The 56,951-nt window shown below is 68.9% G+C and carries 49 protein-coding genes and 5 pseudogenes (2 of these 54 cut by a window edge); 31 read left to right on the plus strand and 23 right to left on the minus strand.

Going from position 1 to position 56,951, the window contains the following annotated elements; all coding sequences use genetic code 11:
- The 3 genes in view from ACQEVG_RS36235 to ACQEVG_RS36245 are tightly spaced (each overlapping or abutting the next) and all read left to right on the plus strand, a layout consistent with a single transcriptional unit that may run on beyond the window.
- Positions 1-533, plus strand: the 3' end of a protein-coding gene (locus ACQEVG_RS36235) for an alcohol dehydrogenase catalytic domain-containing protein (RefSeq protein WP_432991891.1). Its footprint begins 568 nt before the window's first position; 533 of the gene's 1,101 nt are visible here — the last part of the coding sequence; the start codon falls outside the window, past its left edge; the stop codon is at positions 531-533.
- Positions 530-2,122 carry a bifunctional 3-(3-hydroxy-phenyl)propionate/3-hydroxycinnamic acid hydroxylase gene (locus ACQEVG_RS36240; protein ID WP_432991893.1) on the plus strand — a complete coding sequence of 531 codons (1,593 nt, stop codon included), beginning with the start codon at positions 530-532 and terminating at the stop codon, positions 2,120-2,122. Before ACQEVG_RS36235 ends, ACQEVG_RS36240 begins: the two co-directional genes overlap by 4 nt.
- Entirely contained in the window at positions 2,119-3,207 is a 1,089-nt protein-coding gene (locus tag ACQEVG_RS36245; RefSeq protein ID WP_432991895.1) for a quinone oxidoreductase family protein, read from the plus strand. Before ACQEVG_RS36240 ends, ACQEVG_RS36245 begins: the two co-directional genes overlap by 4 nt.
- Positions 3,208-3,463: 256 nt before the next feature.
- Here the strand turns inward: ACQEVG_RS36245 and ACQEVG_RS36250 are convergent, their stop codons facing one another.
- Entirely contained in the window at positions 3,464-4,303 is an 840-nt protein-coding gene (locus ACQEVG_RS36250) for a fumarylacetoacetate hydrolase family protein (RefSeq protein ID WP_432991897.1), read from the minus strand.
- 110 nt (positions 4,304-4,413) lie between these two features.
- Between ACQEVG_RS36250 and ACQEVG_RS36255 the strand changes: the two genes are divergently transcribed.
- The 3 genes from ACQEVG_RS36255 (at position 4,414) to ACQEVG_RS36265 (ending at position 7,594) form a co-directional block, all read left to right on the plus strand.
- A complete protein-coding gene (locus tag ACQEVG_RS36255) occupies positions 4,414-4,908 on the plus strand; it encodes a VOC family protein (protein WP_432991899.1) in 495 nt (164 codons plus the stop codon).
- A gap of 47 nt (positions 4,909-4,955) precedes the next feature.
- Positions 4,956-5,762, plus strand: a complete 807-nt coding sequence (locus tag ACQEVG_RS36260) for an IclR family transcriptional regulator (RefSeq protein ID WP_432991901.1) — start codon at positions 4,956-4,958, stop codon at positions 5,760-5,762.
- Positions 5,763-6,472: 710 nt separating this feature from the next.
- Positions 6,473-7,594, plus strand: a complete 1,122-nt coding sequence (locus tag ACQEVG_RS36265) for an IS630 family transposase (protein WP_432993162.1) — start codon at positions 6,473-6,475, stop codon at positions 7,592-7,594.
- Between the two features lie 32 nt (positions 7,595-7,626).
- Here ACQEVG_RS36265 and ACQEVG_RS36270 read toward each other — a convergent pair whose 3' ends face one another.
- A complete protein-coding gene (locus ACQEVG_RS36270) occupies positions 7,627-8,427 on the minus strand; it encodes an inositol monophosphatase family protein (RefSeq protein WP_432991903.1) in 801 nt (266 codons plus the stop codon).
- A gap of 89 nt (positions 8,428-8,516) precedes the next feature.
- Between ACQEVG_RS36270 and ACQEVG_RS36275 the strand changes: the two are divergent.
- Positions 8,517-8,696, plus strand: a pseudogene (locus tag ACQEVG_RS36275) (hypothetical protein); the annotation flags it as partial.
- Here the strand turns inward: ACQEVG_RS36275 and ACQEVG_RS36280 are convergent.
- Both ACQEVG_RS36280 and ACQEVG_RS36285 read right to left on the minus strand, forming a co-directional pair.
- Positions 8,685-10,331, minus strand: a complete 1,647-nt coding sequence (locus tag ACQEVG_RS36280) for a hypothetical protein (RefSeq protein WP_432991905.1) — start codon at positions 10,329-10,331, stop codon at positions 8,685-8,687. The pseudogene ACQEVG_RS36275 and the gene ACQEVG_RS36280 overlap by 12 nt on opposite strands.
- A gap of 289 nt (positions 10,332-10,620) precedes the next feature.
- The gene (locus ACQEVG_RS36285) at positions 10,621-10,851 is read right to left on the minus strand and encodes a hypothetical protein (RefSeq protein ID WP_432991907.1); all 231 of its coding nucleotides are present in this window, start codon (positions 10,849-10,851) and stop codon (positions 10,621-10,623) included.
- A gap of 201 nt (positions 10,852-11,052) precedes the next feature.
- Here ACQEVG_RS36285 and ACQEVG_RS36290 point away from each other — a divergent pair, with 201 nt between their 5' ends.
- Entirely contained in the window at positions 11,053-12,138 is a 1,086-nt protein-coding gene (locus tag ACQEVG_RS36290) for a hypothetical protein (RefSeq protein WP_432991909.1), read from the plus strand.
- A 220-nt stretch (positions 12,139-12,358) separates the two neighbouring features.
- Here the strand turns inward: ACQEVG_RS36290 and ACQEVG_RS36295 are convergent, their stop codons facing one another.
- Positions 12,359-14,365: a fibronectin type III domain-containing protein gene (locus ACQEVG_RS36295; protein ID WP_432991911.1), complete on the minus strand. Its 2,007-nt coding sequence runs from the start codon at positions 14,363-14,365 to the stop codon at positions 12,359-12,361.
- A gap of 360 nt (positions 14,366-14,725) precedes the next feature.
- Between ACQEVG_RS36295 and ACQEVG_RS36300 the strand changes: the two genes are divergently transcribed.
- Entirely contained in the window at positions 14,726-15,217 is a 492-nt protein-coding gene (locus ACQEVG_RS36300; RefSeq protein ID WP_432991913.1) for a metallophosphoesterase family protein, read from the plus strand.
- Positions 15,218-15,516: 299 nt separating this feature from the next.
- Here ACQEVG_RS36300 and ACQEVG_RS36305 read toward each other — a convergent pair whose 3' ends face one another.
- Positions 15,517-15,666, minus strand: coding sequence for a hypothetical protein (locus ACQEVG_RS36305; RefSeq protein ID WP_432991915.1), 150 nt, complete (start codon positions 15,664-15,666; stop codon positions 15,517-15,519).
- A 329-nt stretch (positions 15,667-15,995) separates the two neighbouring features.
- Here ACQEVG_RS36305 and ACQEVG_RS36310 point away from each other — a divergent pair, with 329 nt between their 5' ends.
- Complete coding sequence (locus ACQEVG_RS36310) at positions 15,996-16,883, plus strand: helix-turn-helix domain-containing protein (protein WP_432991917.1); 888 nt, start codon at positions 15,996-15,998, stop codon at positions 16,881-16,883.
- 193 nt (positions 16,884-17,076) lie between these two features.
- On the opposite strand, the gene ACQEVG_RS36315 is transcribed toward ACQEVG_RS36310, so the two are convergent.
- Together ACQEVG_RS36315 and ACQEVG_RS36320 are read right to left on the minus strand one after the other, a co-directional pair.
- Complete coding sequence (locus ACQEVG_RS36315; RefSeq protein WP_432991919.1) at positions 17,077-17,694, minus strand: hypothetical protein; 618 nt, start codon at positions 17,692-17,694, stop codon at positions 17,077-17,079.
- Positions 17,695-17,931: 237 nt separating this feature from the next.
- Complete coding sequence (locus tag ACQEVG_RS36320; protein WP_432991921.1) at positions 17,932-18,831, minus strand: histidine kinase dimerization/phosphoacceptor domain-containing protein; 900 nt, start codon at positions 18,829-18,831, stop codon at positions 17,932-17,934.
- A gap of 252 nt (positions 18,832-19,083) precedes the next feature.
- On the opposite strand from ACQEVG_RS36320, the gene ACQEVG_RS36325 reads away from it, so the two are divergent.
- A complete protein-coding gene (locus ACQEVG_RS36325; RefSeq protein WP_432991923.1) occupies positions 19,084-19,854 on the plus strand; it encodes an MBL fold metallo-hydrolase in 771 nt (256 codons plus the stop codon).
- Positions 19,855-19,967: 113 nt separating this feature from the next.
- Here ACQEVG_RS36325 and ACQEVG_RS36330 read toward each other — a convergent pair whose 3' ends face one another.
- The 3 genes from ACQEVG_RS36330 to ACQEVG_RS36340 all read right to left on the minus strand — a co-directional run bounded on the left by ACQEVG_RS36330 (position 19,968) and on the right by ACQEVG_RS36340 (position 23,586).
- A complete protein-coding gene (locus ACQEVG_RS36330) occupies positions 19,968-21,521 on the minus strand; it encodes a serine/threonine-protein kinase (RefSeq protein ID WP_432991925.1) in 1,554 nt (517 codons plus the stop codon).
- A 378-nt stretch (positions 21,522-21,899) separates the two neighbouring features.
- Positions 21,900-22,538, minus strand: a complete 639-nt coding sequence (locus ACQEVG_RS36335) for a uridine kinase family protein (RefSeq protein WP_432991927.1) — start codon at positions 22,536-22,538, stop codon at positions 21,900-21,902.
- A 112-nt stretch (positions 22,539-22,650) separates the two neighbouring features.
- Positions 22,651-23,586: a LysR family transcriptional regulator gene (locus ACQEVG_RS36340; protein ID WP_432991929.1), complete on the minus strand. Its 936-nt coding sequence runs from the start codon at positions 23,584-23,586 to the stop codon at positions 22,651-22,653.
- A 191-nt stretch (positions 23,587-23,777) separates the two neighbouring features.
- Between ACQEVG_RS36340 and ACQEVG_RS36345 the strand changes: the two genes are divergently transcribed.
- The 4 genes from ACQEVG_RS36345 (at position 23,778) to helR (ending at position 30,145) form a co-directional block, all read left to right on the plus strand.
- On the plus strand, positions 23,778-24,686 hold the full coding sequence (locus tag ACQEVG_RS36345; protein ID WP_432991931.1) for an SDR family oxidoreductase: 909 nt from the start codon (positions 23,778-23,780) through the stop codon (positions 24,684-24,686).
- 77 nt (positions 24,687-24,763) lie between these two features.
- Positions 24,764-25,930 carry an IS4 family transposase gene (locus ACQEVG_RS36350; protein WP_432991933.1) on the plus strand — a complete coding sequence of 389 codons (1,167 nt, stop codon included), beginning with the start codon at positions 24,764-24,766 and terminating at the stop codon, positions 25,928-25,930.
- Between the two features lie 638 nt (positions 25,931-26,568).
- On the plus strand, positions 26,569-27,804 hold the full coding sequence (locus tag ACQEVG_RS36355; protein ID WP_432991935.1) for a glycosyltransferase: 1,236 nt from the start codon (positions 26,569-26,571) through the stop codon (positions 27,802-27,804).
- A 190-nt stretch (positions 27,805-27,994) separates the two neighbouring features.
- Positions 27,995-30,145, plus strand: coding sequence for an RNA polymerase recycling motor ATPase HelR (gene helR, locus ACQEVG_RS36360; RefSeq protein ID WP_432991937.1), 2,151 nt, complete (start codon positions 27,995-27,997; stop codon positions 30,143-30,145).
- On the opposite strand, the gene ACQEVG_RS36365 is transcribed toward helR, so the two are convergent.
- Complete coding sequence (locus ACQEVG_RS36365) at positions 30,132-31,328, minus strand: amidohydrolase family protein (RefSeq protein WP_432991939.1); 1,197 nt, start codon at positions 31,326-31,328, stop codon at positions 30,132-30,134. The genes helR and ACQEVG_RS36365 overlap by 14 nt on opposite strands.
- Before the next feature lie 309 nt (positions 31,329-31,637).
- Here ACQEVG_RS36365 and ACQEVG_RS36370 point away from each other — a divergent pair, with 309 nt between their 5' ends.
- The 3 genes and pseudogenes from ACQEVG_RS36370 to ACQEVG_RS36380 all read left to right on the plus strand — a co-directional run bounded on the left by ACQEVG_RS36370 (position 31,638) and on the right by ACQEVG_RS36380 (position 34,710).
- On the plus strand, positions 31,638-32,054 hold the full coding sequence (locus ACQEVG_RS36370; RefSeq protein ID WP_432991941.1) for a hypothetical protein: 417 nt from the start codon (positions 31,638-31,640) through the stop codon (positions 32,052-32,054).
- A gap of 66 nt (positions 32,055-32,120) precedes the next feature.
- Positions 32,121-33,398, plus strand: a complete 1,278-nt coding sequence (locus ACQEVG_RS36375; RefSeq protein WP_432984330.1) for an IS701 family transposase — start codon at positions 32,121-32,123, stop codon at positions 33,396-33,398.
- 187 nt (positions 33,399-33,585) lie between these two features.
- Positions 33,586-34,710, plus strand: a pseudogene (locus ACQEVG_RS36380) (IS630 family transposase).
- Positions 34,711-34,799: 89 nt separating this feature from the next.
- Here the strand turns inward: ACQEVG_RS36380 and ACQEVG_RS36385 are convergent.
- Together ACQEVG_RS36385 and ACQEVG_RS36390 are read right to left on the minus strand one after the other, a co-directional pair.
- Entirely contained in the window at positions 34,800-35,363 is a 564-nt protein-coding gene (locus ACQEVG_RS36385) for a dihydrofolate reductase family protein (RefSeq protein WP_432991943.1), read from the minus strand.
- 234 nt (positions 35,364-35,597) lie between these two features.
- Positions 35,598-36,245, minus strand: a complete 648-nt coding sequence (locus ACQEVG_RS36390) for a TMEM175 family protein (RefSeq protein ID WP_432991945.1) — start codon at positions 36,243-36,245, stop codon at positions 35,598-35,600.
- Positions 36,246-36,675: 430 nt separating this feature from the next.
- Here ACQEVG_RS36390 and ACQEVG_RS36395 point away from each other — a divergent pair, with 430 nt between their 5' ends.
- Entirely contained in the window at positions 36,676-37,338 is a 663-nt protein-coding gene (locus ACQEVG_RS36395) for an HAD family hydrolase (RefSeq protein WP_432991947.1), read from the plus strand.
- A gap of 38 nt (positions 37,339-37,376) precedes the next feature.
- Here the strand turns inward: ACQEVG_RS36395 and ACQEVG_RS36400 are convergent.
- A pseudogene (locus tag ACQEVG_RS36400) lies at positions 37,377-37,793 on the minus strand (transposase); the annotation flags it as partial.
- A gap of 252 nt (positions 37,794-38,045) precedes the next feature.
- Here ACQEVG_RS36400 and ACQEVG_RS36405 point away from each other — a divergent pair.
- Complete coding sequence (locus tag ACQEVG_RS36405; RefSeq protein WP_432993165.1) at positions 38,046-39,296, plus strand: IS110 family transposase; 1,251 nt, start codon at positions 38,046-38,048, stop codon at positions 39,294-39,296.
- Between the two features lie 19 nt (positions 39,297-39,315).
- Here ACQEVG_RS36405 and ACQEVG_RS36410 read toward each other — a convergent pair.
- The 3 genes and pseudogenes from ACQEVG_RS36410 to ACQEVG_RS36420 all read right to left on the minus strand — a co-directional run.
- A pseudogene (locus ACQEVG_RS36410) lies at positions 39,316-39,657 on the minus strand (IS5 family transposase); the annotation flags it as partial.
- Positions 39,658-39,710: 53 nt separating this feature from the next.
- Entirely contained in the window at positions 39,711-40,109 is a 399-nt protein-coding gene (locus tag ACQEVG_RS36415; protein ID WP_432991949.1) for a DUF6221 family protein, read from the minus strand.
- A gap of 526 nt (positions 40,110-40,635) precedes the next feature.
- Positions 40,636-40,833, minus strand: a complete 198-nt coding sequence (locus ACQEVG_RS36420) for a hypothetical protein (RefSeq protein WP_432993168.1) — start codon at positions 40,831-40,833, stop codon at positions 40,636-40,638.
- A gap of 583 nt (positions 40,834-41,416) precedes the next feature.
- Between ACQEVG_RS36420 and ACQEVG_RS36425 the strand changes: the two genes are divergently transcribed.
- Complete coding sequence (locus ACQEVG_RS36425; RefSeq protein ID WP_432991951.1) at positions 41,417-42,967, plus strand: MFS transporter; 1,551 nt, start codon at positions 41,417-41,419, stop codon at positions 42,965-42,967.
- Positions 42,968-43,238: 271 nt separating this feature from the next.
- On the opposite strand, the gene ACQEVG_RS36430 is transcribed toward ACQEVG_RS36425, so the two are convergent.
- The gene (locus ACQEVG_RS36430; RefSeq protein ID WP_432991953.1) at positions 43,239-43,394 is read right to left on the minus strand and encodes a hypothetical protein; all 156 of its coding nucleotides are present in this window, start codon (positions 43,392-43,394) and stop codon (positions 43,239-43,241) included.
- A gap of 73 nt (positions 43,395-43,467) precedes the next feature.
- Between ACQEVG_RS36430 and ACQEVG_RS36435 the strand changes: the two genes are divergently transcribed.
- Positions 43,468-43,701, plus strand: coding sequence for a hypothetical protein (locus tag ACQEVG_RS36435; RefSeq protein ID WP_432991955.1), 234 nt, complete (start codon positions 43,468-43,470; stop codon positions 43,699-43,701).
- 356 nt (positions 43,702-44,057) lie between these two features.
- On the opposite strand, the gene ACQEVG_RS36440 is transcribed toward ACQEVG_RS36435, so the two are convergent.
- Positions 44,058-44,894, minus strand: coding sequence for a PIG-L family deacetylase (locus ACQEVG_RS36440; RefSeq protein WP_432991957.1), 837 nt, complete (start codon positions 44,892-44,894; stop codon positions 44,058-44,060).
- 832 nt (positions 44,895-45,726) lie between these two features.
- On the opposite strand from ACQEVG_RS36440, the gene ACQEVG_RS36445 reads away from it, so the two are divergent.
- The 4 genes from ACQEVG_RS36445 to ACQEVG_RS36460 all read left to right on the plus strand — a co-directional run bounded on the left by ACQEVG_RS36445 (position 45,727) and on the right by ACQEVG_RS36460 (position 50,266).
- Positions 45,727-46,023: a hypothetical protein gene (locus ACQEVG_RS36445; protein ID WP_366887177.1), complete on the plus strand. Its 297-nt coding sequence runs from the start codon at positions 45,727-45,729 to the stop codon at positions 46,021-46,023.
- Between the two features lie 79 nt (positions 46,024-46,102).
- Positions 46,103-46,318, plus strand: coding sequence for a hypothetical protein (locus tag ACQEVG_RS36450; protein ID WP_432991959.1), 216 nt, complete (start codon positions 46,103-46,105; stop codon positions 46,316-46,318).
- A gap of 540 nt (positions 46,319-46,858) precedes the next feature.
- On the plus strand, positions 46,859-47,059 hold the full coding sequence (locus ACQEVG_RS36455; RefSeq protein ID WP_404727498.1) for a DUF6229 family protein: 201 nt from the start codon (positions 46,859-46,861) through the stop codon (positions 47,057-47,059).
- 372 nt (positions 47,060-47,431) lie between these two features.
- A complete protein-coding gene (locus ACQEVG_RS36460) occupies positions 47,432-50,266 on the plus strand; it encodes a type 2 lanthipeptide synthetase LanM family protein (protein WP_432991961.1) in 2,835 nt (944 codons plus the stop codon).
- 242 nt (positions 50,267-50,508) lie between these two features.
- On the opposite strand, the gene ACQEVG_RS36465 is transcribed toward ACQEVG_RS36460, so the two are convergent.
- A complete protein-coding gene (locus ACQEVG_RS36465) occupies positions 50,509-50,874 on the minus strand; it encodes an ArsR/SmtB family transcription factor (protein ID WP_432991963.1) in 366 nt (121 codons plus the stop codon).
- 372 nt (positions 50,875-51,246) lie between these two features.
- On the opposite strand from ACQEVG_RS36465, the gene ACQEVG_RS36470 reads away from it, so the two are divergent.
- The 4 genes and pseudogenes from ACQEVG_RS36470 (at position 51,247) to ACQEVG_RS36485 (ending at position 54,206) form a co-directional block, all read left to right on the plus strand.
- On the plus strand, positions 51,247-52,620 hold the full coding sequence (locus ACQEVG_RS36470; protein WP_432991965.1) for an NAD(P)-binding domain-containing protein: 1,374 nt from the start codon (positions 51,247-51,249) through the stop codon (positions 52,618-52,620).
- A gap of 29 nt (positions 52,621-52,649) precedes the next feature.
- Positions 52,650-53,114 (plus strand): ArsI/CadI family heavy metal resistance metalloenzyme, encoded by a 465-nt coding sequence (locus tag ACQEVG_RS36475; protein ID WP_432991967.1) that lies wholly within the window; start codon positions 52,650-52,652, stop codon positions 53,112-53,114.
- Between the two features lie 7 nt (positions 53,115-53,121).
- A pseudogene (locus ACQEVG_RS36480) lies at positions 53,122-53,358 on the plus strand (MFS transporter); the annotation flags it as partial.
- A 239-nt stretch (positions 53,359-53,597) separates the two neighbouring features.
- The gene (locus ACQEVG_RS36485) at positions 53,598-54,206 is read left to right on the plus strand and encodes a hypothetical protein (RefSeq protein WP_432991969.1); all 609 of its coding nucleotides are present in this window, start codon (positions 53,598-53,600) and stop codon (positions 54,204-54,206) included.
- An 89-nt stretch (positions 54,207-54,295) separates the two neighbouring features.
- On the opposite strand, the gene ACQEVG_RS36490 is transcribed toward ACQEVG_RS36485, so the two are convergent.
- Positions 54,296-55,393, minus strand: coding sequence for a glutamate--cysteine ligase (locus ACQEVG_RS36490; protein WP_432991971.1), 1,098 nt, complete (start codon positions 55,391-55,393; stop codon positions 54,296-54,298).
- Between the two features lie 320 nt (positions 55,394-55,713).
- On the opposite strand from ACQEVG_RS36490, the gene ACQEVG_RS36495 reads away from it, so the two are divergent.
- Complete coding sequence (locus tag ACQEVG_RS36495) at positions 55,714-56,556, plus strand: class II glutamine amidotransferase (protein WP_432991973.1); 843 nt, start codon at positions 55,714-55,716, stop codon at positions 56,554-56,556.
- A gap of 149 nt (positions 56,557-56,705) precedes the next feature.
- Here ACQEVG_RS36495 and ACQEVG_RS36500 read toward each other — a convergent pair whose 3' ends face one another.
- Positions 56,706-56,951 carry the end of a gamma carbonic anhydrase family protein gene (locus ACQEVG_RS36500; RefSeq protein WP_432991975.1) on the minus strand. It continues 441 nt past the right edge of the window, so only the last 246 of its 687 coding nucleotides appear in the window; the start codon falls outside the window, past its right edge; the stop codon is at positions 56,706-56,708.

Consider the following 56,951-nt stretch of genomic DNA (forward strand, 5'->3'; position numbering starts at 1 on the left):
GCACCGCCACCATCAAACTCGCAGCCCACTTCGGCGTGGCCCGTCTCATCCTGGTCGGCCGCAGCACCGAACGCCTCGACGCGGTACGGCCCCTGGCCGGAACCATCCCCACGGACGTGGTCGCGTTCGACGCGCTGCCGGCCGACTGGGGCGCCACGCACGGACTCACCCAGGCCCTGCGCGCCCTGGTGCCGCAGGGCGCCGACGCCGTCCTCGACTTCGTCCCGGACGGGCCGGCCACCGCCCAGTCGCTGGCAGCGCTCGCCACCGGCGGCAGCCTCGTCCACATGGGCGCCAACCGCTCCCCGCTGCTCTTTCCCATGGTCGCCGTCATGGCGAACTGCTGGCGGATCATCGGCACCCGCGCCTGTACCCGCAGCGACGCGCAGGACGTACTGAACCTGCTCGGCGGCGGCGCTCTGGACGTCGACGACCTCATCACCCACCGCTTCCCGCTGGCCGAAGTCGAGCGTGCCGTGGACGCGATGCAGAGCCGGACCGAGCCGATCTGGATGGCGGTGGTCAACCCGTGAGCCGCGCCCCGCTCCCCGTGCTGGTGGTGGGCGGCGGACCAGTCGGGCTTACCGTCGCCAACCTCCTCGCCGCCTCCGGCGTCCAGGTTGCGCTGGTCGAACGCAACGCGTCGACCAGCGACGAGGCCAAAGCCATCAGCCTGGACGACGAATCGCTGCGCACCCTTCACACGGCCAATCTCGCGGGCCCGGTCCTTCAGACCGTCGTTCCCGGCACCGGCACCCGCTACTACGACCGCAAAGGACGGCCGCTCTTCCACGCCCGCGGCCCACAGCCCTACCGGCTCGGCTACCCCTTCAAGAACCAGTTCGCCCAGCCGGAACTGGAGCGCGTCCTGCTGGACGCCCTCAAGTCCCGCCCGGAGGCGGACGTCCGGTTCTCCACCGAACTCGTCGCCGTGCCCGAGGACGGGCACACAGACTGCGTGTCGGTGGGGCTGCGTACGACCGGCGAGAAGTCGGGCGACAGCGAAGTCCAGCGGTTCAGCTGGGTTCTTGGCTGCGACGGCGGACGCTCTACCATCCGTGAACTACGCGGCATCGGCATGACCGGCAGCAGCCACGAGGAGGTGTGGCTGGTCGCCGACACCACGGGCGACCACCACGACGAGCGGTACGGGATGCACTACGGCCGCCCCGACCGGCCCACCGTGATCGTGCCGGGACGGGGTGGACGCTGCCGCTACGAATTCCTCCTGCACCCCGGGGAGGGCCAGAAGGGAGAGGCGGACTTCGAGACGATCCGCCGCCTGATCGCCCCCTACCGGCAGATCAGCGAGGACCAGGTCGAGCGATCCACCAATTACACCTTCAACGCGGTGGTCGCCGACCGCTGGCGCGACGGCCGCTGCCTGCTGCTGGGGGACGCGGCCCACATGATGCCGCCGTTCGCCGGGCAGGGCCTCAACTCCGGGGTGCGGGACGCCGCCAACGTCGCCTGGAAGATCAGCGAGGTGTGGCACGGCCGAGCCGCCGAAAAACTCCTCGACACCTACGAGTTGGAGCGCAGGCCCCACGCGACGGCGATGGTGAAGTACTCCCGGCAGCTCGGCGACGTGGTCATGACCACGAACAAACGACGCGCCCTCTTCCGTGACATCATCGCCCGCTCGCTGCTGCTCACACCGCCCGGCCGCCGCTATCTCACCCAGATGCGGTTCCGGCCGCCCGCCCGGCACGACGCCGGGCTCGTCCAAGGAGCACACAGGCTGACGGGCAGCATCCTGCCGCAGCCGCGCGTGCTCGTCCCCCCGAGTCTGCGCCCGCGCATGCTCGACGACGTCCTCGGACACGGATTCGTGCTGCTCGGCGTGGACGTCCCCGACGAGGCCTGGCAGCGATTCGACGGGCCCGAGTGGCGTGACATCGCCTGGCCGATCCGCCGGATCGACGTCTTCCTCGGCGACCGCCTGCCGGCGGCGCAGACGGGCCGGCACGCGATCGCCGACGCCGACGGCCGGCTGGAGGAGGCACTGGCCGCCGCCCGTAACCGGTTCGTCCTGGTGAAACCCGACCGCTACATCGCGGCCGTGATGGGCCCCCACGACATTCCGGGCGTGGGCTCGGAACTACGAGAGGTGATGGCATGACACTGCCCACGACGACCGACGCCGTCTGGGTCCATGAGCACGGCGGACCACAGCAACTTGTCCATGAACGCACACCCCTGGCTCCACTGGGGCCGACCGATGTGCTGGTGGCGGTAGACACGGCGGCCGTGTCGGGCTGGGACCTCAAATACCGGCGTGGACTGCAGAAAGGTACGAAGCTGCCCGGCCGCAACCCCTTCCCGATGCCCCAGCAGTTGGGCCGGGAAGCCGCCGGCACCGTCCTGGCCTCCGGCCCCGACGTCGCAGCACTGCACCCCGGCGACCGCGTCGTCGCCGTCGTCCACCCCGAAAACCCCCACGCACCGGAGACCTACCGGAGCCTGGGCAACCTCTCCACGGGCATCGCCATCCCCGGCCACCAGGCCCCGGGCGCGTACGCCGCACACCTGGTGCGCGACGAGCGGCTGTGGTTGCCGCTGCCCGAACACGTCGCTCTCGAACAGGCGGCGGTCACGCTGTGGCCCTTCGGCACGAGCCACCGCGTACTGCGTGACCGGCTGCGCGTGACGGCGGGGGACACCCTGCTGGTGACGGGCGCCGCAGGCCCCATGGGACTGGCCACCCTGAGCCTGGCCAGGGTCTTCGGCGTACGGGTCATCGCCACCACCCGGCATGCCGACCGGGCGGACGGACTGCGGGCGGCCGGCGCGGACGAGGTGGTCCTCACCGACGACCTGGAAGCGGCCGGAGTCGCCCTTCGGGACCTGACGCGCGGACAGGGCGTCGACCAGGCCGTCGACTACTCGACCAGTTCGCACCTCCTGCGCCTCGCCCTGGACGCGCTGCGCCTGGGCGGCAGGCTGTGCCCCGCCGCCGGAGAGCAGAACCCGCCCGGCCCCATGCCCTTCACGGTCTTCGACCTGACCCGCCTGGAAGCCGACATTGTCGGCGTGCGGGGGGCGCGCCACGAGGACGCACTGCGCGTCCTCGCCCTGCTGGCCGACGGCCGGCTGCACTCCCCGATCGCGGCCCGGTTCCCGCTGGCCAAGGCCGCCGAAGCGCACGCGCTGATGGAGAACGCCACCGACCTCGTCGGCCGCATCCTCCTCAAACCGGCCATGTGACCCCGGCCGCCGAGTGCCGGAACGACGCCCGCCCCGTCCGCAGGCTCTCGGCGGCCGCGCCCGTGTCGGCCGGGCTGCCCGCGGCTCACCGCCGCGGTGACGGCTCAGCGCGCTGTTGCGCCGGAGGGCGGCCGGTGCAATGGCCGTCTTCCCGCCTGACTCGCGTAGCTGCGTTTTTCCCCGCTCGCCATGGCCAACGGCTCGGTGCCCGGCACGTAAGTCGTGCCGGGCACCGAGGCGTTGGGCCGGCCTTCGGTCAGGCGGTCTTCTCCAGTACGCAGACGTTGCGCGTCTCGCCGAGACCCTCGATGACCGTCCGCAGGGTCTGCCCCTCCTTCAGGTAGACCTTCGGGTCACGGCCGTCGCCAACGCCTCCCGGGGTGCCGGTGCAGATCACGTCACCGGGCAGCAGAGTGAGGATGTCGCTGACGTACGCGAGAATGTCGGCGATCCCGAACAGCAGGTCCGAGGTCCGCGACCGCTGCATCACCGCACCGTCGACCTCGCAGCGGATCTCCAGGTCCGGTTCTGCCCCGTTGAACTCGTCGGCGGTCACCAGGACCGGGCCGACGGGCGTCGTGGCCTCGAAGGTCTTGCCCGCGAGGAACTCGCGGGTGCGGCGCTGATAGTCGCGCACGGTCACGTCGTTGACGACGGTGTAGCCGGCGACGTACTCCAGTGCCTCCTCCTTCCGGACGTGGCGCGCCGCTCGGCCGACCACGAAGCCCAGTTCGGCCTCCCAGTCGACCTGGTCACTCACGCTGGGCAGCATGACGGGGTCATGCGCACCGATGAGCGAGCCGTCGTACTTGGCGAAGAGCGTCGGGTACTGGGGGGTGTCGCGGCCCATCTCCTTGATGTGCGTCGCGTAGTTGAGGCCCAGGCAGATGATCTTGTTCGGGTGCGGGATCAGGGTCGCGAAGTCGGCTTCCGCGGCGACCACGCGCTCACCTTCCTGCTGTGCGGCGAGGCTCTGCCAGTGCTCGCCCTCGGCCAGCAGGGCGGCGACATCCGCGTGGGGCAGCAGGACGTACTCGTCGCCGTCGAGGCGTGCTGCGCGGGTTTCTCCCAGGACTCGAAGCGTTGCCAGTCGCATGGGTCGTGCACCTCTTCTGTCGTTGACCGATCCTGGAGGCGATCGTACTCTTGTTTCGTAATGCAGGATAGCTGTCCTGTTTTATAGGACATCAGAGAGAGGGCGGCCTCATGGCGATCACCGGACTCGGCCATACCGGCCTGTGGGTGTACGACCTGCCGAAGATGCGGGACTTCTACGAGCGGCTGATGGGCCTGACCGTGACCGACGAGGACGAGGGGCTCGGCATCGTCTTCCTCAGCGCGCGCCCTGAGGAGGAGCACCATGAGTTCGTGCTGCAGAAGGGTCGCACCGCGGCGATAGGCGACAAGCAGCAGCATCAGATCTCGTGGCGGGTGGCATCGCTCGAGGACATCCGCGCCTTCCACCGCCTCTTCGAGGAGGAAGGGGTGAAGGTGCAGCAGGAGGTCACGCACGGCAACGCCTTCGGGATCTACTTCTTCGACCCGGAAGGCAACCGCAACGAGGTCTACCTGCGCATCGAGAAGGAGGTGCGCCAGCCCTTCCGTAAGTCCATCGACTTCGGCATGGAACCCGAAGCGATCTACGCGGAGGCCGAGCGGCTGCTCGCCGACGACGGCGCGGCATACCAGCCGGTGCAGTAGGCGAGGAGGGATCTTGCGCTCCGCTGCCCCCTTGCTACCTTTCTCGCATGTCAGGAACCACGCCCCGCGATACGGGAAGCAGCCAGGGATACCGCGGGCGCAATTCGACTGCCGACCGGGCTCTGGACATTCTGCTGTTGTTCGGCGACGAGCGGCTCATTCTCTCCGCCACCGAGGTGGCCACGCATCTCGGCGTCGCCCGGTCCACCGCCTACCGCTATCTGCAGTCCTTGACCTCCAACGGCTTCCTGGAGGAGAACGACGGCGGTTCCGGCTTCCGGCTCGGCCCGCGGGTGCTGGACCTGGCTCGCCTGGCACGCAAGGGAGTCGGGCTCTCCGACCTCGCAAGGCCTGTCATGCGGACCCTGGTCGAGCGGACGGAAGTGCCGGCGCTGCTCACTCGGCGGGCCGGTGCCGCTGTCGTCTGCCTGGAGCGCGAAGAGGCGGGGCACACCCTGCGTCTGTCCTACGAGCGGGGACAGGTACTGCCGGTCAACGCCGGGGCGGCGGCCCTGGCCCTGCTCGCCTGGGCGCCCGAAGAAGAACTCGACGAACTGCTCGCCGAGCCCCTCGCCCGCTTCACCGACGCCACGTACACCGACCCTGGCGAGCTGCGCGCCCATCTCGCCGACATCCGCGAGCAGGGATACGCGGTGGGGCGGGGCGAACTCGACCCGGACGTTCTCGGCATCGCGGCGCCGGTACGGGCCGAGGACGGCCGGGTCATCGCCGCCATCAGTATCGCGGCGCTCTCCCACCGCGTGCCGGACGAGAAGATCGAGCAGTACGTCATTCCGGTGCGCGAGGCCGCGGACGAACTGTCCCGCCAGGTTGCCCGCATGGGCGTCGCCTGACGGTGTTCGCCGCCTCGCAGTAACCGGGCGCCGCGACAGGCCACTTGCGCGCGGCGGCTGCTCCATGTACGAGCAGGGTGCGCTGGCCGTCATGGGCGCCACCGTCATCGCGACGTATCGGAGCGACCGTGCCGCGGCCGAGAAACTGTGCGTTCGCATGGCTTCGGCCCCCGAGGGTCAGTGAGGCGGCCTTCCGCAACGGCGCTTGCATTCTGTATCCGGACGCCTGAACCATCCCGTCTCGTTCCGGCGCCTCTATCCGTACTCTTCCCGCCGGGCGTTAGGGCGCAGTAGCTTATTGACCTCATGGACTGATTCGGGGGGAATCATGCCGCATGTACTGATGGCGCGGGTTGTACTGGGCGAGACTGGGGGGGATCGGAGTCGAAGGCGCCGTCGCCGAGGCGCACATGACCGGCTTCGAAGGGCCCGACGACACGGCCGACCCGCGCACTCTCTCCACACCGGACGGCAGGTTCTTCCTTGTCTTCCTCTTCAGGAACGTCGACACGCTGACGGTCCGTGTCACAGCTCCGTCCGGAGTCCTCATCGAGGAACGGGCGTTGAGGTCGCCGGGCGACCACCAGGACACGTTCGACGACCTCGGAGAGTTCGTCGTCCCATTCGCGGACGGAGGCGTGGTGCTCGCCCGCCGGCTGCCCGCGGCGCCTCCGGATGTACTGACGTCCGGTCCGACTGCTGGGGGTGTGGTGGCTGAGCTTGTCCGTGTGCGCAGACTGACCGACCAGGAGGGGCAGAAGCTGCAGCGGATCGTGCGCCGGGGCAGCACCAGTTCGGTGCGCTACCGGCGCGCGATGATGCTGCTGGCCTCGGCCGGCGGGAACCGGGTGCCGGTGATCGCGAAGCTGGTGCAGGCCGATGAGGACACCGTCCCGCATGTGATCCACCGGTTCAACGAGATCGGCCTGGCCTGCCTGGACCCTCGGTGGGCGGGAGGCCGTCCCCGCCTTCTCAGCCCTGACGATGAGGACTTCGTTGTGCAGACGGCCACCACTCGCCCGACCAAGCTCGGCCAGCCTTTCACTCGCTGGTCCATCCGCAAACTCGCCGCATACCCGCGGAAAGTGCACGGCTGTGTCATCCGGATCGGCCGCGAGGCGTTGCGGTGCCTGCTCGCCCGCCGCGGCGTGACCTTCCAGCGCACCAAGTCGTGGAAGGAATCGCCCGATCCGGAGCGCGACGCAAAGCTGGACCGCATCGAGGAGGTGCTGAAGCGTTTCCCGGACCGTATCTTTGCCTTCGATGAGTTCGGGCCGCTCGGCATCCGGCCCACCGCCGGGTCGTGCTGGGCCGAGCAAGGCCGGCCCGAGCGGCATCCTGCGACCTACCACCGCACCCACGGGGTCCGCTACTTCCACGGCTGCTATTCCATCGGCGACGACATCCTCTGGGGCGTCAACCGTCGCAAGAAAGGTGCCGCGAACACTCTGGCCGCGCTGAAGTCGATCCGGGCGGCCCGCCCCGACGGCGCACCGATCTACGTGATCCTGGACAACCTGTCCGCGCACAAGGGCACCGACATCCGCCGCTGGGCGAAGAAGAACAAGGTCAACCTGCGCTTCACCCCGACCTACGCGTCCTGGGCCAACCCGATCGAGGCCCACTTCGGCCCGCTGAGACAGTTCACCATCGCCAACTCCAACCACCACAACCACACCGTCCAGACCCGGGCCCTGCACGCCTACCTGCGTTGGCGCAACGCCAACGCCCGCCACCCAGACGTCCTCGCAGCTCAACGCCGTGAACGTGCCCGGATCCGCGGCGAGAAGGGCATCCGCTGGGGCGGCAGGCCCTTCCAGGCCGCAGCCTGACCCAGCCCGGCGAAACCCATGCGGTCGCAGCACTAGCTTCGGCTGCGCATCATCGACATCAGCAGCCTGTGGGTCTCGTCGTCGGCGGCGACCACAAGCCCACGACCTGCCTCACCTATCGGGGCACCGTCGATGCCGGTGACAACGCAGCCAGCAGCCCGGCACAAAGCGATACCGGCCGCGAAATGCACGCTCCTGGAGAGGTCGCCGCCATCGGTGACATACGCGGCGCGCTTGCCGGCAGCAACCCAGGCCAGCGCCAGCGTCGTGGATACGACACGCGGCCGGAAACGTTCCACGAACTCAGGATGGGCCAGCAGATCCACGGCCCGGAATGCCGGCGCACTCGGGAACGGCGGATCCAGGTTGACGTCCACCAGCCGGGTAGCGGGCGAGGGCGTCAGCAGTGCGTCGTCGGCTCCGTCATGCCGCACCCACGCGGTCTCCCCGTCGGTGAAGAACACCTCGCCGCTGAACGGGTCAGCCACCGCCGCCGCCCCATCGCGCAGCGCCGCGTTGACAGCCACCAGCATGTTGCCGACGGCGTAGTTCAGCGTGCCGCACAGGGGATCCACCAACCACTGGCGCACAGCGTCGGCGGCGCCCTGCTGCCCGCCTTCCTCGCCGAGCACCGCGTCATCGGGCCGTGCAGCACGGATGACGCCGAGGATCGTCTTCTCGGCCTCCACATCGGCGGCGGTGGCAAAGTCCCCGGCACCCTTGTAGATGCGGCTGAGCCGCTGGCCATACATGCTGCGGACCACGTCTGCGCCGGCCCGCGCCCCGGCTATCGCAACTGCAACATCGTCGGAACTCGTGTATGAGTCGATCACGCCGTGCAGTCTATCGAGGCGAAGCTGCCGCCCCGGCGAACCTTCCCGGTCAGAGCACTAGCAGGGATCGACGCCGTCGATGTAACCGACCGCTGGAGGTGGACGGACTGGACGAGGACCGGCTTGCGCTCTACATGCTCGCGCAGCGTCTGTCGCTGACGGCGGGGCCGTTGCGGCTGCTCGACGGGGACTTCCCCAACCGGGCATTCACGGCGGGTATTCGTCTTCGATGCAGGTTACGACGCCCCGCGCATGGCCTATCTCCTTGACGGCCTGCCGGTCGAAGTGCTTGGCCGGCTTCGTTTTGCGACGGCGAAGAGGATCACGCCCAGCCCCGTCGCCCCGAGCGCGGCGAGTGCGACGGGAACCGTCGAGCCCGACCCGGTTGCCGCGAGGTCACCGGAGCCGCCAGTGGTCATTCCCTCCGAGCCCCCGGCCGTGCCCGAGCCTCCGGGCCTCTGTCCCGTGTCGCCCCCGCTGGTGCCGCCGACGGCCGCGGTGGCCGTGACCGTCAGGAAGCCGAGGTTGTTGCGGCCGGGAGCCGCCCTCCCCTGACTGAGGAACACCACTCCTCGCGCTGCGTGGAGCGTCCGGGTCGCCGTGAGCGTGAAGCCGAGCACGGGCCTGATGCCCGGCAGCAGTTCTCCGGGGACCCTGCACCGGTACAGTGCGCCCGTCGGGACGGGAGCGTCATCATCGGGACCGTCACCGAACGTGGGGTCCGTGTAGTTCTCCCAGTGCGTGGTGTTGGGCGACGACTTGCACCGCTTGTCGGACCTCAGCACCTTCAGTCCGCGCGGGATCTCGACCATCACAGCCTCTCCGGGGCCGCGATACGAGGCCCGGCCCCGGTTGGTCACTCCGACGACGGCGGTGAACCGCTCGCCGACGCGTGTCTTCACGGTTGCGCCGGCGGCCGCCAGATCGGCCACCTGGCCCGTGTCGAACCCGACGATCACGGAGTTGTCGGAGCCGTCGACCTCGCGGGGCGGCGGCGCGGCCTGCGCCGCCTTCTGCTGCGGCTTGGGCGCCAGTTTCAGCACGCCCGAGGTGCCCCGCACGCCGCGGGGCTGTTCCGGGACATTCGGCAGCACCATGTACTCCAGCCTGCTGAACTCCTCGTACTTGCCCATGCCGATCTTCAGCGGCGGGGACAGCACGTGCCGCGCCGAGTCGGCCGGGAGCGGCGTGTTCAGGAGGCACACGGCGCCGACCTTGGGGGACTTGGCGTTCTTGGGGTCGCGGGTCTGGTACCAGCAGTTGGTATAGCTGCCGAGCAGTTCTGCCCGGTTGTCGCCGTCGAAGCCCCACATCCGCAGATAGGTGCGCGGCACGGTCTGACTGCCCGCGTTGGACACCTCCAGCGGCAACGGGACGCTCCCGCCCGCGGGCACCCGGATCCGGTACTGCGCCGGCGGAGTCAGCACCAAGTCGGCGGCCTCGGTGACCGTGACGGCCGTAGTGAGCTCGCTCTCGTTCCCGAGTGGGGTGTTGGCCGACCGGGCGGTGTACCTGACCTGTCCCGTGGCGCCGTCCGCCGCTCCGGCCCTGGCACGGACCTTGTAGGAATAGGTGACGTTGGGCTCGGCGTTCCAGCGCACTTCGACATCGCCGACCGGGCAGGTGGCGACCGCCCCTGCCACAGTGCAGTCCGGCGCGAAGCGGAACTCCGCGACATCCTTGGCGCCGGTGGTGTCGATCACCAGCTCGACGTCCTGCACCAGATCCTGCTGGGTACGGGCGTTGACGAACTGGATCTGCACTTCCTTGAACCGGGCCTCGTTGGGCACCGCCCCTGCGCGGGCCACCTCGTGCTTCGGCGGTGCGTAGACCGCGAAGTATCCTTCCGGCGCGGGGTCGGCGGCAGAGGGCGGCGCGGCGGCCAGGCCGAGGCCCATTACCATCGCGGCACACCAGGCCCAAGCGGCGCGTGCCGCCCCGGCAGTCACTCTCGGTCTCATGGTCCGGCCTTTCAGCTGGCGCTGGGCCGTTGACTTCGAACGATGGCCTCCGGTGGAGGCGTGCGTGTCCGTGGCGGCCCCCAGGCGCTGGTCCTTGCATGTTTGACTCCCCGTCTGCTCTTGAGGTTGTACGCGCGGATGGCCGGACGCAGACCCAACTCCTCGAGTACGCGTCAATCGGGCCTCAGAGGTCCTCAGAGCCAAAGGGGCCAACCGGGCGTGGCCCGCCCAGTCAGCGCCTGATGCGCCAGGTGCCGTACAGTCCGGCGACTGCCCCGATGATCACGGAGAAGCCGGCGTCCCCGACGGCTCGGTACACCCCGGCGCACACGCCTAGCAGGGCGACGAGGACCACCAAGTCGAGTACTTGGTGCCGTGTCCGCTCGGGCGGCAGCGCCGGCCCCCGGGAGGCGGGGGGCAGTTGGGGCTCGGGCATCTGGGAGGTTGTGTCGATGTCAGCCATGCCTCCAGCAGACCGCCGCACACCCTGGGCACCTAGTGATCTGTACGGCCCCGCATGGACCCGGACGCCGCAGTTCACCGGCCTATACGAAGCGGCGCAACGCTGAACGGTCCAGGGCGTTCGGGAACGTTCGGCGGAATCCGTGGACGTTCCGATACCGGTCCCTCTAGCGTGGCATTTCACAACAGGGAGTGTGATCCGGTGACATACAGCAATTCCGAGGTGGGGCCGGAGGACGCTGCCGCCATTGACGCGTACGAGGAAGCGCTGCGCGAGTTCACCATGGAGCTGAACCGGCTCCACATCGCGTATGGCGCGCCGTCCTACGCCACCATGGCAAAGGCATCCGTCCGGCCGAAGCTGACCAAGGCCGGCCTCAACGAGGCACTGGCCGGCAAGCGCCTCCTCTCCCTGGAGGCACTGCTGGAATTCGTCCGGGTGGTCAGCAACCCGCAGCCTCCTCTGCCGGAAACCCCGGCCGCCTCCCGGGCTCGCCCGGAGCTCGTGGACCAGTGGCGCGACCGGTGGCAGCACGTCAAGTTCCTGCAGCGGCAGGCCCACGCTCCGTGGATACGAGTGCGCGCCACCGCGCAGGACGTGCTCGACCAGGCCCTTGGGGAAGCCGAGGACTTGCGCTCAGCTGCCCACGAGGAAGCCGTCCGTATATGCGCCGACGCGGAAGCAGAGGCGGAGCGCCTGCGCACCCAGGCCCAGCACGATGCCGACCAGTTGCTGCAGGATGCGCAGGCGGAGGCCGAGCAACTGCACGTACAGGCGCAGCAGGACGCCGAGGAGCTGCACACCTCCGCGCGCGCTGCCACTGCCAGGGCGTTGCGGTGGGGCGCCGGTCTGTTATCTCCTCGCCAAGCGTGGCGCCCTCTGGTCGCGGTGGTCGGGGTGGCCGGGGTGGGGCTGGCCGTCACGCTGGCTGCGGATTCCCTCACCGGGCAGCTTTCCAGCTCCTGTCGGCCCACCCACGCCCACCCTGCCGCGCCGGTCGCTCCTGAGGCCTCTCTCCAGCCCGGCGGGACCGTGGAACAGGTGGCAGTCGCCCACGAACCGCAGATGATCATCTTTAGCCCCTGGGCTCACCCCACCTGGTCCCCCTGGTCCCCGGCGACCTCAGCCACACCCTCCGAGGATCCCTCCCCCACTCCCAGCAGTTCCCCACGGCCGAGCGCCTTGCCGACGCCCACTGCCTCCGCAACCCACGCCCCGGCTGGTGCATGCGGCCGTACCGGTCCGTCCGCGAGCCCGACGCGGTCGCCCGCCTCATCCGCCTCGTGAGGTCCCTGGTCGGAGCGTTCGGGCGCGATGCACATGGCAGGAGGGCGAGCCGGTCCGGGTGCTGGACCTCTACCCGCCCCTGGGGCTCCCGTGCGCGCCGGGCCGAAGGGGCCGGACTCCGGCTCATGCCGAGGCGGTTCGGCAGCCCGGCCGGTGACGACGAAGGCCGGACCGTCGAAACGGTCCGGCCCGGTCGCCGGCCTGGTGGCCGGTGGTGGCGTCAGCGTCCGGGCTGCAGGATCGCCCAGGCGTCCCCCGGAGCGGACTCGGTCCCGTCGGCGTGGACGGCGGTCACCCAGTAGAAGTGGGTCGTGCCGGTGGCGGGCGTGGTGTCCGTGTAGGACAGACCAGTGACCGGCTCCGCCGTCAGCTGCTCGTACGACCCGGCGTCGTGGTTCCAGCGGTAGACGCGGTAACCGGTCGCCTCCCCGACCGCGCCCCAGCCCAGCTCCACCGCCTGGCCCGAATCAGCGGCCCTGGCGGTGAGATCGAGCGGTGCGCCCGCCGGAGTGTCCACGGACGGAGTCAGGTCCAGCTCCGTCACCTCGGCGAACGTCATGCTCTCCGGGTTCAGGTACAGCGTGTAGAGGGAGTTGCCCGAGGTGTCCAGGGCATCCACGGAATAGGTCAGGGTCTCGCCGTCCGGCAGCTCCGTGTCCACGAAGTGGGTGGTGCCGGCGTCCACTTCGGCCAGGTTGCACCAGCAGGGAAGCTTCTCCACCGGCTCCCTGCGGATGACGAACTCGGCGATGTCGGGAGCCGTGCTGGGATCCCAGTCCAGCACCACGCCGTAGGGCGTGGCCTTGGCGGTCACCCCGGTGACGGCGGGCGGGGGCGTCCTGTCCACGCGCGTGATCGCATACGGAGCGGACCGCTCCGACTCGCGCCCCTGGGCGTCGACGGACGTCACCGCGTAGTGGTACGCGGTCTTGGGGACCGCCGTGCGGTCGGTGCAGTAGTGGACCTGCACGTACGGGGTCGAGCCGCCCTGCCCGAAGTCCTCGCACGTGACGGCGTGCCAGGAGGGGTCGGCCGAGCCGGGCTCGGAACGGTAGACGCGGTACCCCGTCGTGCTGGCGTTCAGGCGTGCTTCCCAGAGCAGACGGATGCCGGTGTCCGCCTCGTTGTTCTCGGCGTGGTAGAGCCGGGGAACGGCAGTGGGCCGGGTGTAGGACAGCACGGCGGACGCCGCCGATGTGTTGCCCGAGGCGTCGGTGGCAGTCACCTTGTAGTGGCGCGCCGCGCTGTAGGGGACGTCGGTGAGGGCCAGCGTTGTCGCCTTCGTCGTACCGGCGAGGGAGTACGGCCCGGTGGCCGAGTCGGCCCGGTACAGCCTGAAGGTGGAGCCCGCCTCGCTCGCCTTCCAGGCCAGGGTGACGTCCCACTGGCTGTCGGCGGCCGTCAGGCCGGTGGGCGCCTGCGGAGCCGTCCGGTCAACGGTCGTGACGGGCAGATCGATGCCGGAGGACGAGGTGTTCCCCGCGATGTCCACGGCGTCGACGCCGAAGCGGTAGACCGCACCTGTGGCGGGCAGCGTCGTCGTGTAGGACGCGGCGGTGGTGCGCACCACTTGTGTGCTGGTGCCCGGTCTGCGTAGGTACACCTTGTACGCGGCGAGATCCATCTCCTTGTTCCTCGACCAGGTGAATGTGGCCTTGCTGGTGACCTTGTCGTACGCGACCCTCGCGCCGGCCGGGGCGAGCGGGGCGATCCTGTCGACGGTGGCCGAGGTCCTGGGCGCGTAGCCGAATGTGACGTTCGCGCTGCCGGTGAAGGCGGCGAAGTCGACGCGGATGGTGTGGGCACCCTTGGGCACGGTGACGTAGACGGTCCTGCTGCGGGTCGACGAGAGGTTGGACCACAGATCGATCTTGCGGGTGCCGTCGAGGTAGACGCGGACGGCGTCCTGGACGGCCACGCTGAAGGCGAAAGGCCCCCCGGAACCGAAGTCGCGGGTCATCGACCAGCGGACCCCGAAGTTGTCGCGCGGCAGCGTGACACCGGCCGGGTCCCCGGTGCCGTAGCTCTCGCTGATCGCGGAGTCGCACACGGTCCCCTTAGGGGTCCCGGCGAACGTGGTGTTCGCGTAGTACGACGCTTTCCAGACCCCGGCGGCGCAGGTGGTTGCAGCCTCCGCGCCGGAGGCGGGCAACGCGAGGCACGCGGCAGCCCCCGCCAGGGCAGTTCCGACCGCTCTGCCGGTGGCGCGGCCTGTGAATGTGTTCATGATCCCCTCCCCAGAGGGGGAGCAGCATGGCATATGCCCGGCAGCCCGCAAAATCCCTCTCACCGCCCGGGAAGCGGGCGCTCCGGTGTGCCCGTCACCACCGGTGCCTAAGGGGTGTGCTCAACGCGGGCGCGGACTTGCTTGTGCGAGCGGGTTGCGCGCCTCCTTCCGGGCCGGGAGTTCTCTGCATGCGTTCCAGGCCCCGGCGTGGCGGCTTCCCGCGTGTTGACCGGGCGAGCCGGTTCGTCCAGTGGTGCCGCCGTCCGTGCACCCCAGTGGCGTGGTCTTCCCGCGGTTGCCCGGAGCGGCGTCCTCGCGTCGCCGGCGCGGGCGCGAGCCGGATCATGCAGGGTGGAGACCATGCACCTCTTGCTCACCTCGGACACGCACGTGCCCAAGCGCGCGCGTGAGCTGCCGACACCCTTGCTGGACGCGATCGAATGCGCCGATGTGGTGTTCCATGCCGGCGACTGGGTCGACGTGCCGACGCTCGAGCTCCTGGAGGGTCGTGTGTCCAGGCTCGTCGCGGTGTACGGCAACAACGACGGACCCGAGCTGCGTTCCCGGCTGCCCGAGGTGGCCCGGGTCGAACTGGATGGCGTCCGTTTCGGAATCGTCCATGAGACCGGCCCCGCCCAGGGCCGTGAGCGCAGATGCGCCGAACGTTTCCCCGACCTGGATGTACTGGTGTTCGGGCATAGTCACATCCCGTGGGACACAACGGCTCCGGGTGATCTTCGGCTGCTCAATCCCGGCTCCCCGACGGACCGTCGGCGGCAGCCCGACTGTACGTACATGACCGCGGAAGTGGTCGACGGGCGGCTGACTGAGGTTCACCTGCACTGCCTGTGACTTCGGCAGGTGTATGACCGTCTGTTCCTTCCCGCCCAGGACGTTTGTGTGCGTAGGCGCCTCGACAGGCGGCCCACGCACACCCGCCTTTCAGCGGCACGTCTTCCGGATGGGCAAGTGCCCGGGGAGGCACTTCTCCGTACACCCCACCAGGCAGTCGAACCTGAGCCGACAGCGTCGGCACTCCCAGGTTTCGGCGATCAGCATCGCGCCCGAGCAATGGTTCACCGGCCGTGTGTAGAGCAGCTCGGCAGCCCGCTCCTCGCACCGGGCGCATATCCGGACGTGGTCGTGGGCCATCAGCGTCCCCTCCCCCCTGCGGACCTGGCACCCACCATGAGGCAGGCCACTGCCGGCAGGAACAACGATCCGTCCTGGAGGAGGACCGCCTGGGCGGAGGGGGACATGATCAGCACGATGCCGAGTACGAGCAGGGCGACGAAAGCCATACTCGCGGCCGGTAGGTCTATCCTGCAGTCGACGAACATGAGTCTCCTTGTGTTTGAGCAGATGGCCGCCCCCTGCTTCGGCCCCGAAGTACCAGGGGGCGGCCTCGGCTTTTCTACGGCGATCAGTCAGAGCTCACATGAGGTCTTCCTCCTCTCCTCCGCGTACACCGAGTTTCAGACCGCTCCAAGGCCCGGACAACTGCTTGAAGACACGCGTAGAACTTCGCGGTCAGTGGCAACTCACGCACGGACACCGGCGGACTTCCGTAGCATTGACGGACAATGACGGACCTTCGGTAGCGACCTGTAGCTGCCAGTGGAGGAAACCCATGCCCGGCACGCGCAAGCCATCGCCTCCGCCCGAGCCTCAACTCGCCTTCGCCGCCCAGCTGCGTGAGCTGCGACGACGCACCTTGAAGGAACCCACTGAGGAGGCCCTGGCCCGGAGAATGGGGTGCGGGCGCAGTACGGTCTCGGCGATCCTGAACGGCCGACGATTCCCCAACTGGGAACACACGGCGTCGTTCGTGGAGGCATGCGGCGGGAAGGCAGGGGAGTGGAAGGACCATTGGCTGCGCGCCAGGAGGCAGATCGACCAACTGCGCGAGGGCTTACCCGCATCCACGCCTGTCCCGCTCGCGCATCCGCCGATCGAGTGCGACGCCATGCTGGCCGCGCGCTGGTATCGGAACAATCGCGAGTTCTACGAGGCAGCGTCGGAGCGCGTCCGCCAAGCCCGTTCGGAGATCCGCGTCACCTATACGCGGCGCTACCCGCCGACGCAGTACACCACCCGGGCTTCCGCCGAGTACTTCGAGGCCATCCTGGGATGGGCGGCACAGGACAGCGACGACGAACGCTGTGTACGGCGCATCATCGGCGTACCTGAGCACGACGGCGTGGCGGACCGGGACATGCTCGCCTGGGCGCGCCAGCACCACGAGGCCAGCAAGCACATTCTCAGCTACGAGGCGAGCGTCCTCCGCTGGACCGCCGCAGCCGACGGCCTGAACATGGCGCTGATCGACGAATCCGCGGTCTTCCTTGCGTTCTCGGGCGGCCCGCGCCAGAAATTGAACGGTTTCAGCGTGGAGGACCCTACCTTCATGAGCTACTTCGCCGCCTACTTCGAGCAACTGTGGGCGGCGCTCCAGCCGCTGGGCACTTACCTGGGCACTCTGGACCCCGGCCGCGAGGGCGACGGCATGCCCGCGTAGCTGCAACAGGTCCGGGAGCCGGACTTCCGGGCGGCGTTATGCAGCGCCGCAGGATCTGCAGAGTGGGTGAGTTGGCTTTGTTCACGAGTCCTGGTTCTGAGAGCAGGGGCGCGGCCGAGCGGCTGCGCCCCTGAGGCCGGCCCGGGCGTACGGGTGCCTCGGACACCTCGCCGGCGTCCGGTTCGCCGCCCCCTCAGATACGGGCGAAGACGTTGACCACTACTCCGATGTAGAGAATGACGAGGATGGTCCAGAAGGTATAGACGATGCCGGGATGCCGGATGTAGAGAGGTATCCGGATGGTCGGGTAGCGCCGGCGCAGCTCACGCGGAGTCGGCATGCCCCCGGGCTGCTCCTGAAGCTCCGCATCACGCCACACCGTGTTGAGTTCGGCTTCACGCCACTGCCGGGGATTGAGCATCACGGCGGCACGGTCGTCACCCACGATGATCACCGCGCCGGCGATACCGCTCGAGTCGATATGTGTCCGGACCAGGAAGCCGGGCCCTTCGATGATGGTCAGCCGACGCGCCCAGTTACGCACCAGGACGGCGCCGTCCACGAGTGACACGTACGAGTTCATGGTGTGCAGGACCGCATACGTCAAGTACCACAGGAACGGGAGCGCGACGAGGACGATGACCGCCGGTACAGACGTCGGCCCGAGCCCCTCACTGGTTCCGCGCCCGCGCGCGAGCATGAGCGTCAAGCTGATGCCCGGCAGGATGGCGGCCGGTACGATTGCCAGTGCCACGCGGCCGAATCGGCTCTTGTCCGGGGATACGACAAGCTCTGTGTAACGGTCACTCATGACTGCCACCCCGTCTCTCGACAGGCACGGAGAAGACGTTGGTTGTCACTGACACCCTGCGCCCCTCGAACTCCGTCGGGCTCCTCTTCACTCCTGATCCCCCTCCTGCACTGCTTCATTGGATCCCGGTGACGTACCCAGCCCTGTTCGGCCACAACCGCCATGCTTTCAACGGCGCTGACGGTGCTTCACCGGACCTGCTCCGAAGCGTGTTGCACGAGGCCGCGCTCTTGCGCACTAGCGTCCTCGTACCTCGTTGAGCCGGATCTGGACAGCATGTTCAGCGTGCGGCGCAGGACCATGCCGATCGCCACACCGCCGACCATGGTGAGCAGGTGATCGCCATCGGCACCGGGCCCGTGGCGCTGCCCGCCACCCAGTAGAGGGCATTGTCCTGCTTGCTGACCGGTTCCAACCACCAGCCGAACGCGGTGGAGAGTGCCATCGTGCACACGGTGACCACGTGAGCGCCTCGCTTCCTGCGTTCTCAATGGCACTCAGCACCTCGTCCAGCGTCTCGGGATCCGGAGTACCGACCCGCGTCACGTGGCGGACCGCCTGTGCCTGGACGACGATCGCCGTCACCTGATGGGCGACGGTGTCGTGCAGGTCACGTGCGAGAGCCAGACGTTCCTCCTGCCGTCCCAACTTCTCCCCCTGGGTCCGGTGAGCACGCTTCAGGCGCAGCAGCAGACCGCAGCCGACGGCGCACACCAGACCCAGGAGGAGCAACGGCCCCCTTCCGGCTTCCGGGTCGCGGTACAAAGGCACAGCCGCGAGCGCCACAGCCACCGCGGCGGTGGCCAGCACGACCCGGCGGGGTGGACAACTGCGCACAGCGAGGGCCACCAGCACCAGCACACCCAGCGTCTCGGCGTGGCTGTGCTCGCTGGTCACCATGTTCCGCGGCAGGTGGACATAGACGACGGAGGTCACGACACTCCAGACCGCCGCCACGACCGCCGCATCTGAAGCGCGCGATCGCCGACTGAACATCACCCACGAGGCGAGCAACGCCGACAGCGCCCCGGAATACACCGGAACCCAGTCACCGGCAAAGGCAAAGGGCTCGGCGCCGGAGGGCGTGGGCACCACGCGTTCATCAAGGTCGGTGAACACCGCCAAGGCGAGCAGCAAGGCCAGTACCGGAGCGCCCGCCCATCGCAGGAGCCGACGTGGGCAGACCTTTCGGTCACCGATCAACGATATGTGCACTGCGTCACCGTACCGGCGCGGGAAACGGTCCCTACCCGAGAACGGGCGGGACTGGACCCTTCATGGCGAGGTGACAGTCAACGCCCTCGGGCAGTGCCCAGCGGTGCAGAAGCCGACCGGCGTGCCCGTGGAAAATAGTCAATACCTATGGATCAAGCGTTCTAGACTTCCCGGATGACCAGCGAGCTTCTCCGTCTTACGGTTCTGGGTTGTGCAACGCCATACCCGAGTGTGGACAACCCTTGCTCCGGCTACCTGGTGTCCGGCGGGGACACTCGGGTGTGGGTGGATGCGGGCAGCGGGACGCTGGCTCAGCTGCAACGACACGTCCGGCTGGACAAGTTGGACGCGATCTGGATCTCGCATCTGCACGCCGATCACAGCGCAGACCTCCTTACCGCCTACTACGGCGTGCTCTACGCCGACATCCAGCTCACCGCTCCAATCCCCCTGTACGGTCCGCCGGGCATCGCCGATCGGCTGGCTCACTTTCTCACCAACACCTCCATCCGCAGCCCGATCGAATCCGCCTTCGCCGTCGAGGAACTGCACGACGGGCATCGGGTGCGGGTCGGCGCGCTCACGCTGGCCAGCCGGGCGGTGGCGCATGGCATCCCAGCCTTCGGCCTGCGTGTCGAGGCCGCGGGCCGGTCGCTGGTGTACTCCGGGGACACGGCCCCCTGCCCTGGCTTGACGAGTCTGGCCGAGGGGTGCGATGTGCTGCTGTGCGAGGCCGAGAGCGCGCAGGCCCCGAGTGCGGGGGAACAGGTTCACCACACACCGGAGGACACCGGTGACACCGCACGTGCGGCGCAGGCGGGACGGTTGATCGTTACGCACGTCGGGCGTTTCCTCACCCCGCAGCAGGCAGTAGCCCGTGCCTCGACCCGCTTTGACGGTCCCATCGACTACGCCGCACCCGGTGCCACCTTCCCGGTCGGCTGAGCCGCCACGAACAGGTTCGCTGCCAGCACCTCCCGGTCGCCGTGCCGACGCCGACCGCCACCTTGAGGCCGCGTCGGCGCGCCCATGTGGCCGGGGAACGGCGGCCGCGGCCGTCAGCGCCGGGTGAGAGTGGACGGCGCGCCTGCGGACTGGGCACCTTCGTCCTCCAGGCCCAGGGTGTCGCGGTTGGTCATCTTGACGAGGTAGATATGTCCCATGGGGCAGGAGACGGCGGCCGACTGGTCGGTGGGGTGGCTGGTGACCGCCTCGAAGACCATGAACGTCCCGCGTACCTCCCGAAGCTCCAACGCCTCGGTGCAGCCCAGTTCACGGCCGGTGCCCACTTCTCTCACCTTGCTGACCTGCTTGCCCGCCAATTCACCGCGCAGTGCCGGGTGGAGGGTCAGGGTGACGGCGAACTGATTGGTGCGAGCCCGGGTGAGGCCGTCGGCGGATGGGGTGCCCGGGCCGATGCCGACCCATGTACCCGACCACGACGCGGGCAGAGAAGCGACGGTGGGAGACTGCGAAGGCGTCGCGCCGGATGCGTCATTGCCCGCCAGATGCTGTACGAGGAGTGTGCCCGCCGTCGCGATCAGGGCTGCGGCGATGGTCCCTGCGACCGCCCCGGCGGTACGGCCGGACAACCGCCGTCGCAGGAAACCGGTATCCGGGGAGGCGGCTGCACTTCCGGCGTCAGTAGCCGGGGCATCCGCACCCCCACGTGACACCGTTGCCATATGCGGCGGTTGTGCTGCCGCGGAAATCAACGCGTGCGCCTCCGCCTCCCGCACCGCGATATCCCTCTCCAGCGCCTCAGGGAGCAGGTGCGGCCAGGCACCGGCCCTGCCGCCCAGGCGTTCCAGCAGCGCGCCGATGGCAGTGGCCGTAGGCCGCTGCTGCGGGTTCTTGGCCAGGCAGGACCGCAGCAGCGAGACCAGGGAGGCCGGAACCCCGTCGAGGACCGGCTCCTCGTGCACGATGCGGTACAGCAACACCGCGGCCGAGGCTTCCTCGTCCGGGTGGGAGAAGGGGCCGAGTCCGGTCGCCGCGTACACCAGCACCGCAGCCAGGGAGAAGACATCTCCCGGCGCACCGGATCCCCCGGCACTTGCCTGCTCCGGCGCGAGATAAGCCGGAGAACCGATCACGCCGCCGGTCTGCGTGTGACGCGAGTCCTCCACAGCGCGCGCGATCCCGAAGTCGATGAGGAAAGGACTACGGCGGCCCAGCAGCACATTGGACGGCTTGACGTCCCGGTGGGCAAGTCCCGTCGCATGCACCGCCGCCAGTGCCCCGCACAGCTCGGCCGCCAGAGCCAGTACGGACTGCTCGGGGAGCCGGCCGTACCGCTGTACCCACTCCGTCAAGGAAGGTGCGGCCACGTACTCCGTGGCGAGCCACTGCGGCCGTTGCCCCACAGGGCTGTAGTCCACGACCGCAGTAGTCCAAGGGGAGCGCACCCGGTCGCTGTTACGGATCTCACGCGCGAACCGCTCCTCGAACCCCGGCTCCCGCCCGAACTCGGGACGCACCGTCTTCAACGCGAGTGGACGCCCGGACACAGTCCGGGACAGATACACCCGCCCCATGCCACCCTCACCGAGCCGCGCCAGCAATGGATAGCCACCAACAGCCTCGGGATCCGACCCGTCCAGCAACTCCACGTCCCCGCCGCCCCTCACACCTACTCGATGCCAACCTGGCCCAGCCCCCCGGACCAGCCCAACCAAGATCTCATTATCCGCGTCGGTCAGGGAGCGATCGGGGAGGGTGGGTCCTCGACATCGAACCGATCGCACTGCTCGGGCCTGGCGCCCGACTGGTCGTCGGGGGAGCCGACCGGGATCCCCGGGAGGAGATTCTCAAAGAGGCTCGCGCTTTGGCCGCACCTGGCTGCCCGGACTCGAAGCACGCGTGTCCGTTGCGATCGCCATCGTGAGCCCACGGATTCTCGGCCTGGTCTGCCGTCTGGGCACTCAGGGAATGGTCGTCCGCCATGTCGCTCCATGTTCCAAGTCAGTGGTCTTGATCACTGTCAGGTCTCATTGCCAGTGGAAGACGGGGTGGTCAGCGTCCGCGCCGTTTGCGATGAGGACGGTGTCGGCGGCCACGTCCGGGCGCTGCTGGGCCAGGTAATGGTCCTCGGCGGGCATCCATTCATCCACCCATTGGGAGCGTGCGGACTCGCCGTCCCGGGCCAGACCGCGGTTCAGTCGTAGTTCGCGGTCGGCGAGGCAGAAGATCCGGTAGGTGTAATCGTCGCGCAATCGGAGCTCCGTGGTGTAGACGCCCTCCACGATCAGCGGTGTGCTGTTCGGTACGGTCACCCACGCACCCAGTTCGTCGCGGTCCCAGTCGTAGACCTGGTACGTGACGTCCTGGCCGGCAGCGGCTGGTGACACCACCTGTCGCCTCAGTCTGTCCAGATCGAACTGCCCGCCCGCCGTGACATCGCCATCGGGACGGGTTGCGGACGGGCGGTAGAAGTCGTCACCGTGAACGACCTCCGCACCGCCCAGCGCCCTTGCCAGCAGGGTCGCCAGAGTGCTTTTGCCCGAAGCGCCCGGCCCGTCGATGCCGATCAGGAGTCTGGGTAAACCACTCGGGAACGCGCGCCTGATATCGGTGGCGAGCTGCTCGATGTCGCAGATCTCCTCCGCGACGTACTCCGCTCTGCTCACTGCGATGTAACCCTTCTTTGTGGCGATGCCATGGGCCATGTTGTGTGTTGTTCCGGGGCCGTTCCTCGATAGTGCCGTCGGCGTTGCAGGTGTGGTGCCGGTGCGGTGCCAGTCATTCCTCGGATCGTGGGGGAGGGGCGCTCACCGGCTCGGCAGGGCCGGGGCGCATGAGATGGGCTTCGGCGGACCTGCGGAAGGCCGTCACCAGGCGGTTGTGGTCGTCGGCGCGGGTCGCCAGCACGACGTGGCTCGGCTCGACGCCGTGCAGGGGGACCGTGGTGAGGTCGGGGCGGAAGCTATTGGCGCGGGGGGCGGCCGAGATGGTCACGGCCTGCCCGGCGGCGACGAGTTCGAGCTTGTCCTCGAGGGCTTCGGCGAGGGGACCGTCGGGTGCCGGGCTTCCGTCGGGCCGGGGGTCGATGCGCCAGAAGGCGTTCCATGCCGGGTCGGGCACCCGGAGGAGGGGTTCGTCGGCGATGTCGTCGAGGGTGACGGATTCCTTGCCGGCCAGGCGGTGGTCGAGGGGTACCACGAGCACTCGGGGCTCGTCGTAGAGGACCGTCACATGCAACTGGTCGGTGGGGAACGGCAGCCGGGTCACCGCCGCGTCCACTCGGTGGTCGAGCAGGGCCGCGTGCCGCTCGTTCCAGGCCAGATGCAGGGTTCGTACGTCTGCGTCCGGGTGCCGGCGCCGCAGCTCGCGCACCGCCGGCGTGACGATGAGGCCCGTCGTGTAGCCGATGGTGACCCGGCTGGGCTCGGCAGCGGCACGGGTCGAGGCCACGGCCTGGGTGGCCGATCGCAGCAGCGCCTCGGCCCGGGGCAGGAAGACCTTCCCGGCCTCGGTGAGCCGACTGCCCTGCGGGGTGCGGTCCAACAGGCGGGCACCCAGCTGCTGTTCGAGGCGGCGGATCTGCCGGCTCAGGGACGGCTGCGCGAGATGCAGCGCGGCGGCGGCGCGGCCGAAATGCAGATGGTCGGCGACGACGGTGAAGTACCGCACCAGGCGCAGATCAAGGTCCGCCGGAGGCGACGGCGAGTCAGGCATACCCACATGGTAGCCACTCTGCTCGCTGACTGAGGCTTCGGTGATAGCCATGGCCTGGGGTGATGCCTGCTGCGTATTGCCCAATGCGAAACAGGTCTTGGACGCACGTCCAAGGCCGTTCCTAGCGTGGAGGTACGAGCCTGTCGCCTTCTGGTGGCGGGTCGACTCGAACCAACCAAGGGATTCCTACTGTGCGCGTATTCGTCACCGGAGCAACCGGATTCATCGGATCTGCGGTTGTCCGCGAACTCCTCGGCGCCGGGCATCAGGTCGTCGGCCTCGCCCGCTCGGACGCGGCCGTCGAAGCGTTGAAGACCGCCGGCGCCGAGGTGCACCGCGGCGCCCTCGACGACCTCGACAGCCTGCACGACGGTGCCGCCGCAGCGGACGGCGTCATCCATCTTGCCTACAACCACGACTTCTCGGACTTCGTCGGCAACGGCAAGCTGGACCTGTATGCCGTCGAGACTCTCGGGGCAGCGCTCGAAGGTACCGGCAAGCCCCTCGTGGTCACCTCGGGAACTCTGATGCTCACGATGATCGCGCCGGGGCGCCTCGGGACCGAAGAGGTCGCGCCCGACCCCGGGTCGACAGCGCCCCGGATCGCATCGGAGAACGCGGCCATGTCGATGGCCGAGCGCGGGGTGCGCTCGTCGGTCGTGCGGCTCGCGCCGACCGTGCATGGCGAGGGCGACAAGGGCTTCGTCCCGCGCCTGATCGACATCGCCCGCGAGAAGGGCGTGTCAGCCTTCGTCGGCGACGGATCGAACCGCTGGCCCGCCGTGCACCGACTCGATGCGGCGCGCCTGTTCCGGCTGGCCGTGGAAGCCGCTCCGGCCGGCTCGACAGTGCACGGAGCCGCCGAGGAGGGCGTGCCATTCCGTGACATCGCTGAGGTTATCGGCCGCCAGTTGAAGCTACCGGTCGTCGGCATCGCTGCCGAGGACGTGGGCGAGGGCGAGCACTTCGGCTTTCTGTCCGCCTTTGTGCCGCTCGACAACCCGACCTCAAGCACCCTGACCCAGAGGCAGCTGGGATGGCACCCCATGGAGCCCGCGCTCATCCGGGACCTCGAAGAAGGTCATTACTTCAAGGACTAGACGCAATGCAGTTGTTTTAGCTTGGGGCGTAGGCTGCTTGGCAGCGAGGCCCGGGGGTGGTTTGGGTGGCTGCGAGTGTGTCTGAGTTATCGGGTCTGGGGCTGTTGACCTGGGTGTATCCACCGGGATTGGTGGATCGGGTGGTGGCCGCGTGCGGGCGGGCAGAGCAACGTAAACGGCTGCTTCCCGCCCGGCTGGTGGTGTACTTCGTGCTGGGGCTGGCCCTGTTCTCTCCGGCGCCGTATCTGGAAGTGATGCGGCACTTGGTCGAGGGTCTGCGGGGCATGGGGCTCCTGGGTGACTGGCACGTTCCGGCGAAGTCGTCGCTGTTCAGAGCCCGGCAGCGGCTGGGTTCGGAGCCGCTGCGGGTGCTGTTCACCACGACCGCGAGGCCGATGGCCACCGAAACCACGCCCGGGGCGTTCTGGCGTGGGCTGCGGCTGCTGGCCGTGGACGGGACCTGCTGGGACGTCGCGGACACCGAAGCCAACGAGGCCGCCTTCGGACGGCCGGGCAGTGGCCGCGGGACGGGCAGAAGCGCATTTCCGCAGGTGCGGATGGCTGCCCTGGTGGAGGTGGGCAGTCATGCGGTGCTGGACGCGGAACTCGCCGGCTGCCGCACCGGGGAAGTCACCCTGGTCGGCCGCCTGCCGCGTTCGGCCGGCCCGGACCAGCTCGTCCTGGCCGACCGGGAGTTCCTCGGTGCCGGGTTGTGGCAGGCGTTCACCGCCACCGGCGCTGATCTGCTGTGGCGGGTGCCCGCCAACCGCGTCCTGCCCGTCACCAACCAGTTCCGTGACGGATCATGGCTCTCCCGCATCCACGCGAGCAGCGGCCCGGCCCGGAACGAGCCGGTCGAGGTCCGTGTCCTGGCCTACCAGCTCAAGGACCACGCCAGTGCGGGTGCAGCCGGCGGCTACCGCCTGATCACCAGCCTGCTGGACGCCCGACGGTATCCGGCCCGGCAACTCGCCGCCCTCTACCGCGAACGCTGGGAAGTCGAGTCCGTCTTCGCCGAGATCAAAACTTATCAGCGCGGCGCGCGGGTCGTACTCAGCAGCAAAACCCCCGACGGTGTCCGCCAGCAGATCTGGGCGCACCTGCTGGTCCACCACGCCCTGCGCGAACTCATGCTGAGAACGGCCGCCACCCGTGACCTGGACCCCGACCGGGTCTCCTTCACCGAAACGCTGCGCTCTGCCCGTCGCAGCGTGACCGTCACGCCGGGCAGCTTTTCCCCCTGACCTCCTGGTCAGGGCACTGGTGATGCTGCAGCAGGACCTCCTGGAACGACTCCTGCCCGTCAGACGACTCCGCAGCCAGCCCAGAGTCGTGAAACGCAAAATGTCCAACTACCGGCTCAAACGGGGTGAACACCATGCCTGGCCCCAACCCACCCACACCGGCACCCGAGCCATCCGCATCACACGACCCCAAACCGCAAACCTCGACAGGACGATCAGCCATCGGGCGACACACGTGGACGCCGGAATGCCGACCTTCACGCAGATCGCCGGCCGGAAGTCGAGGGCAGCAGGCCCGGATGCGGTTTGGTAGGGGCATTCACCGGACGGGCGGACAGCCTCGGACTGATCGCCGGCCGCCAGTGGCTCGTGAAGAGGGTGAAGAACTTCGTTCCGCAGCTGCATCCGTTGGCCGACGGGAGATCCTCCTGGGCCGACGGATGCAGCCGTACGCGGGCGCGGCGCCGCTTCCCGAGGAGGTTGTCCGTCCACAGCGGACGACCAAAAGGCAAAGGCAAGGAGATCCCACTCCTTGCCACTCTCAACTTATAGCGCACCGGGGGGCTTGCGGCAAGGCCCTGGTTGTACCGCAGAATCGGCGGCCGAAAGCCGGAGCCTGCGGAAATGGGAGTTGCGAAGTGCGAGTGTTGTTGTCGACGTGGGGATCGCGCGGAGACGTCGAACCGCTGGCGGGACTGGCGGTGGGGTTGCGGGAACTCGGCGCGCAGGTGCGGGTGTGCGCGCCACCGGACGAGGAGTTCGCGGCGCTGCTGGCGCGTGTCGGCGTGCCGCTGGTGCCGCTCGGCCCGACGGTGCGCTCGGTGGTCGCCGGCACGAAGCCATCGACGGCCGAAGACGCGTTCCGGCTCGCTCCCGAGCTGGTCGCCGCGCGGTTCGACACACTCACCGCGGCGGCCGAGGGATGTGACGCGCTGCTGGCAACCGGCCTGATGCCGGCCGGCGCGCGGGACGTGGCCGAGAAACTGGGCATCCGCTACGTGTACGCGTGCTTCCATGTCTTCGGACTGCCGTCGCGGCACTTCCCTCCTGGGGCGCGGCCGGGCAAGCCATCCCCGCAGGACGAGACCGACAACCGGGTGCTGTGGGAGCAGGACGCCCAGAGGGTGAACGCGTTGTACGGCGAGGCGCTCAACAGTCATCGGGCGGCGATCGGCCTGCCGCCGGTGGACAACGTCCGCGACTACGTCTTCACCGACCAGCCGTGGCTGGCGGCAGACGCGACGCTGTGTCCGTCGCAGGGCATAACGGACCTCGACATCGTGCAGACCGGGGCGTGGATCCTGCCCGACGACCGCCCACTCCCGGAAGAGTTGGAGGCGTTCCTGGATGCCGGCGCACCGCCGGTGTACGTGGGCTTCGGCAGCATGGCCGCGCACGCCCCGAAGGACATCGCCCGGGTAGCCATTGAAGCGAGCCGCGCACACGGCCGTCGCGTAGTCCTCGCCCGCGGCTGGGCCGACCTGGCCCCGATCGACGACGTCGACGACTGCTTCGTCGTCGGCGAGGTCAACCAGCAGGCACTGTTCGGCCGGGTGGCCGCCGTCGTGCACCACGGCGGCGCGGGCACCACGACGACGGCCACCCGGGCCGGCGCGCCTCAGGTGGTGGTACCCCAGATTGTGGACCAGCCGTACTGGGCCGGCCGGGTGGCCGGCCTGGGCATCGGCGCGGCACACGGCGGTCCGACTCCGGCCACCGAGTCCCTGTCGGCCGCGCTCAGGACGGCACTTGCCCCCGAGACCCGCGCACGAGCGAGGGCCGTGGCCGGCACGATCCGCACCGACGGGGCGACGGTGGCCGCGAAGCTGCTGCTCGACGCGATCAGCCGGGAAAGGCCGCCCGTGTCCGCGTGAACCACGCGGGATCGTCGAGCCAGGACCCAGAACACGAGAACTTACAAGCCCTGGCGACCTGAACCGACAACGGCCACGGGGTCCACGTCAGGCGGAGCGTTGCCCGTCATGGCCACCAGGTTCGTCACGCCGGTCCAGACGCCTTGCTGCACGCAATGGTCGCAAGTGACCTCAGATCGGAGCCCATAACGTGAAACCCCTGACTACCAGGGCGTTTGACCTTCCCGACCACCTCTCTCCCAAGGCCGACCCGACGCTGATCGCAGGCGATGAACAGCACTTCGCGGCCATCGCGGAGTGCCTCGAGCAGTCGATCGCCGATCTGTCCGACCGTCTCGATGCCGAGCGCAAGGCGCCCGGCGGCGTAGGCCGGCAGGCGATGGACCGGGACATGGAGATCCACCGGCTGACCGCTCGCCTGCGCGCACTGCGTCGCTTCGGTTTGGACCTGTGCCTCGGACACATGGTCAGCGCGGGCAACCCCGAGACCGTGTACGTCGGACGACTTGGTCTTACGGACAGCGCGGGTCGTCGGCTGCTGGTCGACTGGCGCTCCCCGGCGGCTGAGCCGTTCTTCGGAGCCACCCACGGCAACCCGATGGGGCTGGCAAGCCGCCGCAGGTATCGCTGGACCCGCGGCCGGATCAGCGACTACTGGGATGAGGTGTTCACCTCGGACGGGCTGGAACGGCACGCCGCGCTCGACGACCAGTCGGCCTTCATCGCCAGCTTGGGCAGCAACCGGTCACCACGGATGCGGGACGTGCTCGGCACCATCCAGGCCGACCAGGACGCCATCATCCGCGCCCGATCCCGCGGCGCTCTCGTCGTCGACGGTGGTCCGGGTACGGGGAAGACCGTCGTCGCTCTGCACCGCTCCGCCTACCTCCTCTACTCCGACCCTCGCCTCGGTCACCGCAGGGGCGGCGTCCTGTTCGTCGGTCCCCACCGGCCCTACCTGGCCTACGTCGCCGACGTCCTGCCCAGCCTCGGAGAGGAGGGCGTGCAGACCTGCACCCTGCGGGACCTCGTCGCCGAGGGAGCCGCAGCATCGGTCGAGGCCGACCCGAACGTGGCCCTTCTGAAGTCGTCCGCGAACCTGGTGAAGGCGATCGAACCGGCCGTCAGGTTCTACGAGGAGCCGCCCAGCAAGGGGATGACGGTCACGACCCACTGGTCCGACATCTGGCTGAGCGCCGACGACTGGGCCGTGGCGTTCGAATCAGCACCCGGTACTCCGCACAACGAGGCGCGCGACCAGATCTGGGAGGAGCTGCTCACGATCCTGGTGGACAAGCACGACGGCGACGCCTCGGCCGACCTGCTCCGCAAGTCGCTGCAGCAGAACAGGGAGCTGCTCACGGCCTTCAACCGCGCGTGGCCGCTGCTCGAAGCGGCCGACCTCGTCGGAGACCTGTGGTCGGTACCCGCCTACCTGCGGAAGTGCGCTCCCTGGCTCAGCCCCGATGACGTACGGCAGCTGCAGCGCGAGGACGCCCAGGCCTGGACGGTGTCCGACCTGCCTCTCCTGGACACGGCCCGGCAGCGGCTCGGCGACCCGGAGGCGTCACTGCGTAAGCGTCGGCGCGAAGCCGCCGTCGCCGACGAACGTGCGCGCAGGGCCGACGTCATCGACAGCCTGCTGCAGAACACCCTGATCGACGAGAGCGAAGGCGCGGTGGGGATGCTGCACGGACAGGACCTGCAGGACACCCTGGTCGACGAGACCGCACTGCCCGGCACCGAACCGGACCTGCTCGCCGGCCCGTTCGCGCACATCGTCGTGGACGAGGCTCAGGAACTGACCGACGCAGAGTGGCAGATGTTGCTGCTCCGGTGCCCGTCCCGGAGCTTCACCATCGTCGGGGATCGTGCCCAGGCCAGGCACGGGTTCACGGAGTCGTGGCGGGAACGGCTCGAGCGGATCGGGCTCGACCGGATCAACCTGGCCTCCCTGAGCATCAACTACCGGACGCCGGAAGGAATCATGGCGGAAGCCGAGCCGGTCATCCGGGCCGTCCTCCCGGACGCCAACGTGCCGACCTCCATCCGCAACAGCGACGTCCCCGTCGTACACGGATCTGCTGCGGATCTGAGCTCGATTCTCGACACCTGGCTCGCCGCGCATGCCGACGGGACCGCCTGCGTCATCGGCGATCCCACGTTCCGGACGACGTCCCGCGTCCGGTCGCTGACCCCGGAGCTGTCGAAGGGGCTCGAATTCGACCTGGTCGTCCTCATCGACCCAGAGGCGTTCGGCAAGGGCATCGAAGGAGCGGTCGACCACTATGTCGCGATGACCCGAGCGACCCAGCAACTCGTCATCCTCACGAGCTCCTGACATCGGCCCGACGAACGCCCGCTCCCGGCCGGGTTGGTGGCGTTAAAGGCGACGGCCTCAAGGCGGGGCTCTCTTGAAACGAACCCCAGGTGCCGTTCAGTGCGGGCATGAGGCGGAGAGCGTTGTCGCGGTTGATGCCGCGGCGCTGGCGGTGGGTGAGCGCGTGGTCGGCCTCGAGGGCCGGCACCGCGATGTCGGTGATGATGTCGGCGGGGGTGGCCGGCCAGTCGGTGCCGAAGAGGAGCCGATCGGCACCGGCGGTGGCCACCAGGGTGCCCGTGGGGGCCATTGGGCCCGCCGTGTCGTAGTAGAAGCGGTGGAGGTAGTCCCGTACACGGGCAGCATCGATGGGCGGGGTACAGAAGTCCCCGAAGGCCTCCAGGCGGGTGGCGATCTGAGGGAGGAATCCGCCGGCGTGCGGCAGGATGATCGACAGATGCGGGAAGCGGTCGAGTGTCCTGGTGCGGATCAGGTTCACAGCGGCACGCGTGGTGTCCAGCAGGAAATCGCACATGAAGTTCGGGATTCCGGGGACGGTGGGCACGCCGGGTGGTCCGCCCGGGAGATCGAGCGGGTGCGTGGCAAGGACCGCGGCGCGTTCGTCGAGTTCGGCGAGGAAGCGGTCGTACAAGGGATCACCGAGGTAGACACCGTTGTAGTTGGCTTTCACGCTCACTCCAACGGCACCGAGCTCATCGAGGGCCCGTCGGAGAGCCCACGTGGTGACTTCGGGATGGTCCAGGAGGGCAGGGCCGAGGAAGGCGAAACGGCCCGGGTGCGCGGTCGCCAAGTCGGTCAACGCCTCCAAGACGATGGTGAGACCTTCCTTGGCCTGCGCCGCGGAGCGGTACCGGTCCTGCATGGTGGGGTTGAGGACGGCGGTTGCGATCCCCACCCGGTCCATCAGCGTGAGCGTGGAGTCCAGATCCCAACGCGCCCACCACGGCAGCTCCTGTCGCCGCACCAGGCCCTCACGCTCTGCCCAGTCCACCCATGCCGGAGCGGTGAAATGGTGATGGACGTCAATCCTTGCCCGGCGGGCGTCGTCACCCCTGTCCGAGTCCCGTAACACCGCCTCGCCGTTGGCGAAAGCACTGGACTCGCCGGCAGCGACGGCGGACGCCACCGCCGTGCCGGCAACGAGCAGACTGCGCCGGCTCACAGCCCGGCTCGACTCCGACATCCGCGCACCCCATCCCTAGCACCCGCTTACTGCACCACGGTGGCCCGGCGGCGGGCCCGCGTTCACTACGGCGTGCCCTGTTCGGGGCGGATTCCGTCGGACGGACGTACTTCCAGGGCCGACCGGACCATGGCCACCGCAGACCGGCACGGGTACGCCCGGGGCGCGCCGGGCGGCACCGGTGGCCCTGGCCGGCCACCGCGACGGGCTCTGTTCCATCGGTGTCGTTGCTGGTCGGTCTTCTCCGGGATGGTGTGGCAGATGCCGCGTCGCCGCAGGTGGGCGCAGAGTGCCCTTACTGTCGGCGCCATGGATCTGGTGACGTCACCGTGGGAGTCACGGAAACGGGTGGACTACATCCGGGATTTGGTCGGCAAGGGCGACCTCACCGTGCTGTCACACGCCCTGCTCTTCCCGACGGACCAGTGGGACGAGGGCTTCGGCGTCACGAGCGTGCTGTGCGGCCTGCCGGAGGCCGACCGCATGGCGCTGGCCCGGTCGTTCGTCGAGTACGCACGGGCCGGCGGCGGGGACCAGAAGCGCGGGCTGGTGCTGCTCGCCGCCGTCTCGCGCGGCTTCACGGTCGGCCCCTGGTGCGACGCCTGGGAGGCGCTGCTGAGGGAGAAAGCGCGTCGGCTCCGGTACTGCGGGACGCAGGACGAGCTGTGGACGTGCAGCCACGCCCTGCTGGACGCAGGCAGCCCACCCAGCCCCACGTCGGCATAACGGAGTCCTGCTAGTAGGACTCCGTTAGGTCTGTGTGTCGACCTTGTTCGCGGGCATGGTGAGTGGGTGGACGCACATGAAGTGAACCGTATTCGGGCGACGTTGGCGTTATTCGTGGCGGACGTGTTCGCCTCGGTGCCGCGCAAGGACCAGCGGGCCAAGAGCGACTGCTACCTGCGGGGACTGATGACGGACGGCCGTCGCAAGTCCGTCCAGGCCATGGCCTCGCGACTGCCGGACGGTAATGAGCAGAACCTGCAGCAGTTCGTGAACCAGTCCACGTGGGACCCAGTGCCGGTGGGTCGACGGATCGCCGAGCGGATGGTGCCGCAGATCGGCCCGGAGGCCTGGGCGGTCGATGACGTGTCGTTCCCCAAGGACGGAAGGATGTCGGTCGGGGTAGCTCCCCAGTACTGCGGTGCGCTGGGCAAGCAGGCCAACTGCCAGGTCGCGGTGAGCGTGCACGCCGTCTCCGACACGGCCTCGTGCCCGCTGAACTGGCGGCTCTTCCTGCCCAAGGAGTGGGCCGATGACACCGTCCGGCGCCAGCGGGCCGGCGTCCCCAAGGACATCGGACACCGGGAGAAGTGGCGGCTGGCACTGGACGCCCTGGACGAACTGACCACATGGCATCTTGCGCCGCCGGTCGTGGTGGCGGATGCCGGTTACGGCCAGAACGCGGACTTCCGCTCCGGCCTGGCTGAGCGGGGACACGCGTATGTGGTCGGCATCCGCGGCGACATCACCGTCCAGCCGCACGAGGCACACCCCACCGCCCCCGCCTGGTCCGGAAACGGCCGCCGGCCCGTTCCCCGCTACCGGCAGCCGGCGGTGACGGTCGCGGAACTGGCAACGGCCGCCGGACGGGAAGCCTTCAGCGAGGTGACCTGGCGGGAAGGCTCCCGCGGCCCGATGACCTCCCGCTTCCTCGCGGTGCAGGTCCGGCCGGCGGGAGTGCGCTCACGCCGGCTGGCCCAGGCAGCCGCAGTGACCGAGCACGGCCGGTGGGACGGCGTCCTGCCCGAGGTACGACTGCTGACCGAATGGCCCGACGGCGAGGACAAACCGACCCGCTTTTGGCTGTCCGACCTGCCCGAGGACACCCCGATCCCGGAGCTGGTCCGCCTGGCGAAGATCCGCTGGCGCATCGAGCACGACTACCGCGAACTCAAACACGGCCTGGGCCTGGACCACTTCGAAGGCCGCTCCTGGACCGGCTGGCACCACCACACCACCCTGGTCACCGCCGCCCATGCCTTCCTCACCGAGCAGCGACTGGCCCCAAAAGCCGATACAACGGACTCACCCTCTACCAGACCCTCGACACCATCCAAGACCTGCTGAACTGCTGGACCGGCACCTGCACCACCTGCCACCGACCTCTCCCCAACAAGAGGCCACCAAGATCAAGACAGACCTAACGGAGTCCTACTAGTGCGTTGACCGCGAACGTCTGCCGGGTGGAGGTGTGGTGATCTCGGTTTCCGGTGATGCGCAGGTCTCTGCCGTCTGTTTCTGGGAGGAGCCTGCGATGGCCGAGCCGGTACGCGCCCGTCGGCTGACGGCCGAGGAGGGACGCACTCTGCTGCGCATCGTGCGGCGGGGGCGGAACAGCACGATCAAGGTCCGCCGCGCGTTGATCATCATGGCGTCGGCGTCGGGGAACACCAACGAGGCGATCGCCGCGCTGGTCGCGGCCGATCCCGACACAGTCCGCGACGTGATCCACGCGTTCAACGACCGCGGCCTGGAGTGCCTGGACCCGAAGTGGGCCGGCGGTCGTCCGCGCCGGATCACCACGGACGACGAGGCATACATCGTCGACGTCGCCCAGAAGCGGCCCAGGAGGTTAGGCATGCCGTTCACCCACTGGAGCCTGCGCAAGCTCGCCGACTACCTCAGCCATCCGCCGGCCGGGGTACGCCGGGTGGTCATCGGCCGCGAGCGGCTGCGGGTGCTGCTGCACCGCCACCACATCTCCTTCCAGCGCACCCGCACATGGAAAGAGACCCGCGACCCGGACGCCGACGCGAAGCTGGACCGCATCGAGGAGGTGACCCGCCGCTTCCCCGACCGGTGCTTTCGCCTTCGACCAGTTCGGGCCGCTGTCGATCATGCCCTGCCACGGCACCTGCTGGGCCAGGCGCAAGCACCCCGACCGGCTGCCCGCCACCTACCACCGCACCCACGGCATCCGCTACTTCCACGGCTGCTACAGCCTCGGTAACGATCGCTTGTGGGGTGTGGCCGCACCCGCAAGGGCGCCGACCACGCTCTGGCCGCGCTGAAGAGCATCCGCGCCGCCCGGCCCGACGGCGCCCCCATCTACGTCATCCTCGACAACTGGTCCGGCAACAAAACCGCGACGATCCGCACCTGGGCCGCCCGGCACAAGACCGAGCTGTGCTTCACCCCGACGAACGCGTCCTGGGCCAACCCCATCGAGCCGCACTTCGGGCCGCTGCGCGGCTTTGTCCTGGGCAACAGCGACCCGCCCAACCACCCCGCCCTCGCCCGTGACCTGCACGCCTACTTACGCTGGCGCAACCGTCATCGCCGCCACCCCAGCGTGCTGGAAGCCCAACGCCGCGAACGCGCCCGCGTCCGATCCGAACGCCAACGCCGCTGGGGCCGCCCCCACCGCACGGCAGCGTGATCAACTCACTCGTCGAACGATCGCGGCCAACGCACGCGTCGCCGATGTCCGGCCCGAGCTGGACATCGGGGTGTCCGCGCGTGCTGGTGTCAACTGCTGGAGGACTGCGCCTGCTTTCGCACGCGGAAGCGGAGCATCGTGACGGCGCCCGACTGGGTGTTGCTGAAAGGTTCCAGGTCGATCCTGTCGAGGCTTGGGGGCGAGAAGCGGACACCGTCGCCGAGTAGCACCGGTAGGATATACACCAGGATCTCGTCGACGAGCCCGCGCTGCAGGCACTGGGCGGCCACGTCAGCACCGAGGATCTCCAGGTTCTTGCCGCCCGCGGCGCTGCGTGCCGTGGCAACGGCTTCCTCAATGTCACAGGTGAGGAACGTGACGGTAGGGTCCGGCTCGTCGGGAGGCTCGTGGGTGAGGACGAACTGTGCTCCCCCGTCGTAGGCGGTGTCCTGGTCGGCCATACGCTTGGCGACCTCGTACGTGCCCCGGCCGACGAGCATGGCGCCCGTGGCCGCCATAATCTCCGGGAACGCATCCGCAGTCAGGTACTCGAAGATCCAGTCCATCGCGTGGCCAGGACCGGCGATAAAGCCGTCCAGCGACATCGCCCTGTTCACGACCACTTTGCCGGTGCCGCTGCTCACATCGCTCATGCGTCTTCTCCAGGGATTTTTGGAGGCTCGAGGCCGAATCATAGTTCGGCCGGTGGGGAGGGCGACGGCGGGAGTTGCAGGCGTATCTGCGGTGGCCCAACACGAACTACCGGCATCCGGATGTGCTTGTCGCGCAGCGTCGGGAACGTGCCCGGGTACGGAGTGAACGACACGTGGGGTCGTCCCAAGCCTCGGGCCGCGTGACCAACCCGGTGATCGTTTGCGGTCACCGCACTAGCCGCCGCGCTGCTGGGCGGCCGCGCGCAGGCGCTTGCCCCGCGTGCCCGTCACCGACTTGACCGGGATCAGCACCGCCCACCACAGCTTCGCGCCGGTCGGTGAGACGAAGGCGAGCGGCACCGCGACGGCGAAGACCAGCACCGTCGACGCCAGATCGGCCACATCGTTGCGTGCGACGGGATCGGGCAGGGCCGCGCTACCCAGCCACGGGCGCTTCCACAGTGCGACCGCCAGCGCGAGTTGTGCGGCACCCATGGCCGCGACGGCGCCGGAGTATACGGCCACCGACTGCGGCTGGTCCCCGTACTCGGCCAGCAGGGTGGTAGGGAAGGGCATCAGGGCGATCAGCCCCAGGCTCAGTAGCCCGAGCCTGATGACCGTCCCATCCACCTCCCGCGTGTACCGGAAGACCTGGTGGTGGCCCCGCCAGAATGCCGCGATGACCAGAAAGCTGAGCGCGTACGCCCACACGTTGGGCATCACATCCCCCAGCGCATGCTCGACACCGGCGGGGTCCAGCCCGGTGGGCAGCGTGATGTCCAGCGCCAGCAGTGTCATCGCGATGGCGAACACGCCGTCAGACAGCGCGAGGAGTCGGGCCGCGCTCCCCTCGTCGTCCCGCACTTGCTGGTGGCTGTTCACAACCCCCCACCCTAGGGTCAAATACCCTGGAATACTCCGATTGATCCCGTCGTGGTGGAAGACATCCCAGTGGAACCACTGCGAGTTGAGAACGGCGGCGGTCGGCACGCCGGGCAGCCCTACCCAAGCCGCCCCCGCGCCCGGCGCCCCGCCGCGACACTCCGGCCAGGCAGCGGCCTCCACCGCCGGGGACCGCGGCGGCCGGTGCTCCCTTGCAAGGTCCCCGGAACCCGGCGTTGATGCCGGGGCTGGGTCAACCCAGCCGCCTCACCCGGCAGACGAGGCCCTTGCCCTGCCCATGCTCCAGACGGCCGTCTATCTCGCCCAGACCTCATCACCGCTCGACTCCTCACACCTGCTAGGGCGTGTATCGGAAGTGGGCGGGGCACGCCCGATCTGGCGCTTCGCGAGATAGTGGCATCCTTGGCCGGTGTTCTCATCCGATCATGCGGGCGCCGTGTTCTTCGATGTCGATGGCACGCTCGTCCCAGATACGAGTTCGTCGGTCTTTCTGGCTGGCTTCCTTGGACACAGGGACGAGTTGGCCAAGGCCGAGGACGCCTACGCCTCCGGTGTCCTGGACAATCGGCAGGTCTCCGAGCTTGATGCCGCGGGCTGGGCAGGGGTTCCCGAAGACCACGTCTCTGGCTGGCTCGACGGGCTTCCCTTGGTCTCGGGCATCACAGAGACCGTGGCCTGGTGCCGGCAGAACCGGTTGGTGCCCGTGCTGGCAACTCTCGCCTGGTCGCCAGTCGGCAGCTACCTGACCGGCCGCTTCGGCTTCCACACATTCAGCGGACCTCGGCTGGAGACGAGCGACGGCCGGTTCACGGGCCGGGTCGCTCGTCACTTCGACGAGTACGACAAACGAGATTTCGCCCTCGCACAGGCGCGAGAGCTGGGGCTGGCTGCCCGCTTGTGCGGGGCCGTCGGAGACAGCCGCTCCGACCTGCCACTGTTCGCATCCGTCGGGTTGAGCGTGGCGTTCAATGCCTCGGCAGGAGCGCGCGAGGCGGCGACCGTCACGGTGGACGACAACGACCTGCGAGGCGTGCTTCCCGTCTTGAGTCGCCTGGTCACAGCCACTCGTTGATGGCCGCGACGAGGACGGTCGCCTCGTAACGAACCGCGCTTGTCGTATCTCGTGGCCACAGCCCGGTGCCTTTTGAGACGGTTGATGCCGCACTCGACCGCGTGTCGCTCGCGGTAGTCGACCGGGTCGAACTTCGGCGGCCGACCGCCACGGTAGCCCCGTTTCTTGCGGTTGCGGGCCTGGTCGGCCTTGTCCGGGATGGTGCAGCGGATTCCACGTCGTCGCAGGTAGGCGCGGTTCTTGCGAGAGGCGTACGCCTTATCCGCGCGGACCCGGCTCGGCCGGGTGCGGGGCCTGCCCGGCCCCAGTCGGGGAACCCGGACACGGCCCAGGACGACCTCGAACTGCGCGGAGTCACCTCGCTGCCCCGCTGTGATGACGATCGACATGGGCTTTTGACGCTGCTCGACGGCCAGGTGCAGCTTGGTAGTCAGGCCGCCGCGCGGGCGTCCAAGGCCGTGGTCAGCCGGCTCGGTGGCGATGCCGCCCGGCGGCTCCTTCTGGAGGTCCCCCGTTACCTTCTTCGTGGCTCCGCAATGGAGCTCCCGGCCTCCGACCCTGGCATGACTTGGTCCCCCAGTCGATGATGATCGAAAAGGTGGTGTCACCGGGCGTCGGAGGCATTGGCAGACCGCTGATTAGGGGCACGAGCGTCGATCTCGGACCGGGTGAGGCAGTCTCTTCGTAACGTGGATGCCGGCACGCTGATGCCGCAGGTAAGGCCGGGACGAGCGCAAAACTACGGGAGCAAGAGCGTGACCGATGACGGCGGCATCGATGTCTACTTGGGCCTGGACGTCGGCAAGGGCGAACACCACGCCACCGCCCTGACACCTGCGGGCAAGAGGGTTCTCGACAAGCGGTTGCCCAACACCGAACCGAAGCTGCGCGAGGTGTTCGCCAAGCTGCGGAGCAAGCATGGAACCGTCCTGGTGGTGGTCGACCAGCCCGCCTCCATAGGCGCCCTGCCGCTGGCAGTTGCCCGCGACGCGGGCTGCCGTGTCGCCTACCTTCCGGGCCTGACGATGCGCCGGATCGCCGACCTCTACCCAGGCGAGGCCAAAACCGACGCTCGCGATGCCCAGGTCATCGCGGATGCCGCCCGCACCATGCCGCACACACTGCGGGCCCTCGAGCTCGCCGACGAGACCGTCGCCGAACTGGAGATGATCGTCGGGTTCGACGACGACCTCGCCACCGAATCGACAAGGACCAAGAACCGCCTGCGAGGCGTGCTGACTCAGATCCACCCTTCCCTGGAGAAGCTCCTCGGCCCCAGGCTGGACCACCCCGCCGTCCTCACGCTGCTTGAACGGTTCGGTTCCCCGGCCCAGATCAGGAAGGCGGGGCGACGACGGCTGGTCACGCTGCTGCGACCCAAAGCACCGCGGATGGCCGAGCGCCTGGTAGACGACATCTTCGACGCGCTCGACGAGCAGACGGTCGTTGTCCCGGGCACCGACGCCGCGGCGCTAATCGTCCCCAGCCTCGCCGCCTCGCTCGCCTCCGTCCTCGACCAGCGCAAACTGCTCGCCGCAAGGATCGAGGAACTGCTGGAGGCCCACCCTCTTTCCCAGGTCCTGACCTCCATGCCCGGCATCGGGGCCAGGACCGCAGCCCGCATCCTCATCGACGTCGGCGACGGCACTGCCTTCCCCACAGCCGGGCATCTGGCGGCCTATGCCGGCCTCGCGCCGGTCACGCGCAGTTCCGGATCGTCCATCCGCGGCGAGCACCCCTCCCAGCGCGGCAACAAACAGCTCAAACGCGCTTTCTACCTCGCCGCGTTCGCATCGCTCTCGCAACCGGAATCACGCGCTTACTACGACAGGAAGCGCCGCGAAGGAAAACACCACGTCGCGGCCCTCATCGCACTCGCCAGACGACGCACCGACGTACTCTTCGCCATGCTTCGAGACGGCACCTTCTACGAATCACCGACCACTACAGCAGCTTGACGAAAACCATAGGGGCACCTTTTCGCGCCCCGGCAGCGTGCTGGTGGGCCCGGACGACGGTGGAGTCGACATTGATGTCCCAGGTGATCAGGTCCTTGGCATCGGCCCTGGCCTGCAGATCGGTGACGATCCGTTGCCAGATGCCGTCCCGCTGCCACCGGCGGAACAGGTCGTACACCCGGCCCCACGGCCCGTACTCCTCCGGCATGTCCCGCCACGGGATGCCGGTGCGGACCCGGAACCGTATGCCGTCGATCAGCTGCCGCCGGGTCCATATCGGCGGTCGACCGGACTTCTTGCCCTTCGGCAACAGCAGCTCCAACACTGCCCATTGTTCGTCAGTCAGATCTCCACGCGCCACGAATCAAGATCATCTCACGCTCAAGATTCGCTTTCGATACACGCCCTAGAGCGCTACCGGATGAACCGGGGGAGCCATTTCGCCTTGTAGCCGGGGTGCCAGGCGTATTCGGCGGCCAGCTGCCGCACCGCGAAGCCGAGTCCGACGGCACGGCCGGAGGCGAAGTCGTCGTCCGGCCGGTCGGCGTCCCGGTCCGCCACCTCCGCGTACTCGCCGAGCAGGACGCGACTGGTCTCGATGCGGGCCAGCGTACGAGCCGGATCCTGGAGCGCGATGTGCCGGTCGTAGCCGGCTCCTCTCACCGTGAACGCGATGGCGGACGTCCTGTCGTGGACCTCTCCGGGCCCATCCGCCGGGCACCTCCAGCTCGCGCCGCCGGCGTCCCACGCGACCTGCTCCTCCTCGGCAAGCCGCGCTTCAATGAAGGCCACCATGTCTGCGTTGCCGGCCATACGACGGAGCTTCCTCTCGTGACGTGCTATGCGGTGACTGCGGTGTCATTCTGAGGGACCTCGGGCCTCTTGATCCAGCCCGCAGCCGCTTCACGCCGCCGACGCGCGGCCGACGACGAGGCGCGCGGCGCAGGGGGGCCTACAGCTCACCGGGACCGCCAGCGCGTCGAACGCCGTTGCATTCCGCAGTCTGGGGGCCGGCGTCGCCACGGCGCTGACCGCAAGCCACGCGGCTATCCCTCGCGCGATACCGGAGTGCTGTGGGAGACGGCCCGTGACGTCCACCTCATCCGCCTTGCGGACGAGCAGCCCCGTATCGCCTGACCAAGTCCCGCGTCGCTCGCGCATCATCATGGTTTGTGGGTTGCTCTGCCTGGTGCCTGAGAGCGATGACACATGATAGCCGGCCCCAAGCGGCACACGGCTGCTGCTCGTGCAACAGGCCACGTCGCCAACCGTCCAGCAGGCGCAGCAGCGCCGTGCAACAGAAGGTGTCTGCTGCGCGGCGCTGCTGCCCCACGATGGGTCAGTCAGGCAGAGGAACACGGATGACGGGGTCGAACGGGCGCTTGTCGAAGCCCTTGCGAACATTCCGGCAGTTTGGCGCCTTGCACATGAAGAACCCCTCGACGTTCTTCCGGCTCGTGCGCTCCTTGAGCCAGTCCTTCTCCGGGGCGGTAAGGGGACGATGTGGTTCGTCGGAGTCGCAGGTGTAGCAAAACATCGTGTTGCGTGGCACGACACCTCCTGAAACGGGCGGGCAGGCCAAGTGAGGAGCATAGGGACACACGTTGGACGACGGACAGTAGGCAACCACCGTCACCGGGCAGAGAGCTGCTGTATGTGCACCATGCCGGTGACGTGCGGCGTCCGCTGCTGCTCTCTGCTGCTCCTGGTGCCAGAGAGCGCGATGACACGTGGGTGGCGGACCGGGCGGCACAAGGGTGCTGCTCGTGCAGCGGCCCCGGGCGAAGCAGACGCATGCTCGTGTGCTGCACGGCGCGCGTGTGCTGGTGCAAGGCAGAGGATGCCCTCCGGGCGCGGCGACCCGGCCCGGAGGACATCTCTGCCCGGTTGCCAGCGGCGGGCAGTCACTCCACGAGCAGCGCGTCCTCGGCGGACAGCACGCGAAGTGCCTTCCTTGTCGGGTCTTGCCCACCGGCCGTGGACACAGCGCAAGTAGGCGCCCTCCCTCGCGGTGCCGGCGAACCCACACCTGTCGAGGGGCTGACGAGGAAGGCATGTCGGACCGGGGTAGTGTCCCCTGTTCATGGCATGGGCCTCAAGTCGTGGTAAAGGGGGCGGTGATGGCGTACTCGAGAGCCCGTAAGCGGGTCATACTCATGACCTTGTGCATGGGCCTCTTCATGGCAATGCTCGACAACCTCGTGGTGACCACAGCCCTACCGACCATCGGCGCAGACCTCAAGTCCGGAACGTCGGGTCTGCAGTGGGTGGTTGAGGCGTACGTCGTCGTCTTCGCCGCGCTCCTGTTGACCGGCGGCACGCTTGGCGACCGCTGGGGGCGGCGCCCCGTCTATCTCGCCGGACTCGCGCTCTTCACGGCCGGCTCGGCCGTCTGCGCCCTCGCCCAAGGCGTGGATGTGCTGGTCGCCGGGCGCGCGGTGCAGGGAGTAGGGGCGGCCGCTCTCACACCGGGCACGCTGTCGATGCTGCGGCACGTCTTCGCGGAGCCCGCCGAACGGGCCAAGGCGATCGGCGTCTACAGCGGCGTCTCGGGCGGGGGCCTGGTCATCGGGCCGGCCCTGGGCGGCCCGATGGTCGACCACTTCGGCTGGGCCAGCGCCTTCTGGATCAACGTGCCGGTCGGCGTCGTCGGACTGGTTCTCGGCGCACGGGTCCTGCCCGAAGTTCCCCGGTCCACGGCACGCTCCGATCCAGCCGGGCAGATCACCGCCGTACTTGGACTGGGAGCCCTGGTCCTGACGCTGATCGAGGGGCCCGTGCGCGGATGGGGCCACCCGCTCGTCCTGGGCGGCCTCACCGTGGCCGTGGTGACCCTGGCCTGCTTCGTGGCCATCGAACGACGAGTCGCCTCGCCGATGCTGGACCTGGGGGTGCTGACGAGCCGAACTGCCGGCACCGTGGCATTGGCCGGGTTCACCGTGGGCTTCGGCTTCTTCGGGCTCAGCGTGTTCGTTACCCTGTACCTGCAATACGTACTGGGATGGTCGCCCACCTCCGCCGGCCTAGCCATGCTGCCCGCGACCCTGTTCACCGCCGTCACCGCCGTCCTGGCCGGACGCATCTGCGCCCGCCTCGGCTCGCGCATCCCTCTGGCCATCGGCCTGATCCTGCTCTCCGCCGGGCTCGCGGGGTTCACCCTCTTCGGGGCGGACGCGAGCTTCACCCGGTTCGGCTGGCTCATGCCCGTCCTCGGCACAGGATTCGGCATGACGGTCAGCTCCATATCGATCGCGGCGATGGCAGCGGTGGCGCCTGCGCAGGCGGGCATGGCCTCGGCCACGGTCAACATGCTCCGTGAAGTCGGCGGGGCAGCCGGAGTCGCGGTGATGGGTGCGGTGCTGACCGCGCGATTCGGCGCCGGCCTGCGCGACGAGCTGCCGGCCGGTGGCCCCCTCGACGCAGATGCACTGGTCCACTCCGTCACAGCCGGGGGCAGCACGGGGTTCGGCCGTACAGACGGGCTGGCTGTCACAATCGGGCACAGCATCGACAGTGCCTTCGTCTCCGGCTTGCACCTGGCCCTGTGGGTAGGGGCAGGTGCACTTGTGGCCACGGCGGCGCTGGTGCTACTCCGCATGCAGGGACCACATGAGGACGACAGGGAGGTCAACGCGGCAGCGGACCCCCGTTCAACGGCGGTTCCGCAGTGACAGGCCCAACCGCGAGGTAACGGACCGTCTGACGACGCGAAGGCCACTCAACAGCGGGCGGGATTGTGCCGTGCACGCCTGGCGCGGTCAGGGCGCTACGGTCGTTGTGTCAATGTCCCTGGTCGTCGGGTCAGTCGGCAGACTGCGCTCAGTTCAGGTCGGCACTGAAGAAGTCGCGACCCGAAACTCGGGCCCCGAGCAAGAGCCGCAAGAAGCCTGACAGCCCTCGCCGCTGGGAAGGCCTGCAGCAACGGCCCCTGCCGCCAGTGCCTCAGACGCCGGGTTCGGCGAAGAAGTCAGCAAGCTCATGAGCTGTCCGGCGGTGGTGCAATCGCTGGTTGCCGTGGGCTCTGCTGCTGCGGATGTCCTCGGTGAGGTCCGTGACCTCGCTGACCATACGGCCCGGGACTCCTGTCTCTGACCCCATGGGTAAAGCATTGGTGTCCCCCCACCGGTCCGCTCGAGATGTGCGCGTCGCTGCTCTGCCACACGCTGTAAGCATGACCAACGATGCTCAAGAGGCGTTCCACCCCACCCCCATCGTCGTCCTCGGCGTCGCGCCGGGCGACCCGCCGTACCGCCTTGTGGAGATCAACGGGGAGATTGCCGGGCCGGCCTACAACGTGCTGGATGTGATCAGGCTGGCGCACCAGGCGGGGATGCCCCACGTCGACCTCGACGATCCCGCGGCCGTGAGGTGGGTCGGCGGAGGTCAGTACAAGTGGGTCCCCTGAGCGGGCGGATTCCTGGCGTATCTGGGGGCATGTCCCCAACAGCGCGGACAGCGGGTGACGTTTCCGGTCGTGCGCAAGCGGTAGGCCAGCCGCCAGGCCATCGCCGTCCGGCGGCAACTCTCTGCGCATCTGCCTGCCGGGTGCGCTTCCAACGGTCTCGATCCACGACGAATGTCGCAACGATGCGGGCGAGCGCACCGGCTATGCCACTCAGGGGCGCGGTCTGCGCTTTGGGAGGCGCATCGGTCCGAGACCGCCGATGAGGACGCACCGCAGACCGCGGTCCCGCTTCTTGACCCGGTCCCGTCGCTGGTGACGTTCCTGCGTGCGGTGCGCCGGGTTCTCACGCAGCGCGATCACGCTGTTTCCACGATCCAGTTCGGTTCGCCGCGTTTGACTGCCGCGAGGTCGGAGCCGACCGAATGGAGCCCGATGGCGTACATGCCGTCGTCCTCCGTCTCTCCCGGTGCCCACGAGCTGTAGGCCAAGCACGCGTTCTTCGCCATCTGATGCGCAGTCGCCGCAAACTGCGGAGGGATCTGGTACGGGACAGCGCCGGGCGCCGTTGGGCCCTGCTTGCGGCGAACCACCCATCGGCAGTCCGGGAACCGCACCGGATCGGCGAGGTGAAGCTGCCGCAGCGCTGTGCCGAGAGCGGAATGGCACGGATCCGTGTCCCCCCACCACATCGTGCACAGCCCGGCGTCGGGGTACAGATCGGCGTACCGGATGATCAGTTCCCGTGCTCTGAGGACGTCGATTTTCGGCTGCCGCCAGTCCAGTTCCAGATGCAGGTTTTCCGGGACGATGCCGAGCGGGCCGCTGGCCGCCTTCAGCTCCCTGTCCCGGGCTTTGGCGAAGGCCTTCGGGCTCATGGGGGTGAGATGGCCATAGCCCTCGCGTTCGGGATAGTGACGGCCCCAGTATTTGTTGGACTCGTCGCCGTTCAGCGCGCGCCGGATCCTTGAGGCGGATCCGTCCGTGGCGAGGACGACATGTACTTCCCGCCCGGCGAGCGCATGATGCGTCAAGAGCTTCCACGCCCACAGCAGGCCGTCGTCCTGGTGCGGCTCGAACCAGATGAACGGGCGCTCGGTTGCGGATACGGGGTCGACAGGGGGGAACGTCGCTGCCGGGTGCACGCCGCCCTCAGGTCCGTCGTGCGCCTTCTCACGACTCGTCGCGGCGGCCACCAAGGCGGCCGCAGGTGCGGCATTCGCACCCAGCCCCACAGCAGCAGCCGTGCGAAGCACCGACCGCCGGGACATCCCCCGCTTTTCGTCCATCAAGTCAACGCCCTTTCCTCTCCCGCGCATGAGGAGGGCGTTTCACGTGACGGGGTTGGGTGCTGGACCGATCATGTGATGAAAATGATGCATTTGGCTTATCGGATTCGTGGGGCGGTGAGGAGCGCATCTGGTTGAGCGGCACATGCTGGGTCTTGGGTGACTGACCACGCCCGGGGGTCGATCCTGTTCCCGGCCACCGCGGTTGCACCTGGCACCAACTGCGCCTGGTTTCCAGCCATGCCGGCAGACAGACTGCTGAGGTTTCGCCCAGCGGGGCCGGCAGCGGGTCTCGGCGAGGCTCCCCCCCCCGCGTAGCCCCCGAGGGAGGTGCCCGCGGTGAGGAGACTGATCGCGGTGCGCTATCAACTCGGTCGGCTTTTCGGGCGGCCGGAGAGGGCTCTGTTGTGGGTGAACTCCCCGTGCCTCAACCACCGAGGTAGGACGCGAAGTTGTCCGACTCAGGGACAGGCTCGGCCTAGGCCGCTTCTTCCGGATCAGCAAGCCCTCGGGAGGCAGGCTATTGCCCGGCCGCCGGGGCGCGGGGGAAAACAGGTGTCCTTGCACCGCCAAATAGCCCGCCCGTTCGAGCAGGCGTTCACGCAGGCAAAGCTCGACGCGCTCCTGGCCCGCATCGCCGACCGCGAGCCGCACCTCCGACTCGCGGCCTGACGACCAGAATTTCCGGCCATGTGTACTAGGATCCGCCGCTAGCATCACTCGATCGATAGGAGGCCCGATGATCGGCGTGCTCGTGACTTTCGCGCAGACCGACAAGTTCGATCGTTCAACTATCGCAAAGATTGCCGGCGAACTCCGAGGACCGTTCGAAGGCATGGCCGGCCTTCGCTTCAAGAGCTTCATGCTCGACGAAGACGGCGCTCAGGCAAGGAACTTCTACGTGTGGGATGACGAGGAGAAAGGCCGCGCCTTCTTCACGGAGGAGCTCGTCGACAAGGTGACGGGGATTTATGGCGTCCCGCCCAAAATCGAATATCTCGATATCGTGGGGTTCGTCGACAACTCTGGTACCTGATTCTCAAGGAGGCTGTCGCACAAACCTTTGCTGTCCAGGCCGTATTGGACCATCGGGGCATGCCACAGAACATCCTCACATGCAATCGAGACCAAACGCTGCTGCACCCCTGCAGCTCCCTGCCCTGCGCGACTGGCTGCCCGAGGACCACCTCGCCTGGTTCGTGATCGAGGCGATCGAGCAGCTCCACCTCGAGCCCTCGGCCGTCCGGCCCCTGCGTTTAAAGCGCCCGGCGCGCCGATTCTGCGGAAAGGCCCGAAGCCGATTCCCCCGGATCATCTCGCTGACCAGATGAAGATGCCCGCGATGTGGAGGCCGGCTTTGAAGACGGTGGCGGTCTTCTCGTAGCGGGTGGCCAGGCCGCGCCAGTTCTTCAGGGCGGTTGATGCATTGTTCGACGGTGTTGCGCTGCTTGTATGCCTCGCGGTCGAAGCCAGGAGGGCGGCCGCCGCGGCGGCCTTTGCGCTTGCGGTTGGCGATCTGGTCGGGCGGGTTGTGGGACCACAGCCCTGATCCCGCGGCTTCGCAGGTGCTCGCGGATAGCCGTCTCGGAGCGATCCCCATCGCCGAAGGGGTCCTCACGGGTTGCCGTATCAAGCCCTTTCGGCCACCTCACACGCGTCTGTGGTCCGGCCCATAGCGCGTACGGGCCCGCAATCCGCTACACCCGCCCGGTCACCGCTCGTCGTGCCGCCGTCCCGCTCGCCCCACAGATAGCGGTACGTCGCACCAACACCAAACGACTTTGGCCAGATTGGTCGTCTGACGGGTGTTCGAATCCGGCGATACTCAGGGCTGGGCAATCCGTCCCAATCCCCACGTCCGGAGGCCGCTGATGCCCCAGACCAGTGTTTCCACCACCGCCGTGCTCGACGCCTGGCTTTCGGGTGCCGAGAGCGCGTACGGCCAGACCAACCCTGCCGGGCCCCTCTACGTCGGCGGCGCCGCCGCCGAGGCTGCACTCACCGACCCGAGCGACTCCCTCTACGGCTTCTGTTCCAGCCCGAGCGGGTCGCACGGCAGCTGGTGTTGCTGATCGCCTGCGGCGCCTTTAGGGACCTTTGCGGAGGGCCTTCCTACGGAGTGCGACCTGCGGGGCGCGCTTCTTGACCGTTTCTCCTGCGGAGTGCGCTTCTTTGGGGGCGCCCCTGCGCAGTGCGGTTCGAAAAACAGGAGCGTGGGGAACTGCGCGCCAAGCCACGACGCGTCCGCACCCGGGAACGCGCCGCACCCCGCCGAGCTGGTTGGCGCCCGCCGCGGCGCGCGGCAGGGATGCAGCGGCCTCCAGCTCGGTCGGTTCCGGCCGAGTGTCGGGTGCAGATGTGTCTGGGCCGGTCGCGCAGTTCCCCTCGCCCCTTAGGGGCGCCCCGGAGGGCGCGACCTTGCGGCGGAATGGGGAGGGTGGACGGTGAGCGGATCGGCGCCGGAAAAGAGGGACGAGGCGGAATGGTTCGCCCAACCCGTGCGAAGCATCGCCCGACCGTGGCGGGAAGAGCTGGCCCGGCGGCTGTCCGCCGTGGACGCCCTTGGCCGGGAAGAACGGGAAGCGGTGCTGGAGGCCGGCCACACCGCCCTGCTCAAGTCCTTGCACGCGAAGCTGTCCCGCCTGTTCCTGATTGAACTGCACGCGCTGCGCATGACAGCAGGCGGCGGGCGTGCCGGCGAGGGCGCAGCGGCCGGATCCGACACGGGGACGTGGGCCGCGTACATCGAGCAGGCCGGTGAGGAGGGCTATCTCGACCGGCTGGCCGACCGATACCCGAGCGCCGGCCCGCGGATCGCGTCGGTGGCGCGGCTGTCGGTCGCGGCGACTGCCGGTTTCGCCGAACGGCTCGCCGCGGACCGCGAACTGCTGCGGCCGCTGCTGGGGCGACCCGCGGGGGAGATGCGAGCCGTCGCGTTCGGGGCGGGCGACACCCACCGGGGCGGCTTGACGGTCAGCCGCGTCGACTTCGCCGGCGGGAGCGTCATGTACAAGCCGCGGCCGTCCGAGGCCGACGTGGCGCTGGGCGCGCTGCTGGACGAGCTCTACGCGGACTTCCCCGGTGCTCCGGCGCCGGATGAGCGCATCCGGGTGCCGCGGACGCTGGCGCGCGAGGGTTACGGGTGGGCCGAGTTCGTCCGCCACCGCTACTGCGCGGACGGCGCCGAACTCGCCGCGTTCTACCGCAACGTCGGACACTGGCTGGCCGTACTCCGCTTCATCGGCGGCACCGACATGCACGCCGAGAACATGATCGCCGCGGGCCCGGTGCCGGTGATCGTGGACGCCGAGACGCTGTTCGACTCCCCGGCGCCCTTCCCGCCCAGCGGCCGGGGCGACGCGGTGGACGTGGCGGCGGCGGCCATCCGCCGTACGGTGCTGCGTACCGGTCTGCTGCCCGTACGCGGCACCGGCTTCGCGCTCGGCGGGGTGGACATCTCCGGGGTCGGGGCGCTGCCCGGCCAGCAACCGCTGATCCCGAACCCGGTGATCGCGGACGGCGGCAGCGCGGCGGCCCGCTTCCAGGTGGACCTGGTGGCCATGCCCACCGCGGGCAACCACCCCAGCCCCACCCCGGTGCTGAGCGCGTACTGGGACCGGATCCTGGCCGGCTTCCGCGAGATGACCGCGCACCTGCGCCGGCCCGGGATCGACCCGTGCCGGCTGCTACGCCGCTTCGAAGGCGCCCAGCCGCGGAGGATCCTGCGGCCGACGCAGGCGTACGTCGACATCGGCCGAATGCTGTGGCACCCGGCGTCGTTGCACGATGAGGCGGCGGCGGTCGAGCGGGCCCGGGACATCCTGCGGCGCAACGCCGAGGTACTGCCCGGCGCTCCGACCGACCGCGCGGCCATCGACGGCGAGATCGCGGACCTACTGGCCGGCGACGTACCGATGTTCGGCTTCACCGTGGACGCGGCCGCCGTACGGACCACCGTCGAGGACTGGCGCACCACCGACCTGGCGCTGGAGGAGTCGGTGATTCAGGACGCGCTGGTGGGCGCGTACCTCAATGAGCGTTCGCTGCCTCAGCGGGTGCAGGCCGCCGCCCGCGACCCGCACGCCCGTGACCGGGAGCGGCGCCGCCGCGACCTGGCCGCGCAGATGGTACGGCGGCTGTGCGACGGGGCGGTGCGCGGCGAGGACGGTACGGTCACCTGGATCAGCCCTGTCTTCATCCCCGCGGGGTGGTCCATCAGGGTGCTGCCCGCCGACCTCTACACCGGGCAGGGCGGGGTTGCGCTGACGCTCGCGGAGTACGTGACCGAGGTGCGGGCCGGCCGGGCGGACGAAGTGCCGGGGGTCGCCGAGACGTTTGAGGGGGCGCTGCGGGTGCTGGTCGGCACCGAGGACCGGACGCCGACGCCGTCCCCCGGGGCGTTCAGCGGTGCCGCGTCGCAGGTGTGGACATGGATGGCGCTGCACCGGGTGCTCGGTGACGACTGGCTGCTGGAGCGGGCCGCCGAAAGGGCACTGCTGCTCGCGGAGGGCCGACTCGTCGACGACGACGTCGAGGTTGACCTCCTCAATGGGGCGGCCGGCGGAGTCGTCCCGCTCCTCAACCTGGCCGAGGCGACCGGGCAGGACCGCTGGCTCGGCGCCGCCGCACACATCGGCCGCCGACTGACCGGGCTGGCCACGGTCGACGCGAGCGGCACCCGCTGGACGACCCGGCTCAACCCCGAGGGCATCGGCGGCTTCGCCCACGGCGCCACCGGGATAGGTTGGGCGCTGTCCCGGCTCGCCCTCAGCGACGCGGGTTCCGCGGCCGAACGGCGCGGCTGGACTCACCTCGCCGAGCGGGCCTTCGCCTACCAGGAGTCCCTCTACCAACCCGAGCACGGCAACTGGCTCGACGTCCGCATCGGCGCCGAGGAGGACTTCTTCACCAGCTGGTGCCACGGCAGCGCGGGGGTCGGCGTCGGCATGCTCGACCTCCACCGACGCGCGGGCGATCCCGCCCACCTCGACATGGCCCACCGTGCAGCACGCGCCTGCGCCGCCGAGGGCTTCGGCTGGAGCCACACCCTGTGTCACGGCGACCTCGGCCTCTGGGAATTCCTCACGTCCCTGAACTTCGGCGACCGCTCTGACCTCGACGCCGAAATCCTCACCGGCCTCGAACAACGCGGCCCGGTCGGCGGCCTGGCCCGCGAAGCGTTTTCCCCCAGCCTCATGTCCGGCCTCTCAGGAGTCCTTCACACCCTCCTGCGCATGCACCCCGCGGCCACGCTGCCCAATCCCGTACTCCTCGACTGACTCCGGCGGGCGTGTCGACTCAACGGTCGATCCGCGAAGGGTGCCCGGTGAGTATCTGCCCTGGCCAGGTGCTTCTTTCCCAACTGGCCATCCACGACCGGCGAGCCCCCGCCACGGCCGAGGGTCCGCATTCGCCCAGGCGCGGCCCGCCGGCAGGCGACCGGCTCCCCGAGCCCCCCAGGCAACCTGCCGGCGCAGGCCGTTCCTGCTCCAGGACGCTCGTAGCAACGGCGGCGGCTGGATCAGGTGGCGTAGCGGCCGAGGATGTGGCCCATCGCGGCCAGTACGGACGGCTCGACGCGGTAGTACACCCAGGTGCCGCGTCGCTCGGAGGTGAGCAGGCCGGCCTCCTTGAGCTTCTTCAGGTGGTGGGAGACGGTCGGCTGTGAGACGCCGACGTCGGAGATGTCGCAGACGCAGGCCTCGCCGCCCTCGTGCGAGGCGACCAGCGAGAACAGCCGCAGCCGGACCGGGTCGCCGAGTGCCTTGAACATCGCGGCGGTGCGGACCGCTTCCTCGGCCGTGAGGGGGCGCTCGGTCAGCGGCGGGCAGCAGGGCTCGACGACCGGCTCCGGCGCCAGCAGCGGCAAGGCCTTCACATTCGACATATGTCTATGTTGACATACATCGAACCAAGCGCCCAGGTGCTGCCCCCTGCCTGGGGACCACCGCGCGCTGCCAGGTGCGATCCGTTATGCAGCGACAGTGCAAACCCGCCTGCGTGGGCGTTCTTTGCTTGCGCGGTGGTCGGTACGGATCTCCGCGTCCAGCCGGTCGGCGTGCAGCAGGTGGGCGACCACCTCATCCCGGTGCGGATGCCGCTCTGGGTTCCCGCCGAAGGGGGCTGGAAAACGAGCCCGCGACATCGAGACGCCCCATCCCCACGCTGTTTTGATAAATGTCTATGTTGACGCTCATCGAAACAGGTGCCATGCTGGCAGCGCAAGCCATCGACGGATGTCGAAACAGGAGGAGTCATCGTGACTGCGCCGATTACCGAGGTGCCCGCCGCCGCCCTGCCGACCGTGGTGATCGGAGCCGGCCCGATCGGCCTGGCCGCCGCCGCCCACCTCGTCGAGCGTGGCCTTGAGCCCCTGGTCCTGGAGGCTGGGGACAGGGCGGGGAGCGCCGTTCGCGAATGGAGCCACGTACGCCTCTTCTCCACCTGGGCCGAGCTCGTCGACCCCGCCGCCGAGAAGCTCCTGGCCCCGACCGGCTGGACCGCGCCCAACGGCGCGACCTACCCCACCGGGGGTGACTGGGCGGAGAAGTACCTGCAGCCGCTGGCCGACGCTCTCGGCGACAAGGTGTGCTTCGGCGCCCGTGTCACAGGCGTCTCGCGCCTGGGTCGCGACCGCGTTGTCGACGCCGACCGCGAGCAGCAGCCGTTCACCATCCACGTCAGGAACGCCGACGGCAGCGAGGAGCGGATCACCGCCCGCGCGGTGATCGATGCTTCCGGTACCTGGTCCACCCCGAGCCCGATCGGCGGTGACGGTCTCCCTGCTCTCGGCGAGCGGGCGGCCACCGACCGCATCTCCTACCGTGCGCCCGACCCCAAGGACCCTGCCGTACGCGCCCGTTACGCGGGCAAGCGCACCGCCGTGATCGGCTCCGGCGCCTCCGCCTTCACCGCCCTCGCTTACCTCGCCGATCTGGCCAAAAAAACCCCCGGCACGCACGCGGTCTGGATCCTGCGCCGCGGTATCGGCGGCTCCACCTTCGGGGGCGGCGAGGCCGACCAGCTGCCCGCCCGCGGCGCACTGGGACTTGCGGCGAAAGCTGCCGTCGACGACGGATACGCAGACGCCGTCACCGGCTTCCGCACCAGCGCCGTCGAGAAGGCCGGCGACCAGCTGCTGCTCGTGGCCGAGGACGGCCGCCGCCACGACCCGGTCGACGAGATCATCGCTCTCACCGGTCTGCGCCCCGACCTGTCGTTCGTCTCCGAACTCCGCCTGAGCCTCGACGAGCGCCTCCAGGCCCCCGTCGAGCTGGCCCCGCTGATCGACCCCAACGTCCACTCCTGCGGCACCGTCTACCCCCACGGCGCGGGCGAGCTCTCCCACCCGGAGAAGGACGTCTACCTGGTCGGCATGAAGTCCTACGGCCGTGCCCCGACCTTCCTCGCCATGACCGGCTACGAGCAGGTCCGCTCCGTCGCCGCCTCCCTCGCCGGAGACCAGGAAGCCGCCGAACGCGTCGAGTTGACCCTGCCCGAGACCGGAGTCTGCGGTGGCGCGGGCCTCTTCGACGACCCCGACGCCATCCAGGCGGACGGCGGCGGCTGCTGCGCTGCTCCGTCCACGCCCCCGATCGACATGGGAGCCCCGGCCGCCTCCGGCGGCTGCTGAAGCCTCAACCCCTACTCAGGAGGTTCGTCATGTCCCGCGTACAGCTCGCCCTCCGCGTCCCTGATCTCGCCGCATCCATCGCCTTCTACACCAAGCTCTTCGGCACCGAGCCCGCCAAACTCCGCGACGGCTACGCCAACTTCGCCATCGCCGAGCCCCCGCTCAAGCTCGTCCTCATCGAAGGCGCGGCGGGAGAGGACACCCGGTTGGACCACCTCGGCGTCGAGGTGGAAACCACCGACGCCGTCCAAGCCGCCACCACCCGCCTGAGTGACGCGGGCCTGGCCACCGCCGAGGAGAACGACACCACCTGTTGCTACGCGCTCCAGGACAAGGTCTGGGTCCACGCCCCTGGCAAGGAACCCTGGGAGGTGTACGTCGTCAAGGCTGACGCCGACACCCTGACGAAGCAGCAAGGCAGCACCTGCTGCTCCAACCCGGCCGCCAATGAGATCAGTGCGGCCGAGCCGGTCGCCGCAGGCGGCTGCTGCTGACCTGACAATGACCGACCTTCACACCCGCGAGGCCGCGACCGGAACAGGGGACTGGTCGCGGCCTCGCGCCGCGCTGCCCGCCCTGTGCGCCACCCAGATCACCAGCTGAGGCATCGTCTCCTGCGCCTTCCTCGTCCTGCTCCCGCCTCTGACCGCAGACACCGGCTGGTCCACAAACGCCGCCACTGGCGCGTTCTCCGCCACCCTGCTGGTCTCCGCCCTCGCCGGGATACCCGTCGGCCGCACCCCCGCCTCCGTGCCCAGGTGTCCCGGCCGTGCATGAGCGCGTATAGAGAGGGCTCAGTCGCTTTGTCTGGACCTTTTAGGTGGCCTTGCTTCGCGCCGTCGCCTGTAAACCCGGGACGCTACAGCTGATCGGCCTACCTTTCACCCTCACGGCTCGCCGGACCGGACGGTTCGTCCTAGCGTCGGGTACAGGAGCCGGTGGCTCCATGGGCTTGGCGATCGGTACGAGGAGTACTCATGTTCATTCAGGTCATCCAAGGCCACGTCAGCGACCCCGCGGCGCTGCGAGCGCGGCTCGACCGCTGGCAGGCGGAAATCGCTGCGGGCGCTACCGGCTGGCTCGGCTCCACAGGGGGTGTGACCGGTGACGGCACATTTGTGGGAGTGGTCCGCTTCGAGTCCGCGGAAGCGGCGCAGCGCAACAGCGACCGGCCGGAACAAAGCGCGTGGTGGTCGGAGACCTCGAAGCTCTTCACCGGCGAGGTCACCTTCCACAACTGTCCTGAAGTCATGTCGTACCTGCGGGGCGGCTCGGACGACGCGGGCTTCGTCCAGATCATGCAGGGGCGGGTCTCCGACCCCGCTCGCTTCCGGGAGATGTACGACGCGACCGACCAAGAACAGCTTGCCGCGTTCCGGCCGGACCTGATCGGCGGCACGGTGGGGCTGCACGGCGACGGTGGGTTCACCGAAGCGGTCTACTTCACCTCGGAGAAGGCCGCCCGCGAGGGGGAGCAGAAGGAACCGCCGGACGAGATGAAGGAAGAATTCCAGCAAATGATGTCCCTCATGCAGGACGTCACCTACTTCGACCTTTCGGAACCCTGGCTCAGGTCTCCGAGTTAGCGATCGCCGGTCGCACGTCCATGGACGTTGCGGAACCAGGAAGATGTCGGGATCCAGCCGTCGTGCCGCGCGGTGTCCGGCCTTTGCGGTCAGCCCTGGGTGCGGCTCACGCATTCTGTGACGACGTTTCGGAGGTTGCCGGTCCTCTCCATCAGTTCGCGCTGCACCCGCGCTCCGTTGCCGGTGTCCAGCAGTGTGCGAATCGCTTCCCGGGCGGGCACAAGGTCACCCGTGTCTTCGAGGGCGGCCCGCGCGTGGTCGAATAGCGCCCGCACCACTGTCGCTGCGGGCACGGGCCGCATCGTCAGGGGATGGATCAGCTGGTGCTCCAGACCGTACCGTCCGGCCTGCCAGGCGGCCATGCGCAACAGGGCTACCCCGTACCGGGCGGGCGGCTCGCCCTTCCGCCACTGGCGGGACGCCGTTTCGACCAGGCCACGAGCCAGGGTGGCGAGCAGCACCGTTGTCGACGGGTCCAGGCACACGTCCGCCACCCGGATTTCGACGGTGGGGTAGCGGTGGGACAGCCGGGCGTCGAAGTAGATCATGCCTTCGTCCCGGAGCACGCCGGTGCCGAGCAGGTCTCGCACGTGTTGGTGATACCGGTCCGCGGAGCCGAAGACCTCCCCGGGACCGGAGGAGGGCCAGCGGCCCCAGACCTGGCTGCGGTAGCTGCCATACCGGCTGTCCTTGCCCTGCCAGAACGGGGAGTTTGCGCTCAGCGCCAGGAACACGGCCAGCCACGGCCGGATGCGGTCGAGGACTGCGACACCCTCCTCGTCCGAGTCGACCGAAACATGTACATGACAGCCTCCGGTGAGCTGCTCCTGCGCGGTCAGCCCGAACCGCTCACCCATCCACCGGTACCGCTCGCCGAACCCGATCGAGGGGCTGACGGGTAGAGGAGAGGTGGCCAGCGCGGCGACGGCCGCGCCCACTCCCTGCGCCTGGCGGGCGGCCTCGGCCCGCCAGCGCCGGATCTCGTCCGCGAGATCCCCCATGGCGGCCTGCGGCCGGGTGGCGAACTCGAGCTGCTCGCGTTGCAGCTCCGCTTCGAAGACCTCGTTCCTGTCCTCGCGGACGGCCTCCCGGGAAGCGGCCGCCAGCACGGCCGCCGACAGGGCCCGAGGCTCACCGGTCTCGGCGTCCACCAACAGCAGTTCTTCCTCGACACCCACGCTGCGCACGACGACTGCCTTTCCGCGGCCCGGCCGCAGCGGTCCCTCTTCTTCTGCATACCGCCGCCCGGAGTCTCTCATCCACGGTGCCGGCTAGTGGACGGATGCCCGCCGAACGGGCAGCGACACCTCGCGGCGCCGGCTCGTGGTGCCCACGCCAATCACCCGATTGCCGACCAGTGAATGGGGAAAGCGGGCCGGCAGCGGAAACCTGACCTGCCGCGCTGCGAGCGACGCGGTGAAGGGCGATAGCGCCGCAGCCGATTCGGGGCTTAACTGACGGTGCAGGCTCATTCAGCGGAAACCAGCGGAAAGGGGAACGGTCGCCCATGTGCCGGTGGCTCGCTTACTCGGGTACGCCCATCCGGCTCGAAAACGTTCTCTACCGGCCGGAGCACTCCCTGATCGACCAGAGCCTGCACTCCCGGCTCGGGGTCGAGACGACGAACGGTGACGGTTTCGGCGTCGGGTGGTACGCGGAGGACGCGGCCACTCCGGCCGTGGTCCGCGACACGGGTCCGGCGTGGAACAACCGCAATCTTCGGGAGATCGCGGGCCATGTCCGGTCCCCGTTGTTCTTCGCCCACGTCCGGGCTTCGACCGGGTCGGCCGTACAGCAGACCAACTGCCACCCGTTCCGTCACGGCCGCTGGATGTGGATGCACAACGGCGCGATCACCGACTTCCACCGGTTGCGGCGTGACCTCGCCATGGCCGTCGACCCCGTGCTGTTCTCCCTCATCGAAGGGTCGACGGACTCCGAGGTCATGTTCTTCCTGGCCCTCACGTTCGGCCTGGACCAGGACGTGCCCGGCGCCGTGGCGCGGATGGCCGGATACGTCGAGACGGTGGGCCGGGCAGAGGGAGTGGAGTTCCCTCTCCAGATGACGATTGCCGTGAGTGACGGCGAACAGCTGTGGACCTTCCGCTACTCCAGTGAGGGTGCGTCCCGCTCGCTGTACTACAGCAATCGGGTGGAGACGTTGCGCGCCCTCCACCCCGATGTGGAGTTCCTCCAGGATGTGTCCGAGGGCACCCGCCTTGTCGTCTCCGAGCCGCTGGGCGGCCTCCCTGGCGCCTGGAACACTGTCCCGGAGAACAGCTACAGCGTTGTTCACGCCGGAGAATTCGACCTGCGGCCCTTCGTGCCCCACCCCGACGGGCAGGGGTGACAGACAGGTACGGACAAGCCGAAGATGTAGTTCTCCTGGAGTAGGTATCTGACTCCACCTCAGCCTTCTCCGGCATGCGCTGATGGCGGAGCCTGCGGACCGCGAGGCGAGTTCGCGCGTGCTGCTTCCAGTCCGCCAAGGGCGTAGGCTCAGATCTGACGGTCGTTCCGATGGCGGCCAAGGGCCCTACCGAAACGCTCTGAGATGCCCGGCATAAGGCTCTCGCCGTCAGCCGGCCGGTCCAGGCCGAAGACGTAGCCAGGGAAGTCCAGTTCCTTCTGCACAGCCCAGATTGCCTCGTGATCCTGGGGCGGAAGAATCCGCGCCGGGTCGCCCACGGCTACCCAACCGATCGGCACCATCGAGTCGGCGGGCAGCACCGTGCGCAGGTGCAC

Source organism: Streptomyces sp. CA-135486 (assembly GCF_050936555.1).
Classification (GTDB): domain Bacteria; phylum Actinomycetota; class Actinomycetes; order Streptomycetales; family Streptomycetaceae; genus Streptomyces.

Excerpts from the sequence above, each read along its gene's own strand:
- ACQEVG_RS36435 (WP_432991955.1), top strand. The coding sequence starts at position 43,468 with ATGACCAACGATGCTCAAGAGGCGTTCCACCCCACCCCCATCGTCGTC.
- ACQEVG_RS36255 (WP_432991899.1), top strand. The coding sequence starts at position 4,414 with ATGGCGATCACCGGACTCGGCCATACCGGCCTGTGGGTGTACGACCTG.
- ACQEVG_RS36430 (WP_432991953.1), bottom strand. The coding sequence starts at position 43,394 with ATGGGGTCAGAGACAGGAGTCCCGGGCCGTATGGTCAGCGAGGTCACG.
- ACQEVG_RS36250 (WP_432991897.1), bottom strand. The coding sequence starts at position 4,303 with ATGCGACTGGCAACGCTTCGAGTCCTGGGAGAAACCCGCGCAGCACGC.
- ACQEVG_RS36365 (WP_432991939.1), bottom strand. The coding sequence starts at position 31,328 with ATGTCGGAGTCGAGCCGGGCTGTGAGCCGGCGCAGTCTGCTCGTTGCC.
- ACQEVG_RS36385 (WP_432991943.1), bottom strand. The coding sequence starts at position 35,363 with ATGAGCGATGTGAGCAGCGGCACCGGCAAAGTGGTCGTGAACAGGGCG.
- ACQEVG_RS36415 (WP_432991949.1), bottom strand. The coding sequence starts at position 40,109 with ATGGCCGGCAACGCAGACATGGTGGCCTTCATTGAAGCGCGGCTTGCC.
- ACQEVG_RS36455 (WP_404727498.1), top strand. The coding sequence starts at position 46,859 with ATGCCCCAGACCAGTGTTTCCACCACCGCCGTGCTCGACGCCTGGCTT.
- ACQEVG_RS36405 (WP_432993165.1), top strand. The coding sequence starts at position 38,046 with ATGCCGCAGGTAAGGCCGGGACGAGCGCAAAACTACGGGAGCAAGAGC.
- ACQEVG_RS36450 (WP_432991959.1), top strand. The coding sequence starts at position 46,103 with ATGCAATCGAGACCAAACGCTGCTGCACCCCTGCAGCTCCCTGCCCTG.
- ACQEVG_RS36260 (WP_432991901.1), top strand. The coding sequence starts at position 4,956 with ATGTCAGGAACCACGCCCCGCGATACGGGAAGCAGCCAGGGATACCGC.
- ACQEVG_RS36465 (WP_432991963.1), bottom strand. The coding sequence starts at position 50,874 with ATGTCGAATGTGAAGGCCTTGCCGCTGCTGGCGCCGGAGCCGGTCGTC.
- ACQEVG_RS36300 (WP_432991913.1), top strand. The coding sequence starts at position 14,726 with ATGCACCTCTTGCTCACCTCGGACACGCACGTGCCCAAGCGCGCGCGT.
- ACQEVG_RS36305 (WP_432991915.1), bottom strand. The coding sequence starts at position 15,666 with ATGGCTTTCGTCGCCCTGCTCGTACTCGGCATCGTGCTGATCATGTCC.
- ACQEVG_RS36495 (WP_432991973.1), top strand. The coding sequence starts at position 55,714 with ATGTGCCGGTGGCTCGCTTACTCGGGTACGCCCATCCGGCTCGAAAAC.
- ACQEVG_RS36425 (WP_432991951.1), top strand. The coding sequence starts at position 41,417 with ATGGCGTACTCGAGAGCCCGTAAGCGGGTCATACTCATGACCTTGTGC.
- ACQEVG_RS36370 (WP_432991941.1), top strand. The coding sequence starts at position 31,638 with ATGGATCTGGTGACGTCACCGTGGGAGTCACGGAAACGGGTGGACTAC.
- ACQEVG_RS36325 (WP_432991923.1), top strand. The coding sequence starts at position 19,084 with ATGACCAGCGAGCTTCTCCGTCTTACGGTTCTGGGTTGTGCAACGCCA.
- ACQEVG_RS36285 (WP_432991907.1), bottom strand. The coding sequence starts at position 10,851 with ATGGCTGACATCGACACAACCTCCCAGATGCCCGAGCCCCAACTGCCC.
- ACQEVG_RS36245 (WP_432991895.1), top strand. The coding sequence starts at position 2,119 with ATGACACTGCCCACGACGACCGACGCCGTCTGGGTCCATGAGCACGGC.
- ACQEVG_RS36315 (WP_432991919.1), bottom strand. The coding sequence starts at position 17,694 with ATGAGTGACCGTTACACAGAGCTTGTCGTATCCCCGGACAAGAGCCGA.
- ACQEVG_RS36420 (WP_432993168.1), bottom strand. The coding sequence starts at position 40,833 with ATGTTTTGCTACACCTGCGACTCCGACGAACCACATCGTCCCCTTACC.
- ACQEVG_RS36310 (WP_432991917.1), top strand. The coding sequence starts at position 15,996 with ATGCCCGGCACGCGCAAGCCATCGCCTCCGCCCGAGCCTCAACTCGCC.
- ACQEVG_RS36295 (WP_432991911.1), bottom strand. The coding sequence starts at position 14,365 with ATGAACACATTCACAGGCCGCGCCACCGGCAGAGCGGTCGGAACTGCC.
- ACQEVG_RS36340 (WP_432991929.1), bottom strand. The coding sequence starts at position 23,586 with ATGCCTGACTCGCCGTCGCCTCCGGCGGACCTTGATCTGCGCCTGGTG.
- ACQEVG_RS36475 (WP_432991967.1), top strand. The coding sequence starts at position 52,650 with ATGTCCCGCGTACAGCTCGCCCTCCGCGTCCCTGATCTCGCCGCATCC.
- ACQEVG_RS36445 (WP_366887177.1), top strand. The coding sequence starts at position 45,727 with ATGATCGGCGTGCTCGTGACTTTCGCGCAGACCGACAAGTTCGATCGT.
- ACQEVG_RS36485 (WP_432991969.1), top strand. The coding sequence starts at position 53,598 with ATGTTCATTCAGGTCATCCAAGGCCACGTCAGCGACCCCGCGGCGCTG.
- ACQEVG_RS36280 (WP_432991905.1), bottom strand. The coding sequence starts at position 10,331 with ATGGTAATGGGCCTCGGCCTGGCCGCCGCGCCGCCCTCTGCCGCCGAC.